The following is a 57,671-nucleotide window of genomic DNA, read 5'->3' as shown; positions in this document are numbered from 1 at the left end:
CGATTACGAGGATCATGATTCCAGCAGGGGAAGCGTTCTCTACGATTCATCGGGCGTTTTGGCCGCCCTGTCGGGAAAATTTTCGCTAGAGGCGCCGCTCATCCCGAAATCGCTCACCATTACCGCGCTCACGGCAAACCTCGAAGAAGTCGATGTCATAGAGGCGACCATCGGCGTGAACGATTCTCTCGGCTACACCTTCACCTCCGATTCCAGTGACTACCCCACCACCTTCGCAAAGCTTACCTTCACCTGTACGCGTGGGGATTCGCCCGATGCAAAGGAACTCTCTTTCGAGGAATATGTTGACTTTGGCCGCTACCCCGCTCCCGCCGTCAACCTGTTCGGTGCGCTGGAAAGTAACCGCGTCAGGTACCTGGTTCAGGAGGACGGTTTTTACCTGGGTAACGCGAAGAAAAAGGCCTCGCGAGAGATTTTCAGGATGTTCGGCATGGAGTGGCAAGAGGGTGTCGATTTTGAATCCGATAGCATCAAGTTCGAGGCATTGCGCCTGATGCCTTATCTGCTCGCAGGTTCCGATAATTCCGATTCGGCGTTTGTCGCGACATTTAAGAAGATGTCGCAGGCTATTGGAAACGGCGACTCCGAAAACGCTACATTCAGGAGCGACATTTTCGATACGCTCAAGATTGCCGACGGACTCATCGTGCGCACGGATAAACGCAATTTGGATTTTGCTAAGACAGACACTACAAGCCTCTTGTTTTATTCGACTTTATGGGAACAGGCTTATGGCCTTTCAGAGTGCGACAGCATCGGGAAAACCGCCGAGGTCAGCAACAAAAAAAGTACATTCAGCCAGAATTTGTTTGTATGTGAGATGCGCAAGGATTCCGTGTTCTTCTGGAAACCCCTTGACTCGCTCGATTTGAAATATATCCCCTGCTACCATGGCGTTACCGACAATATCCAACATAACGACACGGTTTACGCCTGTTCAGATGCCGCAATGTCCTGGGTTGTTGCGAGCCCCAAGGCCGCCATCGAGTATCTGTTCGGCCCATGCGATTACGGCAATAAGGGCAAGTATCGCGCCTATCACGATCACGTATTCATTTGTGACGGTTACGGTTTTTCAATTAGATGGACTGACACCATTTCTGGTTTCGACAGGGAGAAGGCCGAATTCGAAGCGTATTTCTACAACAAATACGGTGACTGCACCGTGAATCGCGAAAATGAAAAAGCCGCTTTCAATGAGGAGTATTTCCGTTGCCATAACGGCAAGTGGGAAAGCATCACGCCGCTCGGCTATGTGACCGACGATTCCTGCAGCGCGGGTGACACCATCATGCTTCCGCCATCGAGCTATTACCGCTGCGATAAAAACAACAACTGGAATCCCATCAGTTACTTTGACTACTACAACATTGTCTGTAGCGAAGAAAACCAGTACGAGGTGCTGCACGACGGCATCGCTTATCACTGGTGCGTTTTCCGTGACGGATGGCGTTGGAGATGGGAAAGGATTCCTGCCGACAAGCAGATTCCGCCCGTATTGAATCATGACACGCGCAAGGACGGACATGTGGTGAAGTACGACGGTACCTACTACATTTTCAAGAATGGCGAGTGGGAAGTACTCCCTAATGAAAGTGCCATTCCTCCAGTCATTCACGAAGATGGATGCGGCGAAACGAATGATTCTACCTATGTCGTTTACGACGGTGAGTATTACCTTTGCCGCGACAGTAGATGGCTTTACGTCTCTAAAGAAAATGTTATCGCGCCGGTGTTGGCAGGCGATTCCTGTAGCACCGACAACAAGGCCGAAGTTCGGAAATACGGTGATGAGTATTTTGTGTGCGTGGCCGGTTACAATCCGTATGGGCAGCATATCAGTAGCCATTGGTCTACTGCCACCAAGGATCAGATAGCCATCTATGACCGTAACAGGAATCGTGGCGACTACTGTGCCGCGGGACAAGCGGGTACCACCCTTGAATGGGACAAAAAGGCGGGCGGGCTTTTCGGTTGCGTCAAGAGCGTCGACGGTGAAACCTATCAGTGGGCACGCATCAAGATTAGCGACATGGATTCGCTGGAACAGAAGAATTTTGCAAACGGGACATTCGAAAAAGAAGGGGTTTACCAGTGCGACGTTAGTGGCAGCCACTATGTGTTCGACAGATTTTTCTGGAACGATAAGCAATGGAAAGACTACGTTCGCTTGCGGCTTGAAAAGGCGACCATCGGAGACGTTGAATACGATGCGAGAATGATCAACGGCAAGATGTATGTCCGCGCCCCCTACGGGAACAAGAGTGTCTATCTGTCCGATTTTGAGACAAGAAGCGAATCGTTCGACGGCTTCTATCAAAGGTGGAGCCGCTGGGCGGGCGTAAATGGTTCCATCAAGTTTGTCTATCATGGCGAAAATACGTTTACGACCTGGGATGAGGCGGAAACTTTTTGCCCTGCGGGATTCCACATTCCCGATACTACCGAGTGGAAAAAGTCGGGTGTCAACGAATGGAAACGTACCATCGATAGCGACGAGATGAACCGCATTTCAAATGTCATTCAGGGAATGGACGAGTTGGATTCGGATGGCTCCTTCAAAAGAAACTTGATACTGCTCTGGTCGAGTACCTCAAAGGACGACAGTACGCAATACTGCTTTACCTACGAGATTTCGAGCATGATACTGCACACCAACATCAAGGCTGTAATCGAATGCCCCAAGGACCTTATGCCCATGGGCCAGGCGATGTGCGTAAGGGACTAGGAGGAACCGATGAGATTTTGGCGGTACATTCTTACGATGATAGGCGCAATATTTTGTGTAGTGCTAGTCGGCTGCGGTATCGACACCTACGAGGTGACCGACAAGGGCTACACGTGGCGCTACAGGGGCCTGATAGACGACACGACCATGGTTGTCGAGGTCCAGCATTGGGAACAAGGAACCATCCACTGCAACCATTTTATGGCTTACGAAGATGGAGAATCTTTCAGCAACACTCTCTCGACCTACTACTATTCTGCCGATTTACGCTCCCAGAAAGTCGGTGATGAAAGCTCGGCGCCCGAAGACCTTTTGCCGGAGGAATTGTCTTTTAAGGGACTCCCCCGCTGGACCGAAAGCTGCCTTGCCATGGATTCTATCGACGGAAAATTTTACTGCGTAAGCGCGTTGCGGCTCGACCAGTTTTCAAACGACTGCGCCCTTGCCATTGTGAACGGTGAAAAACGGGACCTGGATACCCTGGAACTTGAAAACTGTACTTTTGACTTGCACAGGGATATCTCCTTTGTGGCGCACTACCTCAAGATTGCGGAGAACTTTTACGCGATACGTGGCGGTATGCTGAAATCGCAATTGCCGGCCTACAGGATAAAGGATGTGGGCAGCGCGGTCATTGTCGTAAACCAGCGCGGCGATTCGCTATATTACGAGGGGGAACCATGAGACCTTGCACTATGAGATATGTCGCAAATAAGGTCGTTTCCGCATTCCCCGCTGTATTTGCCGTAGCTTTTGCCCTTGCGGCCTTGTGCGGTTGCGACAATAACGACTATTACCGGCCAAGCACCGGCACCGAAGAAGAATCCGAAGATATATTTGACCCTGCAAGCATCGAATACGATTCTATCGTAGATGTCCGTGACGGAAAAACATACAGAACCGTAAAAATCGGCGATCGCTGGTGGCTTGCGGAAAACCTGAACTACGCCGCAGATTCAAGCTACTGCTACAACGGCGAACCCGATTCCTGTGCCATTTACGGTAGGCTTTATCCGTGGACAGTCGCCATGCAGCTCGATACCGTTTATAACAAACTAAATGCTGTCTATGCCGAAAAAATCAAGAGCAAGCACAGGGGAATATGCCCCAGCGGCTGGCACATCCCCAGTGAAAAAGAATGGAAGGAAATGATTGACTACGCCGACTCGCACAATGGTAACGAAGGTGCAAGCGCAAGCATGAGGGCTAAATACAGCTGGAATCCGAATGAAAAATACGACATCAAGTATATCGACAGGTTCGGCTTTGCGGGGCTTGCCGCCGGAGCGAGGGCCGAAAAAGAGATGAGAAAATCGGACTGCAATTACCATACAGGATACGATGACGACATTTATTGCGGTGTCGGCGAAGAAGCCTTCTTCTGGACATCGACAGAACTAACGGACTACCGAAATTCCTCCGAGCACGCCCTCTATTTCTTTTTGCACGGACTACAAAACGATGACTTCAGAACAAGCGAATGGGGCGAGTTCACAAAACGCGCCGCACTATCTGTTCGGTGCGTGAAGTAGATGATGTGTTTTTCTATTTTTCGCATATGCTCAAAAATTACATCTTCGACTTGGGCGGGGTTGTTCTCGATATCCGGATGCAGAATGCGTACGAACAATTCATGGCCCTGGGGCTCCCCGCTGCGGAACTCGAAAAGGGCGGTTCCGTTTACAAGTGGATGGAAGATTACCAGCTCGGCCTATTGAACACGCAGGAATTCTGTCAGCAGATTGCAGACAAATGTTTTTCGACGACAACTCCACGCGATATAGAACAGGCGTGGAATTCCATCTGCCTCGATATTGCCGAACGCAAGCTGGATGCGCTCCGCCGCCTACGCCAAAGAGAAGATGTCACTGTTTCGCTCCTGAGTAACACTAACGATCTGCACTGGGAATGCTGTTGCCGAAAATGGTTCAACGCAAACGGCAACAATCAGGCTGATTTCTTCGGCCATATTTTCTTGAGTCAGGAGCTCCATTTGCAAAAGCCCGACCCAGAAATTTTCAGGACGGCGATTCGCACACTGAACGCGAACCCGAGTGAAACGATTTTCATTGACGACAATGCCGAAAACATCGCAACCGCCTCATCTTGCGGATTGCAGACACTCCATGCCACTCCCGACATCGATTGGGTAGAATCACTTAACCTCTGAAAATCTGATGCGCCAGCCTGTTCTATACATTTCGATTCTTCTGACCGCCCTGCTTTCCGCCTGCTCCGAGTCGTTCACCGATCCGCGTGACGGTCAAAGCTACGACATTGTGCAAATCGGTTCGCGAACCTGGATGGCTGAAAACTTGAATTATGAAATCGAAGGAAGCGCCTGCCCCGATGGCGACAAGCGCAACTGCTCCAAGTACGGACGGCTCTACACTTGGGACATGGCCCGCACCGTTTGCCCCGAAGGCTGGCACCTGCCCGACAGCGCCGACTTCGAACAACTTATTTCAGCAGCGGGCGGCACAGAAGTCGCAGGCAATGCACTCAAGTCAACAAGCGGCTGGTTCAAGAAAGGCAACGGCTCGGACGATTTCGGCTTTAACGCACTCCCCGCCGGTTACCGCCTCGCCGGAAACAACGCCACGGACGGCAAGTTCGACGGCATCGGTGGCTATGCCCACTTCTGGAGTGCCTCGGAAACTCCTGACGGCCTCGCCTACTACCTACTGCTCGATTTCAGCACCAAGGCCGCCAAGATTAGCGCCTTCGGCAAGGACGAAGCTAGATCGGTTAGGTGTGTGAAGTAACATTAACTTTGTTGTTATAGACAAACCTGCCCCCGTGTTCAAGGTCTTGCAAAACGAAGTGAAATTGAGTGATTTTAGTGCCAGATATATGCGTTGCGAATTGATGAAAGACTTTGATGAAGCTTGGCTGAAGCATAGAACAGCCTGCGAAATCGCGAAAATGCTGCTTGAACAGGGAAAACTTTCTGTAGCCGAGATCTCTGTTGTTACGAAGCTTTCAGAAAAAGAAATTTGCGAACTCTGAGATTTATTCAATATTCTGCAATATTGAAAACTGCTCTTCATAAAAATTACCTTAAATAGGTTGCCTATTTTAGGTTAAATAATTTCCATTGTAATCCAAGGTGAATGGCGCTCCTGGTGTAGAACTTTTACTGCGCCAAGCGTAGCTGATTGTTGAAATAGCATTTTTTCGTTAAAAAAGTGCTAAAACGATTAAAAATTGTGTCAGTTTAGCACTTTTTATTCATTTTATTGCTAAAACGACATAAAAAGTGGCCGTTTTAGCAATGCTGAGCGTACGGAATAAGAAATGAGATACTATTTCTTCTTGATGCGGAATACCTGCTGCCCCTTGGAATTCTTGCCCTCTTCGAAATACTCCGTGGCATGGATAAGGGCCGGCCACTTGGCGTAGCCGAAATTCTTGGGACTCAGCGAAATCTGACGGTTGATTTGCTGCGAAATCTTCGATGCGATTGCCCAGCCCGCTTCGTCTGCCTCTTCGCTGATTGCCTTGCGAATGGCGTTCATGATTTTCGCATTACCGCGCAGCTTATTGCGGTCAAGCGGTTCAATGTTGTTTGTCGCCTCGTCCGATTCGGTCGGCTTCTTGAACTTGTCGATATAGATAAAAGAATTACACGAGTCGATGAACGGCTGCGGCGTCTTTTCTTCGCCGAACCCGATTACCTGTTTCGACTTGGCACGGAGTTTCATGGCAAGCGGAGTGAAATCCGAATCACTGCTCACGATAGCGAAAATGTCGATGCTCTCCGTGAACAGGAGTTCCATCACGTCGATGGTCATCGCGAGGTCGGTCGCGTTCTTCCCCTTCGTGTAGGGGAACTGCTGTATCGGCTGAATTGCGAACGGATGCAGGACTTCTTCCCAAGGGTTGCTCCCTTTCCAGTTGCCGTATGCCCTGCGAATGCTCGTCTCCCCGAACTTGGAGAGTTCTTCCATAATGCCGTAGATGGCGTCCGCCTTGGCATTGTCGCAGTCGATAATCAGGGCTATTTTCTTTTCCGTGTCCATAGTAGGGAATATATAATTTTTTTCACTCAGGGACTTGACTAGAAGAATTTTTGTTTATATATTCATAGCACAATCTTTAAGACTCCATATCGATATTGTGCTTTTTTCTTCGGTGTAGGGTCTGAAACAGCTTACGCCCCTAGTAAATTAGGGCTTTGTAGCGTTTTAGGCTCGCCGGGAGATAAGAAGAATAGAAGTACAAACGCTTAACTAGGAGTCGCAAATGAACTTCCATTAAATCACTAACGCAACGGCACCGACACCTAGTCGGTATAGTTTTTCGCGCACCCGTAAGCGCGATGCAAAATTAAAGAGTAGATTTACAAGTGTAGGTCTGCGGTGAAAAAAACGCATCTTTTTTGAGGAAAATATGAATAAGAATACAGACGATTTTGATATGGACGAAGCTTTTGAAAGCCTATTTGGCGATGATACCTTAGATTCCGATAAAGCAGTCTCGAATATCGCCTCTAAAGAATCGGGTAATACGAATTCTATCAATACAAATATTGAAATAATTTTCAGGCACAATATCTCGGATTTGGGAGAAGGGCGTCCACACATTGACGACCAATTAATGCAGGAATGCATTTTTCTAGTTGAACACGATATACCTGAATTAAACAAAAAGAATGCAAGATTTAATTGCGATGAATTTTCCATTTTCTTTGCGGCGTTGTGCGCCATATACTACCAGTTCTACATATCCGCTTTTTGCGGCACTGGCGATGGTAAGAAAAAGATGGACAAAATAAAGAATAAATTGATTCAATGCCTTAAAATGCTTACGCAGGAGTATAAAGAACTCTATGATGATAAAAACATAGACTTTTTTGTATCACACTATGATTCTTATAAAGATTCCTGGCATAAAAAGAAGGCTGAAATTCTAAAAAAATTTGTCAAAATATTTAAGGTTTCGGATGAAGACTTTTCCTATGTGTTATTTTCCTACTGCACTAAATTCTTTAGCTATGATGAATCACCTATAATAAAAAGGGAACTATACAGAGTTTCGTTATTCTGCGCCTATCACACAAAGGAAAATCTTATTTATAGGAATGCTAATGTTTTTTTTCTTGAAAAATTAATCGAATACAAGAATAAAGCCGCTCGTTCTCCAGACAACTTCAAATTAATAATAGAAAAAAACACATGTTTTGATCAATATTATGGTTTAGAAAAATCTAATTCTTTCTTTTGGAATCTCGATGATATTATAGCTGTTTTAAACATAGATTGCAGGATCAGGACAACAAAAGTTCAATATGAGACTTTTAGTGACAAAGAAAAAGAAAGTCCCCGTTTGGTCTTTGTCCAACAAGAGAGAAGCATTATTTCATTGATAAAAAGATGTTTTGGAAAAAGTTTCTGGGATTATGGTTCAGAAACGGAATCTCAAGAACAGGTAATAATTTGCTTGCGAACAGTTCTTGCTATTTCTCCGGTTGCTATTAAAAGATTTCCCTCAATCGTTTTCTTTATTTATTGGTCAATCAGTTTTCTCAAGTACAATGAATTTAAGTCTTTGTTTTTAGAGAATGCCAACAAACCTGAAGCTTATCAAGTAGATGATAGTAAGCGTCTCCACATAAAAGCTAGTGAGTATAAAAAATTCGTCAAAAACGACTTTATTGCCATTCCCAAAGAAAATGAAAAAAATAACGCGGCCTCGATATTGCAGTATCTAGTCTTTTTTGCCCTGCTAGATCTTGTCGCTATTCCTAAACTTGAACGATACAGTATTATTTCTACTCCAAATAAAGAACTCATAGGAAAGTTCAAAAACGCGTTATTGGCTCCAAATTCAATTTGGCAAACACCCCAAAAGCAGTACGAATTGCTAAATGAGCTGCTAAAAAACAATGATTTGCCGATCGTGACGAAAAATGTTGATTTTCGTTTGTTTGACGGAATGATAGATGGCAATGGATTTTCGCAAACCGAAAGTGCAATTAACCTAATTTACAATATCGTTTCATTCACCTCGATTAATCCTGAAAATGGGATAGTCCAGCAAGTCAACCATCTAGATGAATTACGGGACAAAACTTTTAAGTACCATACGCAGAGAATAGATTCATGGAATACATTCTGGAATGATAGAATTGGAAAACAGAAACGTCCTAAATTCGAAAAAGAATACAAAGAAATGCAATCAATTGATACAGGATTTAATATCAATAAAGTTACTCAAAATCATTTGACAAATCTTAATGACATCTGTGTTCGCGATTTTAAGTGTAAATTGTTTTTAGAAACGGACGTATCTTGCGTTCCTCCACCTAAAATGGAAGAATACGCTCCCTTTCAACATCAGTATCGCTGTATGCTGTCGACAATATATATAAAACCCGCAAGGAACATGCATGAACACTATTCTCCATTCAGCCCCACTGAAAAGTTATTGGAGGTACGCAATTTCAATGATCTGCTAGGAATTTTATATGACGTAAAGAACCGAATTGAAAATGAATCCACCTTATATTCTGTCGCCGACACCCATAAAAAATTTTCATTCCGTCGCAAAGGTGCTTTCTCTGTTGATGGCGAACAAGATTCTCTCCATAAATTGCTGCAAGAAATTTTTGCTCATATTATAAATTCCGAATCAGTATATATTCAAAAAATTTCTAAGAAAAAGCAAAAGGATGTCATTGACCCTATTCCTTTTGATATAATGAACTGTGCAGCTAAAGCAAAAGACTGTGTCTTCAAATCCATCCATGAAAAAACAAGGAATATTAACAGATACAAGGACAGACTAAAAGAAATTCCCACTTGTTTTGCCATCCTAAAAGACCAACAAAAATCATTTATGGAATACATCTTCTCTGAATGGGAAAAACAAAATTACAGGGAAATTATTACCTCTTTAGATTGCCTTAAACAAAGTTATAACTCTGTATATTGGGCAGCCCTTTCATCTGAAACACCAACGCCTGAAGATAAAAAATTGCATTGGCAAACTTACTACAAAATAGAATCTTGGGAATCCTTCTTTGAATGGAAAAATGTTCTAAAAGATTTAAAGACGGCAAAAATGGCTCTTGAAAAGTTGGACTATTTAAGGAATGGAATAGCGCAAATTGTAAACTTTGATACCTTGGATAATTTTTCTAAGTTAGGTGATTACAATTTATTCGAAAAAGAAGTACAAGAAATAGCCAAACAATTGCCGACATTCATCTTGTTCAAGAATATTTATAGTTGTAGAAATGAATTCGGTATATGCGAAAATTATGACTTTTCGTTATTCAACAACGACAACGAGTTGTGGCATTATAAATGGTATCAAAATGATATCAATGAAATTGCCAAAGAAAAAGATGTGTCAGAAATGAAGAAATACCTTGAATTCATTGATTATGAAGTTCTCAACAACGAATACTATTATCCCAACAGCCCCAAATACAAAATTGACTTTATCGAGTTCTTAACCGACATTGATTCCCTAATAGAATCGAATTTTATAGCCCCCGATCTGATAGCCATCTCAAGGAAGGTTTCTGAAAAGGCGCGGGAGAAGCTGACTGAAGCACAAAAGGAAATTGATCCCAAAAGCATTGATGTGTTTGAAAACGATTCCACATACGACATTCATTTGTTAGAAATTGCGAAATCGCTTTTGCAGCGAACCATTTGTTATTTGACCTCCTTGGAAGAAATTAAAGATAAATTAAATTCTGAACCTTTATTAGATCATAATGGCAATATCATTTTCTCTAAGGAAGATTTTTTAGGCGACAGAAACAACAAAATAAAGGGTTTAAAGGAGTCTCTCGCTTCAAAAAAATACGAAAATCCCTTACGCGAGGATCTTCAGAAATTTCTGAATTTCATATTCGGAATTATTGGACATTACCAGAGGGATGATGAAGGATATGAAATAGAAAAAAAACTTTTAGAACTTTACGACAATCGATTCTTCTTGTATCTAGTAAGAGTCACATTCGAAATGTCTCAACTAAAGAATAACTCGAAAAAAGCTACCTAAGCATTATATGGAAAAGTAAAATTCGACTCACATTGTGCGAGTCGGATTTTTCTCATTTCCCCTATTGCTTTTTCTTCGTTTTTATTGTATATTATAAGTGTCATAGTTGACGATCCCGAATCCAGCAAGTCGCTTGAGCCTTTTGACAATCGCTGGAGTCAAAAGGGGAGGTTCTATGACAGCAATCCATTGACATTTATTAGTAGTCACCTGTTGAATCAATAGGTGGTTTTTGGCGTTTTGTCTGCGGCAGTTTTTCGCTGCATCAAAAGCCTGGAATTCCGTTCCAACCGAGCGGGATGTTTCCAAACACATCGTTACTGCAAAATTTTAACCAAGCGAGGTATACCATGATTTACATCTCAGCCGACAAGCGAATCAACGATTTCTGTAACGCCCTCCTTCGGAGCGGTCGTTGGAACTTCTATCGGGGCGGCAAACACTCCATCCTGAAGCACAAAGCCCCGACTAGCCGCAAGGCGTTGGTTGTCGCGGTAACACCGAGTAAAGGTAACGCCTTCAAGATGCTCGAACGCGAATACAACCATTACATCCGTGCATATCTCATCCAGACCGGCGTAATCATCGCCTAAACCTTAACAAAAGGAGATTAATATGTCCAAGTTCATTCCAATCACAATAATACCACAGAATAATTCCAAAAATTCGTTGGGGTTCTCACTCTGTTATTTCGAAGAAGAAACTTATGGTGACGGTGCTTGCGCAGTGCAAACTGCCAAGAAAATACGAGATAGCCTCAAGGATGTCGGTATTCGTTTGCGTATTCCTACTACAAGGGGCTCTTTCGATCCGGAAGAGATTCTAAGGGTCTCGAAAATTGCCAAAGAAAATGGCGTTGGCATCTCGGTATTAGTTGATTATTCGCAACTCGGCATTCTGCGTCCTATGGCGCATCTGATTACAGAGGTGGAGGTCCCCGTTGATTTCCTTGTTCCCGAATTTGTCGAGAAAAAGAATCGCGACGCCTTTGCTCAGAATATTTCGTTTGAAGGTCTTTACCGCAAGATTGAATCACTGCGTCAAGTTAACGAGAAGTTGAGCGTCAAATTCAGGACGGTAGTGAGCGAAAACAACTACACCGAAATCTTGGCGGATTCTCTTCAAAGATTCAAGAACTGCCAGTGGAAAATTTTACGACAGGATGCTTCCGGAATGCAAAAAGCCTCTGACTTCAAGTTTTTCTCGTTTCTCCGTAATAACGTTATGGATACGACGCTCTCTGTACAGGTCAAGAATTCCACGAAAGAACGCAGCTTGGTCGTGTCTTCCAACGGGAGTATCAAGCAGACTGAAAATGTTGAATGTATGCCTTTGAAGGGGCATGCCGAAGTCTCGATGGATGATTTGTGTAGTTGGTTAGAGTTTTCTTCTGAAGACAAGGTACAAGACTGCGAAACAACTCAACTTGTATTCTCGATGAAGAAGATGTTTGGCCTCTTCACGGATGCTGATGCTTCTGATGAAATGTGGATTAATTCCATCCTTAATGGGTAGGATATGATTCCATAGCTACCTATAATGGAGGCTCTCATGAAAAACTCCTTCATCTACAATCCGCTTCACGTGCTGCTTGTGAGTAGTAATTTCTGCCGCAAGAACGAACCTCGCGATGCTTACGGGGCCAGCTGCCTTGCCGGCGCGTTCTGGAACAGTCCTGCCAATGCAGGCGATACGCTTGATGTGTTCACTAGCGATTTGAATCGCTTTCAGAAGATGAACGGCGATTTCAATATTGACTGGAATCTCGTTGCAAGCGAGGTTGTTACCAGGGTGCTCATTGGTGGGTACAATGTGGTCGCGTTCAGCGTGTTTGGCTGGTGCGAGAAGATGGTTGCACTCGCTGGCGCGGAACTTCGCCGACGCATTCCGGACATCTTCATTATGCTGGGGGGAGCCTCCATTTTTGGGAGTGAAGAGGAACTTCGCAGGCGTTTTCCGTTCGCGGATATGTTTACGCTCAGCTACGGCGAAAAGATATTCGCGAATTTACGCCACTATATCAACCAAGGTGTTTCACGTATGATGGATTTGCCCAAGTTTGGAGAACTTGAATCTCCGTATCTTTCGGGCGTCATCTCCCTTGGCGGTGGTGTTGATACCGTGCGGGCTGAAACTCGCCGCGGTTGCTCTTTCCGCTGTTCCTTCTGCAAGCATCGTGATACGCTCTCGGGCAAGGTGTATCGCATCGATAATTACGAGCGTCATCTCGATGAACTCAAGTTGTTCAAGGATCGCGGGGTGAAAAAGCTGAACGTTCTGGATCCGCTCTTCAATGATTACGAAGGCCACGGGGAACAGTACCTAAAGTTGATTCGCAAAGTCGATTTCGCAGGAAAAGTCACGCTGCAGATTCGCCCGGAACTGCTGACGGAACGCTTCATGGAAGAGGCTTCGCTGAATCCGAATGTGAGTTTCGAGATTGGCGTGCAGAGTCTTGATCCGGCTGTATTGAAAACTATTCAGCGTGGCGGTAACAAGACCGAGGCGCAACTTCGCGAAAAGCTGGATCGTTGCAGGGAGCTTGGGATCGCGACGATGGTCACCTTGATTTACGGGCTTCCGCTGCAGACTTATGATTCTTTTGCCCGCGATATTGGGATTGTCAAAAGCTATGGTGTCGGGAAGGTGGGAGCGTTCCCCTTGCAGGTTTACGAAGGGACGAAACTTGCCGAAGATATCGGGCAATATGGCCTTACCCTGAAAGAGGACGCCTTCGGTATTCCCGAAGTTGTTGACAATCCTTCGCACGATTTCGAGAAGATGCGGAGGCTTGCGGAAACCATCTAGAAAGATATTTTCCTAATGACCAAGTAAACCTCTCCCCGGCCCTTGCGTTCGGGGAGTTTTTTCTCGGACGAATATTTAAATTCGCCTAACATCCCTGAAAAAGATGTATATTCCCTAAAAGCAATGCAGTACGGAAAAATTGTAAAGGCGACATTCGTTTCTCGGCCAAACCGCTTTATAGCCCACGTGAACATCGAGGGGCAAAAGACCGTGGTTCATGTGAAAAATACGGGCCGATGCCGGGAACTTTTGTTACCCGGTGCGGTTGTTTACCTTGAACAGTCCACGAATCTCGCTCGCAAGACTCCTTATGACCTGATTGCGGTAGAGAAGGTTACGCCTAGAGGCACTGTTCTCGTAAACATGGACAGTCAGGCCCCCAACAAGGTGGCAGCAGAATGGATTAGAGCAAACAAGCGGCGTTTCCCAAAATTGCAGCTGGTTCGCCCTGAATACACCTTCGGGAACTCTCGGTTCGATTTCTACATCGAATTCGCGGGCCGCAAGATGTTTTTGGAAGTGAAGGGCGTCACCCTGGAGCACGACGGCTTTGCCACCTTTCCCGACGCCCCTACGGAAAGAGGAATTAAGCACCTGACAGAATTGACCCGCATAAAATCGGAACGTTTGGCCGCCGAAGATGGCACTTCCTACGAATGCGGCGTTCTGTTTCTCATTCAAATGAAGGGATGCAAGCGTTTTGGCCCCGACGACAATATCCATCCTGAATTCGGCAAGGCGCTTCGAAATGCCCAAAAGGCGGGTGTGGAAATTTTTGTGATTGACTGCAAGGTTGCACCGGACAGTCTCGTAGCCGACAAGCCTATTACGCTGATTTTGTAAAGTCTATTTAAAACCCAAATCTAGGTCTTTATATTAAAATATTTACATTAAAAACCTAATTTAGGGTCTTTAAAATTTAATTAAATTATTCGCAACTTCCTGAACGAGTTTCTTGGGGACGTCATTTGCCTTGGCTAGCTTCTTGAAGCCTGCGAGAGCATCTTGCACTTGCTCGAGGATGCGCTTGTGGCGCCCCTGTACGAGGCCGGCGCTTTTTGCCACCGCCTTGAAGTCGTCGAGGGTGAATTTTTCGCGTTTGCCGTTGAAGGTCATCTGGTGCGTTCCGGTCCAGCGGCCGACGGGGTTGTAGGCGTAGGTGACATCGAAGGCGGGGGCGAGCGACCAGTTGCCGCGCTTGTCCATCAAGAAGCCGATGTTTTTCGTGTGGTCGTCCTGGTTTCTCGCGCAAATGTTGAATACGGCCCTGCGGTACATCTGTTCGATGTCGGCGGTGGAAAGCCCGATTTGCCTTGCGATGGCGAAAGCCTGCTCGTAGCTGTACGCCCCTGCAATGTTGAAGTCGTAGTGCGCGATGGCCGTAAGCGACTGGTAGTGCAGTTTGCCGCCGTTCTCGGTGCGGTCGAAGCGGCGCGTCATGAAGTGCCTATGGTCGCCGTCTTCCAGCAGGCGGCATTCCGTCATTTCGATTTCCGCTTCTTTTGCGATTTGGCTGTAGGTGTATTCAAGTGCCCCGAAACCTGCCGGGTCGGCGTTTTCCTTGTCGCGGTTGTTCTCGATGTCGTCGAATTTTAGAAGCCAGTAGCCGTATCCTTCGGGGGCGCGGACTTGCCCCGAGAGCACGGTCCCCGTCGAATCGTCATAGGCGATGAGCACCTTTGCGCGGGCGCCTCCGGCAGATGTCCCGACACGGACAATCTGTTCGAACGCGTCTTTTTCGCGGAGCCTGACCTTCACTTTTTTGCGCTGGTCCAGGATGTTTGCCGCAAGGGTGCGAAGTCTTTCGATTTCGAGCGGTTCGCTCTTGACGGGGGCGGGACCGATGACGGGGTAAAACTCGAGTGCGCCCATGCCGCGCGAGCCGGTGTAGCAGAGCCGTTCGAGCGCGGTAAAGCTTTTAGGGTCCCTGCCGTTCTGGACAAGCCACTGGTCGATAATCTTGTTGCCGAACTTGTCGGGAATGGAATCGACGAAAAGCCCCGGCAGCCTATGGAAGGTGGCGGGAGAAAGGTCCGGAAAACGGTAAATGGCGCCGCTGCGTACGGGCATGGCGACCGGCGCGGGTTCTATGCCACTGCGGGCGAAGTCTGGAGCGTATTCGAACGAGGCGAATTCGTCGCCCTCTTTTTGGTAGAGCGCCCCGACAGTCGTTCCCCAGAGCTGCACCTCGACGGAGGTCATTTATCCTCTCCCCATACCCAGGGCGCATTGGCGGCAGCCTTCTTCTTGCGACCGGCACGTTTGCGCTGGGGCAGTTTTTGCGATTCGCGGAGGAGCATCATGGGGCTACGGCTATAATCGGGAACAATGTTAACAAGCGATTCTGCAAATCCAAATTGCAACAGAACCTTGACAAGGTGCGAGAGGCTTACGCTCTGGCCCATTTCGAGTCGCACTAATGTATTCTTGCCGACGCCCGCCTTTTCGGCGAGGGCTTCGCGCGAGAGGTCCAGGGCGACGCGGTGCGCACGGATGCGTTCGCCAAGCTCTTTGAGAGCGGTTTGTTCTGTAAGCGGTGTTGCCCTGTACATGTCGACCTCCTAGATATCTATCTTAAATATACTAAATTTCTGTCTATAAAACAACCCTATAATGGGTTTTTAATTCAGAAATTGTAGTTTTAAAACCCAATTTAGAGTCTATTTAAAATATCTTCCACAATCTGCTTGGGCGTGAGGCGGTTACGTTCCATGAGCTGCCCGTAGGGGACCTTGTCGTAGAATTCCTTCTTGAGGCCCTTTACGAGTACGCGCATGTTGCTGTTGCCGTAGAATCGGGCGATTTTTTCGCCGAAGCCGCCATCGACTACGCCGTTTTCGAGTGTCACGATCACCTGATGGTCGGTGCATAGTTCCGTGAGCGTTTCGGCATCGATGCCCGTTGCAAAACGCGGGTTGATGATGGTCGCATCGATTCCCTGTTTCGCAAGTTCCGCTGTGGCTTCTTCGGCGAGGGCGTAGTAGCTGCCGAGACCGATCAAGGCGACCTTGCTTCCGCGTTTATCTACTTTGTACGTGTTCAGCTTGGAGTAATCCTTGTCGAATGCTACACTCCGGTGTGCGACTCCGTTTGGAATGCGGATAGCCATTGGATGTTCCGTCTGTTCGATGGCGTAATCCATCATGGCGATGGCCTCTTCCACGCATGTCGGGCAGAGGTACACCAGATTTGGAATATTGCTCATCATCGGGATGTCGAAAATGCAGAGGTGCGTCGTATCGTTCATGCCATCGGCACCGGACATGGTAATGAGCAATGTGGCCGGGTTGTTGTTCGCGCAAAGGTCCTGCGAAAGCTGGTCATAGGTGCGTTGGATAAACGTGCCGTGAGTGCTGTAGATGGGTTTCGCGCCGCCCTTGGCAAGGCCCGAGGCGAGTGCAACGGCATGCTCTTCAGCGATGCCTACATCAATGAACTGCTTGCCTGCTTCCTTACGCTGGTCTGCAAAGAACCCGATACCTGCGGGCACCGCAGAGTGAATCACGACCACCTTCGGGTCCGCCTTGATTTTTTTCATCAGGTATTCGCCGAGAATGCCGCCATAAGATTCTCCGCTGCCCCAGTCCACTACGCCACTTGGGATATCAAAAGGCGCTGTCCAGTGGAAACCTTCCTTGGAATTTTCGGCAAAGCTGTAGCCCTTGCCCTTGAGCGTGTGGATGTGCACCACCACAGGCTTCGTGGAATCTTTCACTTGCTTGAACGCGGCGATGAGCGATTCGATGTCGTTACCTTGTTCTACATACAGGTAGTCAAAGCCGAGGCTCTTGAAGTAATTGTTTTCACTCTTGCCCTGCGTGGCGCGGAGTTCCGCGAGGCTTCCGTAAAGACCGCCGTGGTTTTCGGCGATGGACATCTCGTTATCGTTTACCACCACGATAAAGTTCGTCGCGTATTCGCCAGCGTTGTCGAGGCCTTCGAATGCTTCGCCGCCGCTGAGTGAACCGTCACCGATGACGGCGATGACGTTGCCCTTTTCACCCAGGACATCGCGGGCGGTTGCAAGTCCGAGTGCCAAGCTCACCGAAGTCGAAGTATGGCCAATCATAAATTGGTCGTGTTCGCTTTCGCAGGGTTCGGTATAGCCCGTAACGCTCCAATATTTGTCTGGATTCAGGAACGCCTCGGCGCGTCCGGTCAAAATTTTGTGCGTGTAACTCTGGTGAGATACATCGTAGACAATCTTGTCCTTGGGCGATTCAAAGACGTAATGCAATGCGATGGTGGCATCTACGAAGCCGAGGTTCGGTCCCAAGTGTCCACCACAATGTGAAATCTTGTTGATCAAGGCCGTGCGGATTTCGGCCGCGAGCGCCCTCAGGGTTTCCATGTCCATCTTTTTCACATCAGCAGGGGATGCAATCTTTTCCATCAGCATAAGGTACCGCCTTTTTTCTCTAAATATACAACAAAGGGAGGGGTTTCAGCCCTAAAATGGCGCATATTTTTGGTTCGTTTAGGAAACAGGGGGCGCCGCCGTTTTTACGAAAGTCCCCATTTAACTATATTTTACGTATATGGCTTTATGCATAGAATCTGATCATTTGGAAAAGGTCCAACGGATCCTTGCCCTCCATTTCGAGGGGATGGAAGTCTGGGCCCATGGTGCTCGTGTTTCGGGTGTGGATCTTACCCCCGATACGGAACTGGAACTGGTGGTGATTTCCGAAAAGCCTCTTTCTTTCGAGGTCATGACGGCCATTGAAAAGGCCTTTGTCGATAGCGGACTTCCTTTCCGCGTAGATATCATTGACTGGGCCAAGCTCCCTGAATCCCTCCAGAAGCAAATCAAGAAAGAACACGAAGTGGTTCAGTCCGCTGCGGAATCCTAGTATGAAAAGTCTTTTACCCCTTGTACTGGTCGCGGGTCTTGCGACCGCCTTGTTCGCCCAGGATGAAGTTGCCCAGGCGAAGTCCCTAATCCAGAACGGCAAGTGCGCCGAGGCGGTGGCTCCGCTCTCGAAGGTCTACAAGTCCAATTTCCGCAAGCCCGCAGGCGAAAAGGCCGCGGTCATGCTCACGGAATGCTACCTGCGCGAACACAAGCGTGACGACGCCCTTAAGCTTTCGTCGCGTTTCCTGGAATACTACGTGAATTCGGCCTACCGCGAACGCATGGAGCTTGCGAATGCCATTGTGACGGTCGAACAGGGGAACGTTTACGAAGGTGTAGAGGCCATGCTCCGCATTCTGGCCTACACCAAGAACCCCGCCGCTAAAAACCGTACCAAGGACGTGGCTATCCAGACGATAGCGGCTTCGCTCATGACGGCGGACCAGTTGCAGGCGCTGTTGGAAAAGTACCCGGTCGACAAGGATATCATTGGTTGGCTGCAGCTACAGATTGGCCGCGAATGCCAGAACTCCAAGCGTTACCGTGCCGCCCGCTACTGGTACAAGAAGGTGATTGCCGGAGGCGTTGCCGAAAATCTTTCGAGTACGGCCGAAAAGGGACTGGAATCCCTGGAGGGCCAGGGTGCTGGTATGCCTACGGTGCTGGTGCTTGCGCCCTTGTCGGGTGACTTTGCCGAATTCGGTGCCGCAGCCATTCAGGGGGTGATTCTCGCCCATGAAAAGGCTGGACTGAAGGGCAAGGTGAACCTGCGCGTGGCCGATACCCGTGCCGATGCCGCCCAGGCGCTTCTCCGTACCCAGCAGGCAATCAACCAGGATAGCGTGGTTGCCGTTGTGGGCCCCATCATGAGTGCGCCTGCCGCAACCGTTGCCGCATGGCTTGGCAGCAATTTCCAGAATATCCCGATGCTTACCCCGACAGCGACCGACGACGGTATCGCCAAGATGGGACCGAACATTTTCCAGGTGAACATCACCATGGACAACCTCGCGAAAAGCATTGCCGACTTTGCAACCAAGTGCCTTTCTATCCGCGAGTTCGCGGTGCTCAGCCCGTTGGGCGGTTACGGCGCCTCGATGTCGCAGAGCTTTACCTCGGCGGTGGAACGCCGTGGCGGAAGCGTTATCGCTTTCCGCAACTACGAAGAAGGCCGCCCCGACTACAAGACCGAATTTAGCCTGCTCCGCGACGTGCGCTTTAAGCAGCTGAACCGCCGCAGGAACATCGCCAAGGGCGCCTCCGACCTCGATGCGGTGAACGCGAAGGAACGCAAGTTCTATATGCAGGATTCCACGTTCGAGATTCCGGGCATCTTTATTCCGGCGACCAATCCGGGCGATGCGGGCCTTATGGCGGGCCAGGTGGCGTTCAACAAGATATCGGGCGTCCTGCTCGGTGCTTCGGGCTGGTACGGCCGCGAACTTCTGATTCAGGGCAAGCGCCAGGTGGACAGCTCGTATTTCAGCGTACCTGCCATGGACATGGACGGAGGCAACGAGAACCTGAAGAAGTTCGTGGGTGACTTCAAGGAACGCTGGGGCGATGAACCCGGTGAAGACAAGGTAAGTGGCCTCAGCTACGATGCGGCAAATATCGTTTTCAGTTCGCTTGCTAAAAAGCCGAACAGCCTGACGAACGCCATCAACAATACGGCGAATTTCCAGGGCGTGTACGGCGAAATCAAGTTCAAGCGCGGCATGAACACGAACACGAAGATCGTGACCGTGAACAAGGGCAAGTTCGAAACTGTCGAAGGCTGCCCTGCGAAGTAGAGCTTATTCGAAAGGGTTTAAAAAAAATTCCGCAGCACACCGCTGCGGAATTTTTTTGTTTCTAGGAGGAGAGAGTTTTTAAAAATTCAGTCTTCTTCGAGGGCGGGATTCCAGAGGCTTGCCGCGACGTAGTCGGGCGAGTCGCCGTTCCTGTAGTAGGCGTGGAGTTTCTCGTCGTCCAGAAGGTCGTCCAGGTTTCCGCCACCCGTGCTGTCCAGTTCCTCCTTGACCCGGGCCTTGAAAGCCTTGAATCCGGAATGGATCATGTAGAATGACAGGGCTGATGTTTTGTGGAAGAGCTTCATAGGGCCTCCGTTGCGAGAACTCGCGCTATGACTGGTGAAATGTTCTTTTACATGTTGATTAGTTGTTGATTTGTTGAAATATTGTTTATTACCTGTTGTAGTTATAGAATTTTTTTTGTGCTCATGCAATATGGTTCGCAAAAGGTTTCGAAAAAAACATAATTCCGTAATTTTGCGTTTTTTGGGCGTTTTTCAACGTTATCCTGAATTTTGAAACGGTATCGTTTTGAATGTCAACGAGTTACGAAAACGGTGCGTACGAAAAAATGCCCTTGAAACGGTCGCTGCCGATTATTCCAACTTGGAATAAAAAAGTTGAGGCCCTGCCCCCCTGTAGGTTCAATTTTTTATCCACGGGGATTCATTTGGCGATGTGGATAATGTGTTTATGGGGGACATTTATCCAAAACTTATCAACATAAGGGGCTTTCGCGGAGGCTATTTTTTCTATCTTTAGCCCGATGTTTTTGCGCGTATTTTTGATTTTTTCTGTTGCGGTTTCCGTCTTGTGGGCGGGCGAGAATCTTTCGCTCAAGCTGCCGGCGGAACAGAACGATTTGTGGGTGAAGGCGACGTCTGCGACGATGGCGCTTCGCTATGGAGATGCCCTGGAGCATGCGAAGAAGCTGCGTTCCGTAAACGAGGCGGCGGGCTGTGTTCTCGAAAATGTTGTACGTATCAGCGTCTATGACGACAAGGGCGATACGGCGGCCTTGCAGAAGGCGGGCCAGCTACTCGAGAAATGCGAGACCGAGGGCCTGTGGGATGCCCTGCGTCGGTTTGAAATCGGCTTTGTGCAGGGGGAAACCGGACATTCCGTGAAGGGTGCCATGACGACGCGTTCTGCGGCGAAGGCTTTCGAGGAATCCGAGGAACTCGAGGCGCGCGCTTTCTTTGCCATATACGCCTACTACATCGACAAGAGCTTCAGCTGGGTTCCGTTCAAGTCCGACAACCGCGAACTTTACCTTGCCACGCTCGACAGCGCTTCGAAAAAGTCCGAGCGTTTCTGGCCGCTGTTTCTCACGCCGCTTATTTGGATGCACTACGACAAGGAAGACTTTTCGACGGGTCTTAAGCTTGCCGAGCGCGGGCTTTCGCGCGCACCGGGGCACCCTGTGATGTTGCAGATAAAGGCGGATATGCTCTACCGCTTAAAGCGCTACGACGAGTCCGCGAAGATTTACGAGAAGAGTGCCGCCTCCTACCTGGAGCGCACCGGCAAGAGTATCCGCTACTGGTGTTCCGTGCTGAACCTGATCCGTATCTACAACGACAAGGGCGACAAGGAAAGGGCCGCGGCGTGGCGCAAGAAGCTTGACGACCCGAAATACGAGGCGCTCAGGGGCTGGATGCCGGGATCCCTGATGGACGACCTGAAGAAAAGGGATTTGCTCTAGTTTTTGCATCCTTTTTCTTTGTATTGAAAATTTTACATCAAAAAAGGCTCGTGGCTCCCTGAAAAAAGCGTGTTAATAATATGCACGTCTTTTTTTTGTGGAGGTACATTCATGGAGCCTTTGCGCATAGGCTTTTTCCTGGACGGCTATACGCTGAGAAAGGTGAACGAGTATTACCGGGTGCATCACCGGTTTCACTCGAGGCTCGACTTTAGGGGGCTGAAGTCCTGGGTGCAGATGCAGGCGCTCCGGTATTTTCAGAACGGGGTGGAGCGCGACCTGGAGCTGGAGTCCCATTACTACCACCCCTTCACGAACCCCCATATCCAGAAGCACGAAGGCGCTATCCGCTTTGAACATGAACTGGAATCGGCGGGGTATCGCGTTCACTTTAACCGCGTGGCTCCCGACGAACGCGGCGTTTCGCCGAACATGTCGCTGATGGAGGATGCGCTCCTGTTTGCGATATACCGAAAGCTCGACGGCGTGGTGCTGTTCAGTACGCAGGGGCAGTTTGCGCCGCTTCCCGATAGGCTTCGGATGATGGGCGTCCCGACGCTTCTCCTTGGCTGGGAGCTGGAGTACCCCAGGGCAAAAACCATGGTGCACTGGAAAACGGATTCCTGCCTCAGGGAGACTTGCGCCCATTACGTGGCGATGGAAAAGGTTGTCGATAAGAATCCGAATGCGAACAAGGGACCGCGTGGCTTTTTCTTTCAGTGTGAGCACCCGTTTTCGCGGGGGCGGCCGGCCAAGTGGCATGGCGGCACGTAGCGTAAAATGCAATTGATTTTGGCGAAGGCCCGATAGGCCTTTTGCCCGATGATCCTCGACCACAGGCGACGGTGGGCGGTCCGGCCTCAAACGGACTGCCTGCCGTTGTTCGTTAAGGGCGGTTGCGAGATTCGGGGCGAACCCCGTAGATTAGACGCGAGCGGTCGTCCGTGAGCAATAAACGCCTCGTATTAACGAGGCGTGTTTGCGAGAGTGAGTGCGTTCGTATTGCCTTGCGGCTATGAGCACGAACGGTCGTTATAGTTTGTCTGCTTGTTTCTTGTCCCACTTGGAGAGGAAGTACCACGTGGCACGGGCACCCAGGTACCAGACGTCGCCCGGATTGTCGGTTTGGTCTTCGCCGTAGTGGATGTTGAAGCTTTCCGTGTAAAGGTCGTTGTAGCGTACGAAGCGGAATCCGCCGTAGGCGCCAAGGGCGAGCCTTCCGACTTCGATGCGGAATTCCAGTTCGGTCGTGATGGTCGATGCGAGGTTGCTGTAGTAACGGTCGCGCACGAGTTCCGTGTGTTCTTCGTTACCCCTTTCTTCAAGCGTGAATTCGGATGCGAAATGGAAGTTGATGAGGCTGAAGCCGAAGCCCACGGCGGGAATCAGGTTGATGAAGGAATTTTCACCGAAGATTTTCCAGCCGAACATCCAGTCGGCGCCGCAGGAGAACCATTTCACGTCGTAGAGGGGGTAGTTCAGGGATGTAGGCGTTCCGTCGTTTTCGATGTTGTACACCGTGTAGCTGGAAGCCTTACGCTCGGAGGTCTGCACCGGCATGAAGTTGAGTTCGAACCAGGTCAGGAACTGCTTGTACTGGGCACCGATGTTGACGATCATCCCGAGGTAGTAGTCGTTGAACTTGCTGTAGCTGTAGTTACCCTTGTACCAGGTGTCTACGGTATCCGGTTCTGCTGTCGGATCGGTGGCGTTAGGAACGATGGCTTCGTGCTTGTGGCCGAAATTCCTGAAGGCTTCCTTGTTGACGTACTTGCTGAATTCCTTGCTCATGCCGCGGTAGTCCGCGCCAATGGAGATGAACCCGCGGACGTGGTCCTTTTCGTAGAACCCGTCTTCGCTGTCGGCGAATGCACCGGTGGTGAGTGTGAGCAGGCTAAGAGCCACGATGCTCAAAAAAGAGGCTATCTTTGTTTTCATAAAAGATTCCATTGCTTGTATTCGGCATATAAAATACATTATGTTTTGGGAATTTGGCAAAAAAAATTTTATAAGATGTTAAAAATCAACGATTTACGTGCTTTTTTAGGTTTCTAGAATGTGGATTTTTTGTGGAAATAGGGTCGTTCGGTGCTCCTTGTCGGTCGTCGGTCTTTTGGGCGCCATGGTCTTCTGGGCCTGTGGCGGGGATTCCGGGGGCAAAAGACAGGGCGAAAAAGCGGCGGTCTTGGAGGTTCAGTCGGAATCTTCCGAGACGGAATTTTGTAGGAACCTGTGGCTGGGGAAGCGTTTTGGCGAGTCCGTCGTAGAAATCCGTTCCATAGTGGGGCGCGACACCCTGATCAAGCGTTTTGTGCTGCGTCCGCGTGGCGCCGTGCTTGGGGATTCCTCGAAAAAGGCTACGGAAGGGGCTCTTCCCGAGGCTTTGCGCGGTTCGACGGTGCTGCGGGTGCCGCTTGAGCGCGTGGTGGCGCTTTCGTCGGCGCAGGTGGGCTACATGTTGCGACTTGGACTGCGGGACCGCATCGTCGGGGTGGGCGAAGGAAAATACCTCGTGGATAGCGCCCTTTATGCGCAGGTCGCGTCGGGACTTGTCGCGGAAGTCGGGAACGGCCCCTCGCTTTCGCTCGAAAAGATTGTGGCGCTTTCGCCCGGCCTTGTGATGGACTTTGCCACGGGGGGCGGTCTGGACGACTACGAACGGGTGAACGCCTTGGGACTTCCGCTGATGCTTACGTCGGAGTGGCAGGAACAGACGCCACTCGCGAAGGCCGAATGGATTAAGTTGTATGGAAAACTTTTCGGCGTGGAAGCGCTTGCCGACTCGATTTTTGAACAAAGTAAGGATGCGTATTTGAAGGCGTCTAACGGGGGCGTTGCGGGGGTGTCCCCCGCTAGAGAGGGTAGCGGCCCTTCGGCAGGCTCAGGGACCTTTGTCACGGAGCCAACGAAGGAAAGCGAGGGGGACTCTTCCCCCAACAAACCAGAAGTAGAGATTGCTTCGGCTCAAGATGACTCTCTCTCGTCTCTCGCCTCTCGTCTTTCGTCTAAACCTTGTCCTCGCGTTCTTGCGGGCATGAGCTACGGTGGGGTGTGGCATGCTCCGGGCGGCAACAGCTTGACGGCGACACTCATCAGGGATGCGGGGGGCTGCTACTTGTGGGCTTCGGATACGAGCCGCGAACTCCGTTTTACGCTCGAAGAAATCATAGCGATTGCCGATAGCGCCGATCTGTGGGTGAATCCGGGGATGTTCTCGACTCCAGAGGAATTGCTGATGGCCGAACCGCGCATCAAGTATATCCGGGCGTTCAGGGAAAAGCGCGTGTACCAGAACGACGGTCGCAAGGGGCCGGGCGGCGGAAACGACTTTTTCGAATCGGCGGTCGCCTTCCCTGCCGAATTGCTCCAGAATCTGCGTTCCTGTATACAGGATGCAACAAATGGGGCCGATTCTGTCCAGAAGGAATTTGACTGGTACCACAATATTTTTATCTTTTAGGATATGAAGACTCATACAGGTATTGGTGATTGGATTGCAGCCAACTATGAAATCGGGGTTCCTTTTTTACAGCAGGTCCCGAGGGAATGTGCCGACTATTTGCTGTTGAATGCCCAGATTCGTGAGTACGAGCCGGGTGAAGTCATTATCAATGGCGGTTCTATCGGTGATTCGTTCTGCGTGTTGCAGAGCGGACGCGCCCTTATTTGCGGCGAACTTCTGGCTGACGGTCACTACAATACGCTTGCGAATCTGGATGCAGGCACCTGTTTTGGCGAAATGTCCATTATCTGTAACGAGCCGACGAGCAATACCGTGATCGCGGGCGAAGACGGTGCCACGGTGCTTCACATTCCGCACGAGGAATTCGTGAAGTTCCTGGACAAGAACCCGAATATCATGGTGTACCTCTACAAGGTGGTTGCCGACCGCCTGCGCGCAAAGAACAAGGCTTTCGACGAATTCGAACGCCTGTCGCTTTTGGCCTCTGCCAAGGTGCTTCCGTTTATCGACTTTGCGCAGACGATGGAAAAGAGCCGCATCACCGGAACGGTCATGTTCGAGTGCAGCGGCGAAAAGGGATTTATCGCATTCCAGGAAGGCCGAATCTGCTGTGCCAAGTGTGGCAAACTGGCAGGGCCGGACGCTCTCGAAAAGATGCTGTCGTGGGGCGACGAGACGCTCTTCAAGCTCGACACGCACCTGATGCCGGACATTGTGAACATCAACCAGATGTCTGACACCACGAGCCTGATTCTGGATGCGCTCAGAAATATTGATGAAAAACAAAATGCCCGTTAAGGGCGAATAGATGCCCGCTAGGGCAAAGGATAAAAGATGAATTACGCAGACGCAGGAGTGTCCTTGGCACGCGCCGACGAGGCGATGGTCGGTGTCAAGAAATCCGTACGTACTACATTCAACCAGGGCGTTCTGGGCGACGTGGGCAACTTCGGTGGCCTCTTTACGCTGAACCACCTCGGCATGAAGGACCCTGTCCTCGTGAGCTCCGTTGACGGCGTGGGCACCAAGCTCAAGGTCGACATCGAAATGGGCACGCACGAACTCCCGGGTCAGGACATTGTGAACCACTGCTGCGATGACATTCTCGTTCAGGGCGCACGTCCGCTGTTCTTCCTGGACTACGTGGCTACCGGCCGCCTGGAACCGGGTGTGATGGACAAGCTCGTTGCCGGTATGGCCAAGGCCTGCCGCGAAAACGACCTCGTTCTGATCGGTGGCGAAACCGCTGAAATGCCGGGCTTCTACGGTCCGGGTGACTACGACATTTCCGGTACCATCGTGGGTGTCGTGGAACGCGAAAACATCATCGACGGCAAGAAGATCAAGCCGGGTACCATCATTCTCGGTCTCCCGTCTACCGGTTTGCATACAAACGGTTATTCGCTCGCCCGTAAGGTGCTCTTTGACGTGGCCGGCTACAAGGTCGACACCGTTGTCGACGGCATGGACAAGTCCATTGGCGAAGCTCTCGCCACTCCGCACCGCAGCTACTACCCGAGCCTTATCGATCTCTGCAACAAGAAGATTATCCAGGGCCTCGCCCACATCACGGGTTCGGGCTACCAGGGCAACATTCCGCGTATCTTGCCGGACGATGTCGACGTGATTATCGACCGCACCACGTGGGATCCTCCGATGATCTTCAAGCTCATCCAGCAGGCCGGCTCCGTGGAAAAGGACGAAATGTACTCGACCTTCAACATGGGCATGGGCATGCTTATCTTCATCGACCCGGCTGACAAGGCCGAAGTCACCGCTCACCTCGAAGCCAAGGGCGAAAAGTGGGTGCAGATCGGCGAAGTCGTGAAGGGCACCAAGCAGGTGAAGTTCCGCGACTAATTGCGCAATTAGGAGTTACTAGATACTAGTTATTAGTTACTAGGGCGCCTTTGGCGTGATTAGATTAAACTTATACTAGTAACTTTAAACTAGTAACTAAAAAAGGCCGCTCCGCGGCCTTTTTGTGTACATATAGAGAATTGGAATAAGCCATCACGGCATGCTAACGAATCGTTACAACCAGGTTCTTTTAATACTGCTATATTTTTATCAAGTGAATGTGTGCATTCATATTTCTTACAATCACCATCCATACAATGCTCAATGTGATATGACTTATAAATATTCGCACCGGATATTATAAAAAAAAGCCAATGGAGTCGACTGGTCCTGTTTGGTAGGCTCTTAGAACAAGCCATCAAGACAATAAAAAAAGCACAGAAAACAATGCGAATAAAAGACATTCTACCTCGCCCTCAAAACTAAATTTGACGGTAAATATTTCGACTTGATAGTAGTCTTATTGATGCAATCAACCATCATTTATAAATAAACTACCTACAAACACCTCTATTTTCTCTGAATACACTTTTCATCTGACTGCTTGTCAAAAAAATCAATGATAAATTTTATTGTCATGGTATCGTTACAATCAGGTTCTTTCAACACCTCTATTTTCTCTGAATCAAGCGAACCAGAGCATTCGTATGCTGAAAATACATCTATGGAATACGCCTTTACATAAGAATCACCATGATTCGCTCCTGTTACGGTAATAGAATATGAAGTTTTAAAAATTTCAATTTGAAAGGTTCCAAACGTTTCCCAAAATTTACTCAAAAAACGAGTTTCATCTATTTTACAATCTTTTTCTATATATGTTTCATCTATAACATTTTTTTGAATAGAATCATATTCTCTTAATAATTCTGCAAATTCCTCCGTGCATAAATAATCATAATCTCCAGGATTCGTATAATCATCCCCAGTTAAGTCGCAATGATACACCTCATGAAATGGTCCCGTTCGGATCGGTTCGTCGGAGCAAGCCATCAAGACAATAAAAAAAACACAGAAAACATACCGAATAAAAGGCATATTACCTCGCCCTCAAAACTAAATTCGACGGTAAATATTTTGACTTGATAGTAGCCTTATTGATGCAATCAACCATCATTTATAAATAAACTACCTACAAACACCTCTATTTTCTCTGAATACACTTTTCATCTGACTGCTTGTCAAAAAAATCAATGATAAATTTTATTGTCATGGTATCGTTACAATCAGGTTCTTTCAACACCTGTATTATCTCTGAATCAAGCGAACCAGTGCATTCGTATGTTGAAAACACATCTATGGAATACCACTTTACATAAGAATCACCATGATTCGCTCCTGTTACTGTAATAGAATATGAAGTTTTAAAAATTTCAATTTGAAAGGTTTCAAATGTTTTCCAAAATTTACTTAAAAAACGAGTTTCATCTATTTTACAATCTTTTTCTATATATGTTTCATTTGCAATAATTTTACTAATAGAATCTAATATTCTTCTTGATTCAGCAACATCCTCTGTGCAAAAATGATCATAATCAGCACGATTCATGAAATCATATCCAATTAAGTCGCAATGATACACCTCATGAAATGGGCCCGTTCGGATCGGTTCGTCAGAGCATGCCATCAAGACAATCAAAAAAGCACAGAAAACATACCGAATAAATGACATATTACCTCGCCCTCAAAATCAAATTTGACGGTAAATATTTCGACTTGATAGTAGTCTTATTGATTCTTTCACCATTATTTAATACACCCAACACAGTCCACTCCCCCTTTCCCTTGCGCTCTGCAAACATTATTCCGTTATAGGTACTCCTGTTCGATTCCGATATGTCCGGTAAGACATCCTGAATACTGTAGTATACACCCCTTGCAGGGACGATGACCCGCTGTTTCAAGTCGCCATCCGTTCTTTCAAAGCATTGAACATCTTTGAGATTTGTAATTACCCATACAAATTCATGCCTTAAATCAATGGAGTAACGCATTGATATGGGAAGGACATATGAATTGGAATCTGAGTTCTGAATTTTTTTTAGATTGACAGTTTGCCTATTGACCCATATCGATTTAACTGAATAGTCGGCACGCTTTCCATTCTGATTGGCTCCAACCTCTGTCCAACTACCTAGACGATGAATTGGTTGATTCCCAATCCAGAGATCTGCCTTGTCATCAAAATAGCTTCCCTGAATTTTTCCAATTTCGTTACTTCCATTTATTACCCATAGAAGATTGTTGTCCGAGGGTTGGTCAAAAAGCCAGAGTGTCTTCCCGAAATAGACGATGGTTCGGTAATTCTCAAAGGGTTCAACCCGTACGTTCTCATGAGTTAGAGGATCACTGAATTCACTCCCTAAAGTCTTTTGGTATACGGTATACCCTAGCAAACCATCTTCTCTTAACGAGTCGACTAACTTGGCTTCAGAACCGCCAGCCCCCATCACGCCATAATCAGCAAGTTTATTCGAAACTAATCCCAAAAGACCGTATGTATTGAATCCGGTATAATGCCCTGTGTAATTTTCTGCACGACTGGCCAGGGTTGAATAATTAAGGGATTGATTGCCAGCCCCATCGCTATATTCCGAGTAATTTGGCCGCATCAGTACGTTATGGTCCTTGTATCCATGGGTATTGCCATCTACACCAAACCCGGCATACCCCATATCGCGGACGATATGCCCATCCCTCGTAGAGGACAGAGTAAAACTTACGTTGTCCTGCTGATCATGAGCCTGGCCATTTTTCCACAGGTCTCCATTTTCGGCAACAAGGGTAATGGAATAGTCTTTGCCCTCTTGATCCCGGTAGTTTATAATAGCCGCATCGTCCTCATACGCTCCTGAAACACCGTCGGCTTCATTCAAGTCGTCCAAGGCTTTATAATTCCATTCTGAATAGCCTAAAGCAACCAGAGGAGATCCGGCCAGGGGATTTCCATATTTTTTTGAGTTTTCTATGAAAACTCGATAATACATATCCTGGATTTCCATTTCAGAAGGAATAGGTTTATTTTGGCTTTGATAGTTTTGAACTAAATCGTTTCGATACCCCAAATACGATGTCGTGTCTTCCATTAGATATTTCCGAGCCATCTGGAAAAATTTCACATCGTTTGTCAGTGTTCCCCATACCGCATATTCGGGGGTGTAGGTACATCCGTCATCTATTTCTACGGGGACCCGAATAATGTATTTTTCCTCTTTCTTGGCGCGGATGTTGCGGGCCATTTTCATCAGATGATACCCAGACCTTTTAAACTTGGTTGGGAGTTTAAAAGATTCCCTCTTTTGCGCATGAGCCTTTTTCAACGCTACCATCAGATAGGGAACATCCTCGTTTATATACTGCAAATAACCCATGCCTTCGGAAAAGCCGCCCTTATCGCCATAATGGGTTTCCATCCCAATCTTCATCCGTTCAAGGTGGGTTGATGTTCCCCAATAGACATATTCATACAGTGCCATAGCTGCCTCGGCCTTGATTGCGATATTATTGTAAAGCATCAGCGGCCCCATCATTTCCATCATTACGGACAAGCTTTTATATGTTTGGTTAAACCATGTCTTCAAATTTTCCCGTAAGGTTTTGTCATAGTAGGCGAGTAATGCTACACGAGCTAGTACATCTGTCGTTTTTAGAATGAGTTCATCTCGATTTTTCTTGAATGCAGATAGGTACGCATCGTCTTCTTGAACACACTGCGTAAGCATCTTGAGTAAGTCCAGACGGCAGTTTAGGTTGTCCTGCTTATTTTCAACTATTCCGAAACCTTCGAAAATATTTCGGCACATCCGTTCGGCCGAAGAATGCCCCGTAAACAAAGCCTTTGTTTCATTGTAAAATGTTGCCAAGGTGTTCGAGTTTATTGCTCCATAACAGTCGTTTACCATTCTCACCATGTCGAAGGCGTATTTTGTCAATGCCGTAGAGACTGCCATCAGGTTCATTATATAATAGGAACTGTCTAGGTTCTTATCGCCCAGATAGATCCTTCCGTCCGCGTAAAAACGGTTCTCTACATCGGCATTCATCTTTCGATTCACCAATTCGGATAGCATAATGTCTAGATTTTTCCGTGTGTAATCTAGCCGTGTCATATCGGACATATCGTCGTCAATGATGTTCAGGGGTTGCGTTGAGGTAATTTTAAGAACGTCAAACAAGGCCGGATTGAAACTTTTGTAATTGCCATCAGGCATTATACCTTCCGGAAGGTCCCAGTTATCTGTCGAAAAGCCTCCTAGGTCATCATTGAAAAGTTTGTTCCATACTGCGGGATCGAATACGTTACAGCCGACGTCTTCTAGCCATCTGTAGGCGCTTTCCAACTTGTCATTTACATACTGTATGCCGTCAACAATTGTTTCACCGATGGAAGCCACTCCGTCTACCACGGCCTCGCCAGAATCGAATGGTCCATCAAGATATTTTTTGCCAATTTTGGCAACTGCATCCCAAAAATCACAAAAAGAGTTTGTCTGAAAATAGATAAAGCCATTTACGACACTATCCGGTCGAATCTGTTCAACAAAGCCATTTTGCTCATGGTATATGGTAATCTCATTTAGTTTGACTCGATTAATCTCCAACGGGAGAACTACGGTTACCTTCTTGTTGCTCGAAAGGTTTGCATGAATGTCATATATGCGCCCGACATGATGGAGACTTTTAGTCTGTTCAAGCGCGGGGCCGTTCAATGTCGATTTTGCGATATAAACGGGCGGTTCTCCATCAATAAAATCGTCAGTGGAATACTTTAACCGTACTGTTCCCCGTCTTGCCCCAGTGAAACCGTACTCGCAATAAACAGAATCCTGCCCCTGATTGTAGGATATTTGCCTGGTGACAGTAAAATCTTGCGGTTCCCTGTATTCTGCCCACCATTTTATGGAAAACTTGCGTACTGACGGAAACGATACCTGAAAGGTCGCCGGTAAAAAGGAGCGGCGACTTAAAGGAAGCGCCAGAGAAAACCCATTGATTTTTAGCGACTCCCTACCGATATAGACATATCCATCCAGAGGTTTACCATCTTTCGACTCTATCTGCACAAAAAGGGTATTGTGTTTCCAGCTGGGATAATCGGATATCCTTACATTTTGGTTTGCGGACTCAAAAATGGATTCGCTGTTTATCGCTCCCAAATCCGAATAAGCCGCATACGCAGTTTCAACATCGCCATTACTACCAAAGATTGTTGACGTGTAAATGGAGAGCTCTCGGCATTGGCTTGTTACAACAGAATAGTCTAGCCACCACTGCAATGTTACATATTTAGCGGAATTCCCCAAATATCTTAGAAATATATTCTCACCATCATAGTAAAAATCAACCTGTTGATAGTATCCCACCAATGTATGCAAGCAGTTTTCTTTGACAAGAAAGCCTTCAAGAAACTCGCCCCCGGAAGACTGTATTCCGAGAACTACACGATTGTACCCCCACTGCGAGGGAAAATCTTCTATCTGAACGACATCCCCTGGTTCTAGTTTCGTGTAGACAGGTTCGTTGAATGGCAGCAAAAGAGACTTTGCATTGACCAAAATCGCGAAGATGAAAACAGCCCATATAATTTTTTTCATCTTTGCCCCTACATATTAGCGCAATATAGTCATTGCATCAATATGGCAGACCATACTCGAACCTTCCCCCGCATAACGGTAGCACAGATTTCTTCCGTATGGACCTGGTGTTGTAAGGTTTTGAGAGAGGTAAGGGCTCTTGAAGATAACGGACAAGCTCGCGTTTGTTGCGAAGGCGGTTTGTGTTAAAGCCTGGATAGCATTATAGTTTAGCTCGTTTGAGTTTATGATATACCTTAGCTGAACGCTGTGTTCATTTCCTATTGTGAAAAAGATGTCGGCAAAATCAATGAAATAGTAATTCGTGTGACCATCGACGGATTGCAACAAGCCAAAATTAAAATTACTGGAAATAGCCTTGCAGGATGTCTCTGGAATTCCATATTTATCTGTTTTGCCATCGTTACAATAGAATTCGCCCGCAAGGGAAGTCCCCAAAAAAACGAAAATGAAGAAAATGATGTTTTTCATATAATGCACCTTTATTGACAAGTAATTTAGCATAAAAACGATTTTTGAGTGTGTAATTTTATTGTAACATTCTGCTTGTGTACATCTAGAGAACATTTAATGAATTTGTAACCTGTTTTTACTTTGAAATTCACGCGAGAGAATTTATTTTTAAGTTGTAAATTGCCAAGGTTTGGGTTGGCGCAAAAAAAGAGGCTTTATGAAAAATAGACTGTTCAAGACGATGGTTGCCGTGGGTGCGTTTGCGATGATCTGCGCATGCGGCGACGATTCCGCATCGAATTCGACGAATGACCAGGGGGAATCCTCTGCCAGTGTCGAACCTGGCGTTGATACGGCAAGTTCGGATTCCAATGCAGGCTCGTCTGCGGGTACGGCTCCGGAAGCGGGGCCTTGCGGCGAAGTTTTGACGACTGCGGATGCGCATCTCTTTGATACTGGAAACGGCTACTGGGTGATTTATGCCGATGGAAACGTTACCGATGCCGCAGGAAATCAGGTTGCAACCTTTGCCGAAGGCGTCATTATGACGGCGGATGGCACGCCTGTGTTCAACGGTGTGGATCTGAACGCCCTTACCGCCTGTAAGGCGAATGCCACGGTCGATCCCGGTACGGGCGAGGTGATTGTCATGAGTTCTGCTTCCACCAATCCGGAAGATCCGAACAATCCGACTTCTTCGGCTGGCGAGGGCCCAGTCGATCCGAACTCCAGCGCAGATTCGAATCCGGCGGAAAGCAGCGCGAGCAACCCGGACCCTGAACTCGGTCCCGACGGTTTCCCGACTCTCGAATCTTACGGAGCACCTTCTCCGGAATACACCAAGGATATTCTGAGCAACGGCAACAAGGGCTGGAACAGCCGCTACTGGGATGCCTGTAAGCCGCACTGCTCCTGGATTAGCAACGGTGAAGAAGGCAAGACCGATACCACGACGCAGGAATCTTACGAGAAGGGCATGACGACTGCCCGTAACTGCAACATTCACGATGTCGAAGTTCCGACGTTTACGCTCGGTCACGCCGTTCAGCAGTACTGGTTTGGTTACGAAGGCACGAACAGTGCTTGTGGCGAAGCCAAGGAAAAGGGCGTATTCACTTGTACGGACATGGCGCCTATCGCCGTGAACGATTCGCTCTCTTACGCCTACGTGGCAGGCCCCGGTTCCCAGACGACTTGCGGTAAGTGCTTCCACCTGCAGTATGACGGAAGCTTCAAGGACGCTAGCGGTAACAATGCTCCGAAGGCAACGCATAAGGCGCTCAAGGGCAAGCACATTGTCGTGATGACATCAAACATCGGTCACGACGTGGAAAACGGCCAGTTCGACCTGATGGTTCCGGGTGGTGGCGTGGGCGCCTTCGATGCCCTCTCGACCCAGGTGAATGGAGCGAGTATCAACTGGGGCGCGGGTTTTGGCGGATTCCTTACCGAATGCCAGAGCAAGCTCGGTTACGACAATACGCTTGAAAAGTATCAGGAATGCGTGAGGGACATGTGCGATGCCGCATTCGGCAGCGCAGGGTTCCCCAACTTGCTGCGCGGTTGCCACTGGTTTGCGGACTGGTACATGGCGGCGGACAACCCGACCTACCACTGGGAAGAAGTGGAATGCCCGCAGTACCTGCTTGACCACTACCTGACAAGAATCAACACGACCAAGAGCAACAACTATGCATGGCACACCGACTGGTCCACGTACAAGGCCGGCGATGAACTGGAAACTCTCGATTGCACCGAAAAGGGCTGTGACTGCACGGAAGAAATGGCTGCCAAGGGCGCCTGCAAGCGCTAGTCGATAGAATTTCTTGGATAAACTGTGAATGTTCCCGCAATTCGCGGGGACATTTTTTTGTGGGGTGCTTGACTTTTTGATACAAACAAGTTAAATTTAGTTTACAAAGAATGAGGAAATTCAATCCGAGGTGTCTATGAATACCAAAAAATACCTACTGGCGCTTTTAGGTGCCGCCTGTGCTGTTTCTGCTTTCGCGGATGGCGTACGTTACAAGGACCGCATGTTCAAGGTGGGCGAACCTACGACGGTGACAGTCGTCGACAGTGTGCCGTTCCTGGATACGACGAACTTTCACGTCCTTAGCTCGATGATGCAAATGGCGGGCGTCGAACCGATGATGTATTTCTATCAGGATGAAAAAATCGCTTACGAACCGTTGCTGATGGATATTTACCAGCCGAAGAGCGACAAAGCGAAAAAGAGGCCGGTGGTACTGATATGCCACGGTGGTGCGTTTGTTGCGGGCCATAAGAGTGACAGGGACCAGAAATCCGTGACCTACGCGGATTCGCTTGCCGCCCGAGGATTCGTGACGGCCTCGCTGGAATACCGCCAGGGTGCTGTTCTGCAGAACATCAGGGACGAGGAGAATGACCAGACTGTCTATACGATTGACAGCGTGGACTTTGCCCGTACCGTCTATAGGAGCGTGCAGGATTTGAGTGCTGCCATCCGCTACTTGCGTACAAACGCGAAGACGCTGAAAATCGACCCCGACAAGATTTACGTGCTTGGAAACAGCGCCGGTGCCATGCTTGGACTTGAAAACATCTATGGAATCGAAAGGAAGGATTACCCTAGCTATCTTGACGACTCGAACTTTGAGATGTACACCAGAACTTGGAGCGAAGAAGAAACGACGTTTATCTATGATACGCTTTCGCTTGGTGCTGTCGATGAATTCGGTGAGCAGGGGGTGAGCGGTGTTGCAAACGGAGTGGTTGCCCTTTGGGGTGCCATCCATGACACAGAAATCGTGAAGAACTCCAAGGTTCCCGTGTTCCTTGCCCATGGCGAAGCCGACGACGTGCTGCCCTATAAGGTGGGTTTTGCGATGGAAGATGCGGATGCCATTGTTCGCGAGAAGGTTCCCGAACAGTACAGCATGATTGCAGATGCCCTCCATTTCGCAATTCATACCCCGACACTTTACGGAAGCTATATCATTGATTCCATCCTGACAGAGCAGGAAGTCTATCATGAATTCTACAGCCCGCTGGGCTATGATCTGAAACACGAGTTCTACAATAGTACACGTACCGGTAAGGACAAGAAGGAAATCGTATTCGCGGATTCCGTACAGAATAGGGTGTTTGATTTCTTGTACAAGCTTGCGATCGATTCCCTTGTGGCGCCGGGAAAAGATCCTACTTCGATCCCGATGCTCGCTATGGTTAATCCTTCCAAGATCACGATGGGTGAAGGCAACCTGAGCTTTACCGTTGTCAGTGGCGATAACCTGGGGTATGCCGTGTTTGACCTGAAGGGTAACCGTATGCTTTCGGGCCGTGCCTCCATGGGTGAGACCGTTGCCTTCGACGGCATGAACAGCGGCGTTTACTACCTGCGTGTGCAGGGCGAAGCTGCCCGCCGGATAGTCGTGCGGAAGTAACGTAGGCTTTAAAAAGAAACTGAGCCCCGCGAACTATTTCGCGGGGTTTTATATATTGTACTAAAAAGGAGTTTTTATGACCGTTCGTGTAGATGTCGTTCCGGGGAATCGTTCGCGCGCCGAAGTCGATTTTTCGCGTATTGCCAAGTTGCTGGGGGACGATTGGCAGGTATGGATGAACAGGAAGTGGACCTTCGAAACGGACAATGGCGGTGTCCTTCGCGAAGCCGACGCTGTCGTGTATCACCGTGAATACGGTATGCTCATTGTGGAATGCAAGTCCGGGAAGATCGAAGCGCGTCGACATAAAGACGGTGGATGCGTGTGGCTACAGAATGGTAATGTTATAAGGGGGCCGCATGAACAGGTGGCGACGCTGATTTCGCCGTTGCACGAGTATTTCAAAGTGCTGCTTAAGGTGCCCTTGAACAAGGACTTTTACAGGGTGCGTGTGCAGTGGGCCGTATGCTTTAGCGATATGGAAAATATGGAAGGGATTCCGTTGTCTGAAATTCCGAGAAAGCGTGCCCTTTTGAAAACCGACATGCAGAATGTGAAAAAGTTCGAAAGCCGCCTGATCGAGATTCTGATGTCGGGGGCCGAGGCGTATAACGGAGCCCCTTACGCGAACGACACGCTCGATAGCGATGCGCTTTTTTCGCTGTACAATTTCTTTGACGGCGTGGGCGAGATGATGAGTGCCGCGGACCTTTTGCGCGAAGAAAACTACTACGCCGAACAGGCCACCGAGATGCAGCAGATGATGATGGATTCCATATCCCGTAACGCCCGTGTGCGTATAGAAGGCGTGGCAGGTTCCGGAAAGTCGCGTATGGTCGTGTGGGAGGCCCTGGGCCTTTCGAGAGTCGGAAAGAACGTCGCCATTGCCTGCTATAACGACCTGCTTGCCGAAGAACTCCGTGAAGACGTGGAGACGGCGCTTGCGAAGGAACGCGAGGCGGTTATCGCAAAATACGGGCGCGACGGTGGCGTAGGTTTTGGCCGGATAGAGGTCTTTGTGTATGCCGACTGGTGTAAGAAATATGCGAAGGCGGTAAAGAATCTGCCGAAAATGGGCGCCGACAAGTCCCTGTATTACGACAAGGAACTGCCGCAGGCGTTTAGCGAGGCGCAGGCGAAAATGCGTAAGGACAAGAAGCTCCGCGAAAAGATGTTCTACGACGCGGTGATTATTGACGAGGCGCAGGACTTTGCGAGCGATTGGGTGGATACGCTAATCGACCTGTTGCGCGACAAGGACCATGGCTTTGTGCGCGTCTTTTACGATCCGGCGCAGCGACTTTATGCAAGCCGGGACGGTATCGAGAATGCCCAGGTGAAGGCGATGCCCGTGATGGTCTTGAAACGCGGTTTCCGCAACACCAAGCGAATTCTCGAATGGATCTACAAGAACACGAATATAAGGCTGCAATGCTACGAGAATACGCTCCAGGGGTATTCTGTGAAGGAAGTCCGCTACAGGGACGCCTCGGAGCAGGAAAGTCTTTTGGTGAAATGCTACGAGGAACTTGTACGCAAGTACGAACTGAAGGAATCGGATGTGCTTGTGGTGTCGATGCGCAGCGAAAGGAATTCGGGACTCAAGGATATCGCTGATGCCCGTTTCGCCTGGAACAAGGTCGGTGGCAAGAAGCTGATTAAGGACAAAGTAAATATCGTGAGCGCCTATAGAATCAAGGGCCTCGACGCGATGGCGGTTATTTTGGTCGACGTGGAAGAACCCACCGAGACAAGCCGCCGCGAAGACTGGAAGCGCCTCTTGCTCGTAGGGGCGACCCGAGCGAAGCGCCTGCTGACGGTCATTCGCAAAAAGTAGCGACAGGAAACGAGTAGCGGCGGAAAATGCCGCCTGATTTAGGAATCTAGCGGAGCAGTTCTTCGGGAACACATTCGGCCATGGCCTCGTACGCCTTGGCGCTTGGGTGCAAGTGATCGCCCGAGTCGAATCCGGCGGCAAACGCCTTCGGATTGTCATGGCCGCGGACTGCCTTGTCAAAATCTACGCAACCGTCGAAATCGGGAGCGCTGCGGAGCCATTCGTTGAATGCCACGCGGATGATGTCGCGGTTTTCGTTGTAGGTGCGCCAGCCGTAAATCGGCAGCAGTGTGCCGCTATAAACCTTGAGGCCGAGCTTGCGCACATGCGTGATATAGAGGGAACGTACGCCGTTGATGAGGTCGTCTGCAGTGGGCATGTCGCTCCAGGGGCGGAACTTGTTGACCTCGACACCGACCGGATGGATGATGTCGTTGATGCCGTGCTGCACGATGACGCTCCGGGCGCCTGCGACATTCATTTCGATGGGGAAGCGGGTAGCTCCCTTGAGACCGTAGGCTGCGTAGGTGATGCAACTGTATTCGCGGAGAATGCGTGTGCCGCTAACCGCGCGGCGGATGATGGCGACATTGTTGAACCCTTCGCGTGCACAACGCAGCGTGAGGTAATCCGGCCAGTCCTGCGCCGTGATGGAATCGCCGAAACACACCAGCGCGAAGTTCTTTTCTTCGGTGAAAATGTCGATGGTGTTGAGAAAATAAATCCAGTTCGTGTTGCGCGTTAAGTCGTCGGGGAGGGTTGCAGACTTCGCGAAATTCCCGTAGCTGTACTTGCCGCCCGAAAGCGGCCCCGTGATAGCCGTACCCGCGTTCATTTGTGTGAAATCTGCGAAGTAGAGGCTGACATCGAACGTTTCGCCTGCGACAACATCGAATGCGATTTCGTCGCTCAGGATTTCTTCACCCGCGGGGATTGCAGCGGAAGTGCGGCCGCCGAACGTGATGGGAATCGGCGAGTATGTAACGCAGCTCGATGCATCGGCGGGATGCTGCGGGGACTGCTCACAAGCTGCTGAATTCTGCGAGGACTGCGCGGCGCCAGTAGCAAGTGCGGCGGGCTGTACCGAGGGATGCGCGGAGGAATCAGATGGGCGCGGCATGGAATGCGCGACATACGCCTTGCTGATGGTGACGGCTTCCGTGCCGGTGAGATTCGAAAAGTGGAACCGCAGCTTGTTCCCCGAAAAACACGCGCGAATCGGGTAACGCAGCGTCAAATCTTTGGCGTAAGTGGCTTCTTTGCGGTCTGTAATAGAGGTGGCGTTGCCCCAGCAAGCCACCCATTTCGAAAATTTCTCGGACATGCGTCCAATTATAGCAATTGCTAACCGTAAATAAATCCGAGCGTTACCGCAACGGCAATCAGCAGCACAATTTGCTTGATGATACGTACTTCATTTGAACCCATGCCCCTAAAATACATTTATGGAACCGCAAAAGCTACAATGTAAGCAAGGAATAATGTTACACGCGTAAACACGTGATGAATTTTACAAAAGTGCTTGGGTGAGGGGGGGGGGCTACAGATCTTCTAATGCAAACGGTAGCATATACAGGGGCTTGAGTTGCAGAGTCCCTATGTGGTCCACGTCTTTTTGCGACACGTCGGGCGCCCTCTAGAAGGCTGGCGTACCACCCGGAGTAAGTCTGTTTCTCTGCACAGAGGTTGGTTGCTACAAAAACATAGCCATGAACTGCGGCAGGCTTACTTTGTTGCCGTCTACACCGACATTCCCATCAATAAGCTTTATTGCAAGCGTTGGATTGTATTTTTTGACAAATTCGTTCATCGATGTAGTTTGCCCGTTTTTTGATTTGACTTCCACAGGGATGACTTTGCCAGAATTTTCAAATACGAATTCTATTTCTTGCGTGTTCTCGCCGTTCTTGTAATAGTTTAGTGCAAGCCCGCGCTTGTGTAGAATGTCGAAAATCAGATTTTCGTAAATGCCGCCCTTGGCATGGCCCTTCAGGTCCTTACGCAAAAGAGCCGACTGTGTCTCGAAACCGAACTGGTGTGTCGCAAGGCCGATGTCGGTGACATAAACCTTGAAATTTTCCGGCTGCTCATAAGCCTTGAGCGGCATTTCGGGCAGGCTTACATTGTGTACCAGCTTAATCAAGCCCGCATCGACCAACCAATCCAAAGCGTTGCCGTATTTTTTAGCGCTGCCGTTTTTTTCGACCGTCTTGTATTGGAATTTTGAATATTCCTTTGCTAGCTGACGGGGAATCGAATAATAGCAGGCACGAATTTTAGGCCTTTCCGTGTTGGTCGCGTAGTGCTGGATGTCGTCTTCGTAGGCCTTGAAAATTTTCTGTTGTACCTTGAACGCTTCCTGAAAATTTGACGTTTCAACGAAAGCGTTTACTACGGCGGGCATGCCTCCCACCACTAGGTATTCGCGGAGTTTGTTTTGGTATAAATCCTTGATGGTGTCGGGCAGGGCTTTTTTTTGTTCGTAATATTCCTTAAGGTTTTCGATGGTCCCCTCACTTACGCCTGTCGCCCAAAGGAATTCCTCGAAATCAAGAGAGTGCATTTCGACTTCGTGCTCGAAACCGACAGGAATGGAAATCTCGTCCGCTTTCTCTTGGCTCAGTTTGTTGTAATGCAGCCCAAGCAATGACCCAGATGCGATAATGTCGTACTTGTCGTCCATGGCGAGGAACTTGAGTGCCGTTCGCGCCTTGCTGCAGGCCTGGATTTCGTCGATAAAGATGAGTGTGTTGCCCTCGATGAACTTGACATTCTTGACGAGCAGCGATATGCGCTTGTATATCTCGGCGGGCTCAAGCTCCCCTTCGAAAATCTGCTTGTATTCGGGGTTCTTGAATAGGTTTAGATAGATGTAGCTTTTGTAATTTTCGCGGCCAAAAACATCTATAATAAAGGTCTTGCCGACCTGGCGAGCCCCATTTACGAGCAAACATTCCCTTTTTTTGGTGTTTTTCCACTGTTTTAGGGTCTCTGTGAACTTTCGCTTCAGCATGTTTTGACCTCATTTTGCCACGAATTTGACGATATCAATATACAAAAATGCCACGAATTTGACAATCTTTTTCTAAAAAATGCTACGAATTTGACGATGTTTTATGCGTATTTGGCAAAATTTCGCTAAAAACAGCATTTTATTGTTTTTTCACCAATATTTGTATATCGAGCAGCTTTTCCCAGTCGGCCTTGGTTCGCTTTTCGCGGGGGATGCTCCAGAAGTTTTTCCAGATTTCGTTGTTGAGGGAATCAATTTCGGCGGCTTCGGCGTCGGTAACTGTGCCATTGGCAGTACTGTACATTTTGTGCTCCTTTCTGCGTACAAGCAGATATGGCATTTAAGCCGAGACGCAGAATACTTTGTTAAAACTCCACTATAAAACTACACTTTTGAGCACTACTTGTCAAGGGGTAGATGAAAATATTTTTTTCAAGAAAAAGTCTCTATTTTTCTTGAAATTTGACAGTTTATTGCCGAAAATGAAATATATATTTGTGAATAGTCCGTTCCCTTGAACGGGGGTTTTGTTGGTATAAAGGAATCAGTATGGCAAGGAACGATTTTAACGAAGCGACTCGAGTGCAGCTGACTGCGCTGTTGCATTTGACGCGCCTCGGCTATACATACATAGGGAAGATTCCAAAGGGTGCCGCGGGCTATTACGATCCGGATACCAACATTTTGAAAAGCACCTTTGAACGTCAATTTAAACAATTAAATCCAGGCACGAAATATTCTGCTGAAAACGTTCTCGCCGATATTCGCAAGGAACTGGACGATGACGATTTGGGTCGTCAATTCTACAAGCGCTTGGTTTCGGTTTCGCCTTATCGCTTGGTGGATTTTGAACATCCTGAAAATAATTCTTATCAGTGCACCGCGGAATTTACTTGCAAGAACGGTGATGATGAATTCCGCCCGGACATAACGCTGTTTATAAACGGCCTGCCTCTTGTTTTTATCGAAGTCAAAAAGCCCAATAATGCGGGCGGTATGATTGCCGAAAGTAAGCGGATGAACAATGAGCGCTTTCCGAACAAGAAATTCCGCCGTTTTATCAACATTACGCAGCTAATGCTCTTCTCCAACAACATGGAGTATGACGCCAAGGGCGGTGTTGTGCCGATTGAAGGGGTCTTTTATTGTACGGCGGCTCGAGACAGGGCAAAGTTCAACTGTTTTCGTGAAGAAAATCCTGCACGTGCCCAGGTTGCGCCGTTTAACAAGAATTTTGCATACGCCCCGATAGATCCAAAGACAGAAGAACGCGTCTTGTTGGATTTCAATGTGCCCGTATTGAAAGAGAATGCCGAATACAAGACAAACCTTGGTATCAATACTCCTACGAATCGTGTATTGACATCGATGGTTTGCCCAGAACGCTTAATGTTCTTGTTGAAATACGGCATTGTGTACTTGCACGAAGAAAAGCAGGACGATGATGGAAACATCATCACCAGAGATGAAAAACACATCATGCGTTACCAGCAGATGTTTGCCGCTCTCGCCATCCGTGAAAAATTGAAAGCAGGTGTTAAGTCTGGCGTGGTATGGCATACACAAGGTTCAGGAAAAACAGCACTCTCGTATCACTTGACAAAAGTCCTGAAAGATTTTTATGCAAAGAAAGATGTCGTTGCCAAGTTCTACTTTATTGTGGACCGTCTTGACTTGTTACAGCAGGCAAGTGATGAATTTGCAGCTCGTGGCTTGAAGGTGACTACGGCAAATTCCCGCGACGAACTGATGAAACAGTTCCGTGAAAATCAGTCGTTGCAGGGGAATTCCGGCGAAGATGAAATTACTGTCATAAACATCCAGAAATTTAAGGACGACAAGGACAAGGTTGAACTTCCTGATTATGCCACGAATCTGCAACGCATTTTCATAATGGACGAAGCGCACCGTGGTTATAAGCCGCAAGGATGTTTTCTTTCTAATCTGTTCAATGCCGACAAAAATTCGGTCAAAATGGCATTGACAGGAACTCCGCTCATTGGAGATGAAAAGGCGAGCTGCAAGGTCTTTGGCGATTACTTCCACACCTATTATTATGACCGATCTATCCAGGACGGCTACACGCTGAAAATCATTCGCGAAGAAATCGAGACCAGCTACCGCAAAAAGATTACCGAAGCATTCGAAAGCCTCCAGAAATTGGTAGAAAAAGGCTCCGTTTCTAAGGATGCCATTATTGAGCACCCGACTTATGTTGAATCCTTGCTTCGCTATATTGTGAATGACTTGATTTCGTTCCGAGAAATGCAAGGGGATGAATCGTTGGGTGGCATGATCATTTGCGAAAGTTCGGGGCAGGCGCGCAAACTTTACGAATCCTTCGATAAAATTCTTGAAGAAATAAACTCGACTCGTTTCAAAAAAGCGAACCTTAAAGCAGGACTGATTCTATACGATAGCGCCGACAAGGATACGATTCGCCAGACGATTCTTGATTTCAAGAAAAATTTCAAGATTGATATCCTGATTGTTTTCAATATGCTTTTGACGGGTTTTGACGCCCCTCGCCTCAAGCGTCTCTATTTCGGTCGCAAAATCAAGGACCATAACTTGCTGCAGGCGATTACCCGCGTGAACCGCCCCTACAAAGACATGAAGCGTGGTTTCTTGATTGACTTTGCAGATATCAAGGCGAATTTTGACGAGACAAACGAGGCTTACCTCCGGGAACTGAACCGTTACAATTCCGATCAAAACGGAAATGACGAGTCGGGAGAAAAAATTCCCGACATGTATCGCCAGGTCATGGAAGACAAGGACGAGTTGATTCAACAGGTCCGCGAAACGCGTCAAGCGTTATTCAAGTATCCAATCGACAATGCCGAAGAATTTTCTCAAGAAATTTCGAGCCTCGAAGATAAAAAGTTGCTGATACAGCTGCGCAAGGCTCTGGAACTTGCGAAAGACGCATTCAACTTGGTGCGCACTTTTGGCGATGATGAACTGAAAGAAGAATTCAAAAAGCTCCAGATTAAAAAACTTCCGGAAATGCTTTCAGAAGTAAACCGCCGTATTTCTATAATAAACCTGAAAGAGTCTCTGGAAAACAGCGATGCGACCCATGCGGCCTTAATTGACGCCTTGTTGAATATTGAATTCAACTTCAACTGTATCGGTCGCGAAGAATTGAAAATTATCGACAACGGCTCGGAACTCCGTGAAACGCGCAAGCGAATTGCGCGTGCAATGTCGGACAACTTTGACCACGATGACCCTGAATACATAAGCATTGTCGAGGCGATTGACGAAATTTTCAAGAAGCACGGGTTTACTCCTGCAGATGTGGCGGAATACAATGAAGAAACTAGAGCGATGAACGACATCCTGAAACGCCTCGAAGAACTCCGCAAATCAAACGAAGCCCTTTTGCGCAAGTACAACGGCGACACGAAATTTGCCTATGTTCACAAGCGCATCCGCGAAGAGAACAAAGCGCGTGAGCCCAAGCACCAGGCACCGATTATCTCGAAGTTCGATGAAGAAATAGTGCAGGCTCTCTTGACTATCAAGGGAACGATTGACGCGAAGGTTTTCGACCGCAACGACATCCTCAAACAGGACGCCTACTTTGGCAAGACCGTGATGAAAGAAATTGCAGACGGACTCGCGCACTTCCCGCAAATCAAGCCCGAAATGCCCGATTACCTGTTTATCCAGCAGCGCGTCGCCAAGCAGTATATTAACCAGTATAACGCCTTTTATAAAGTGTAGGTAAACGTGGCTTCGCAGAAAAAAAAGAATTTGGTTTCAGACGATTTCGGTTATATCTTCTCGTTGGTAGAGAAATTCCGGGCAGCGACTATTCGCGGCATTAACACGAATCTGTTAATGTGCTATTGGAATGTTGGAGCCTATATTTCGGCAAAAATACACGATGCTGGATGGGGTGATAAAGTTGTAAAGGAATTGGCAGACTATCTCAAGCTGCATAATCCTAAATTGAGGGGATTCGGTAAGCGAAACTTGTATAATATGGTCAAGTTTTATGAAGTTTACCATGCACAAGAATTTCAAAAAATCGCCACTTCATTCGAAAAGTCTGAATTTGTGCAGTTGTCAACTGCACAAATTACGGCGAATCCAATTGTGCAGTTCGAAACTGCACAATTACATGTCGTCCCATCTATTTTGACGGTTACTACATTTACGAACCATGTAGAAATACTGAATCGTTGCGGAACATACGAAGAAAGGCTCTTTTATATCTTATATTCGGCACAGCAGCATTTGAAGACTGAAGAATTGAGAAGGTGCATTGTAACGCAGACATTCGAAACACTATTAAGCAAGGAAAAGAAACTTTCTCCTGCGATGTTAAAAGCTTATCCTGCTGCTGAATTTATGCTTAAAGATAAGGCATTTCTTGATTTTTTGAAGTTGCCTCAAAAACATAATGAACATCATTTGCATGCCGGTTTGTTGGAGCACATGAAAGAGTTTATTCTTGAATTGGGTAAGGATTTTATTTTTATGGAAAATGAATACCCTGTTCAGGTTGGTGGCTCCATAAAAAGAATAGATATGCTCTTTTTCCATAGGGCTTTGCAGTGCTTGGTGGCGATAGAACTTAAAGTGATCGATTTTGAACCCGAATTTGTCAGCAAAATGGATATGTATTTAGAGGCTCTAGACCGTGATGTGAAAAGAGAAAATGAAAATCCAAGCATTGGAATAATCCTGTGTCCTTCTGCGGACAAGTCAATGGTTGAATACACTTTGAGTCGCTCTCTTAGCCCGACAATGATTGCTGAATATAAACAAAAATTGATTCCTGTTGATGTGATGAAAAAATCATTGCAGGAATACTGTGAATTTTTAGGAAAGAATAAATGAACATCAAAGACAAGACCATTGCCCTTATCGACTCTCTCAAGGCTACTTGCCAAACGTACGGCATGGGCAATGACGGCAACGAATACAAGATTATCACCCAGGTGTTTCTGTACAAGTTTATGGCCGACAAGTTCGGCTACGAACTCAAGAAAATTAATGACCCTTGCCTGAAGGCCCTCAAAAAATCTGACAAGTGGGAAGAGGAATACGCGAAACTCTCCAAGGCCGACCGCGAAAAGGTGAGCCTCTTCTTGCCGCCCGAAGTCCCGGTGTTCAAGCCCGACTACCTGATTGCAAACCTCTGGAACAAGCAGGCCAAGGGCGATTTCGACGTCATCTTTGATGAGACCATGGTCGCCATCGCGAAGGACAACCTGGACGTATTCTACACCAAGACCGCGCAAGAAACGAAAATCCCCATCTTCGAAAAGCTCACCATCTTCGTGACCGACGACGCCCAGCGTGCAAACTTTGCCCGCGCTCTTGTCGATAAGCTGGTGAACTTCAGCTTCGAAGATGCCTTCGCTGAACATTACGACTTTTTCTCGGATATCTTCGAATACCTACTCAAGGACTACAACACCGCAGGCGGCGGCAAGTACGCCGAATATTACACCCCCAAGGCCATCGCAAAAATCATGGCCCGCCTCTTGGTGGGCGACAATGCCGACCTGCACAACGTAGAATGCTACGACCCCAGCGCAGGCACCGGCACCTTGCTCATGGCGCTCAGCCACCAGATTGGCGAAGACCGCTGCACCATCTTTGCGCAAGATATCTCGCAGCGTAGTAACAAAATGCTCAAGCTGAACCTGCTGTTGAACGGACTCGTATCTAGTCTCGATCACGCCGTGCAGGGCGACACCCTTCTGGAACCCTACCACAAGAGCGACGATGGCAAGAGCCTCAAGCAGTTCGATTACGTTGTAAGCAATCCGCCCTTCAAGATGGACTTCAGCGACACCCGCGACGACATCGAAAAGAAATGGAATGCCCGCTTTTGGGCAGGCGTGCCGAAAGTCCCGAACAAGAAAAAGGAGAGCATGGCCATCTACACCTGCTTTATCCAGCACGCGGTGAACAGCATCAAGGCAGGCGGCAAGGGCGCCATCGTTATCCCCACCGGATTCATCACCGCGAAATCCGGCATCGAGCACAAAATCCTCGAACGCATCGTTGACGAACACATCGTCTATGGCGTGGTGAGCATGCCGAGCAACGTGTTCGCGAACACCGGCACCAACGTGAGCGTGCTCTTCTTCGACAAGACCCGCAAAAAGACCGACAACGACAAAGTCACCCTCGTTGACGCAAGCAAACTCGGCAAGGAATACAAGGACGCGAACGGCCTCAAGAAAGTCCGCCTCGAAGACGACGAAATCGAGAAAATCGTGACCACCTTCCGCAAGGCCAAAGCCGTCGAAGACTTCAGCGTAGTCGTGACCTACAGCGAAGTCAAGGAAAAAGGTTACAGCCTGAGCGCCGGCCAGTATTTCGACATCAAGATAGACTACGTCGATATTACTGCCGACGAATTCAACGCCCAGATGAAAGCCGACACCGAAGAACTCACCGCCATGTTCGCCGAAAGCCACAAACTCGAAAAGGAAATCCAGAAACAACTTGCTTCGCTGTCATTCGGAGGTTAGTTGATGATGCTCGGATTATGCTGTCATTCCCGCGAAGGCGGGAATCACCTTTAGCAACGGTGTCATCCTGAGCGAAACGAAGTGAAGTCGAAGAATCTAGGAAAGGTTTATTATGGAAATAGTTGCAATAGTCATTAGTTTAGCGTCTCTTATTGTGTCAATAAGGGCTATTAGAGTTTCTAAAGATATTGCTAAGATGCAATTGGAATATGAGGAAAAGGCAGAAAAAAGAAGAGAAGAAAAAGAGGAATTAGCAGAAGAAAAGCGTGATAGCGAAAAACGCCAAGAACTAAAGAATCGAAAAGATGCAAAGCAAATGGCAAATGCTTCTTCGTTGGCAAGACTTGCTGGTAAAACCAAAGAACTTGAAGAAAGTATTTTCTTGGATAAGCAATTAGGTAAAAGATAGCGTCATTTTGAGGAACTATAGCAGGCCTGCCCTGAGCGTAGCGAATGAGAAGCAATCTAAGTGAAGGTGTGATAAGGACGAATATGGAAATGACTTTAGATGAACGAATTTGTGACATGAAAATGTACAAGTTAGGAGACTTGTGCAGTGATGTTATTGATTGCCCTCATTCCACACCAGAATGGAAAAACGAAGGAATTCGTGTAATTAGAAATTTCAATATTGTTAATGGTTCTTTGGATTTTTCAAACGGATTCTTTGTTGATGAAGAAACTTTTGAAAAAAGAACACAAAGAGCATGTCCTGAATTTGAAGATTTAGTGATATCAAGAGAAGCCCCAATGGGAGCTGTTTGTATGATTCCAAAAAATCTAAAATGTTGCTTGGGACAAAGACTGGTTCTTCTAAAGATTAATAAAGATGTTGCAGATCCAAACTATATATTGTTCGCTATTCAAAGTCAATTTGTTCAAAAGCAGATACAGATTATTGATCAAACAGGCTCTATTGTTAGTAATTTAAATATCCCAGACTTAAAGTCTTTGCGGATTCCATTGCTTTCTTTGCCGGAGCAAAAGAAAATCGCCTCCGTCCTTTCCGCATTAGACGACAAAATCGCCCTGAACAAAAAGATGAACCAGAAACTCGAAGCAATGGCAAAACGCCTATACGACTACTGGTTCGTCCAATACGACTTCCCCGACAAAAACGGCCACCCCTACAAAACCACCGGCGGCCCCATGACCTACAACCCCACCCTCAAAAGGGAAATTCCTGTAGGGTGGAAAGTGAGCAACATTTGTCCGCTGATGGAAATCCTTCCTGGCGGAACTCCAAGTAAAGCCAAACCGGAATATTGGAATGGCGACATCCCGTTTTTCGGCCCAACGGATTATTGCGGAGATGTTTTCCAGTTGTCAACGGAAGAATACATCACTGAAAACGGTTTAAACAATTGCGCATCGGCACTATATCCGCCAAAAACAATTTTTATTACAGCAAGAGGCTCTGTAGGGAAACTTATTGTCTGTGGAAAGCCGATGGCGATGAACCAATCTTGCTATGCTTTAAAACCATTTGATTTGGAAAAATACGAATACCTATTCTATTTGACAAAACAACTGATTGAGCAACTCAAAAAGAAAGGCTCCGGTTCTGTTTTCAAATCCATTAACACATTGGATATCGAACAATCTTTCTTGTCTATTGCTCCCAACGAAATTATAGATCTCTACTGCAAAAAAGTGAAATCTATATTCGAAAGGATAAAAAGCAATACCGTTGAAATTGCTAAACTCACCGCTCTCCGCGACAAACTCCTCCCACTCCTCATGAACGGCCAAGTAGTGGTAGGGTAAAGGAGTGTGAATATGTTGAGCACCATAATTTCAGCGCTAGCCGGACTTTTGGGAGTCTTGATAGGCGTTTTTTCAACACATTTTCTTCATTATAAAAATCATAAATCGGAAGAGATTAAAGTAATAAACAAATCTATTCACTATTTGTTAGAAGTATTCTTTTTAATAAGTCGTCTCAATTCTGAAAAAATGACGAATGCTTACTTTGATTATTACTTTCAAAGAGTAAAAAAGCTTATTCCAATTTTAGATGAAAAAATGATAGAAGCGTCAAAAAAGCAATATAGTCCGATAATAAAAAATTCTCTTATTCCCGCTTTGCAAAAGCAGACTTTTGAAGAATTGAAAAAAATGGGAACACAATATGAAGAAATGGTTGCGAACTTAGCTACAATTTTGCCTGTAACGGCTTACTATTTAAGAGGAAAAAATAACTTGGAGATTTTGCTGCAAACGGCATCTAAATATTTTGAAGATATAAAAATTCCTGATGAAAATAATGCGACATTTATCAATGAGGCAATCAATCAGATGCAACCCGAGTTAATAGCGGATTTGATAAACGAGTATAAAGATGAATTGAAATCTGAGTTGCTGGTATTACTTCGCAAAACAACTTGGCATAACCGTTGTGCTGGAAAAAAAGCAATTAAAGGCATTGAGTCTATTGAATTGACTGAAAATGAAAGACGAAAAATCGATTCTATAATTGCAAGTGCTGTGAACCACGTTGTGCAAAACGCTGAAGTTGTGTGATTTTTTTGGGGGTGACGATGGATCCTATTAATGCCGCAAATTTTGCTAGTGCTTTAATTACGATAGCCACGGGATTAAAAGGCCTTTTGATGCGTCTTTTTGGAAAGCATTTTGTTTTTCCAAAGATAAACTCTAAGAATTCTAGGGTTAGGAATATCTTAGAAACATTCCAGAAAAATATGAAGTCCGCATATGGGAATCATATTTTCTCTTTAGAAGAGATTTCTCAAATACAAGCATTGGTTCTAATAGATAGCAAATTTGTGAAAATAAATGAAAAAGAACGGAATTATGTTAAGGAGTATGTTTATAGAGCATTTGAAGTCTATAATGAATCTATTAGAAAGTCACTAAATCACGATGCACAAGTTTTATTGGATAATCAAGAAAGCAGTTTTAATAAAATTCAAAAACAATTAAACGATATTGCAGAAAAAGATTCTAAAGAAAATAGTTGTAAATTTGAAAAGGCTATTGAAAGAAGTAAAAATATAGGGCTTATTAACATTGATGATAAAATTAAAAATGAATACGAAATAGATCGTAGTGAGATTATTGAGAAAATAAAGCAAGATAACGCTCAAATTATTTGCATTAGCGGAAGTGCTGGTGTGGGTAAATCTGCTTTGTGCAAGAAACTGATAAGTGCCGAAAAATACGTATTATACACTAGGGCGGAACAACTTAATTCTGCATCACGAATTGATGATCTTTGGCATTGTAATGTTGAAAAATGCATAAAAAGTATTACGAACGATAAATTATATATTTTCATCGATGCACTAGAATTTATTGCCGATGTTCAAAATTCGATTGTAAGAATTGAACTTTTGCAGGAATTATTTGAACTTGCAAGAAAAAATGAAAATGTTCATATTGTGACAAGTTGTCGAACTTCTGACATGGGGGCATTTGCAAAATTATTTGCGAATTATGAAGTCCAACCATATAAAGTTGAAGAACTTTCTAGAGAAGAAATTGAAGGAATATGTAGTAAATATCCGCTTATTAAAGAATTGTCTAAATCGGATAAATATTCGGCCCTGTTAAAAAATCCTCTTTACATCAGTCTTATTCTTTCAAATTTTAATTCAATTTCAGATGTAAATAATGAGTGTGATTTAAGAAATAAAATTTGGAATGACATTATTTGTTTGGGGAATAAAGCAAGAGACAGTGGCTTAAATTTGTCGAAGATTAGGGAAACAATTGAGAAAATCGTTTTTGATAGAGCTAAGGAATTTCGGCTGGGCGTCAATAAAAATGATTTAGATGAAGAAATCTTGAAAAAACTAGAATCAGAATGTATTGTTGCTGTTAACGGAGATTTAGTTCGGCTAAAGCATGATTTATTTGAGGATATATGTTTTGAAATAAAGTTTGATCGATTGTTTGATGAATGTAATGGAGAATATGCCACTTTTTTCAATGCGATAAAGGATTTTGGTCGGTGTGCATATAGAAGATATCAAATATGGATCTCTAATAAAATCTTTGCTAAAGATTCTAGAGAAAAATTTATTTATCAATTAGTCTTCAAGCTAGATGGCGATGATAATTGGCGTGGTCAAACAATAATAGGAATCGTTAAATCTGAATACTGCCAAGATTTCTTTTATGATTATTATACAAAACTTTTGAGTTCTGGTTTTTTATTAGAATTCATACGAATTATAAATCTATACGCTTTTGATGCTAAACCGTTTGTGTCGGCGTCAGGTTACCATTTCTTACAGTTGATTCCTACAGGCAAGGCGAGAGAATGCTTAATTCGTTTAATTTCTGAGAATCAATCATATGATGCTGATCGAGAATCTGTTGTCAAACTTTGCGATGATTACTCAAAATCTGAAAATAGAGATTTGGAAACATCAAAAGCGGCTTGCAAAATTTTAGAACATTATGTAGCTGAAAAGAGAAATGACAAATCTGAATATTGGGGCATGGACATCCCTAGAGCGATAAAGCCTTTATTACGTGCAATCTATAGAATGGCGGATGCATCTAAGGATTGGATAAAAGCCTTTATTACCGAAATAATTGAAAAAAAACAAAGCGAAGATCGTAGTGGACAGCGTTTTTCAGAAAATATAGCTGAATGGACTATAAAAGAATGTGAATTTACTTTAGTTAAGGTTTTGCCTGACGAAATGGGCCGATTAGCGAAAAAATTGTGGTTGTCATTCGATTATAATCCTCAGGACGATTTTTATGGTCGCGAAAAAGAAAAACAATTTGGCTTGAGCCATTGTGCCAGGGATTATAACTTTTCATCGGGTTTTTCTGATGAGGACCCAATTGAGATGAAGAATCTCTTTTTTGCATTTCTTCTAAAATGTGATTTTTGGAAAGCTTTTTATTGGACTGTTGATTTTGTTAATTCTTCGGTATCATATTTTGCATCGGTTCAACCGAATGAAGTAAAAAAGATAAAGCTTACTTTTGTTGATTCTGGTTCAAAAAAAGTTTATTGGGGACATCCAAAATTATGGATTTGCGCTACTCATGAATATGAAATTCCTTTGCTCCTGAGTGATGTTATTTATTTGTTAAAGAAAACAATAATAAAATTATTAGAAATAGTAAATGATGGAAAGGATGATTCTTTCTATAGATTTGCAGATAAAATTCGTTTTGAAATATACAAAAATTCAAATAATGTTGCATTGTTGTCTATAATCAATTATATAGGGCTTCATTTCTTAAAAGAATTGCCTGGTTATGCAGTTGATTTAGCGACGAATATGGATTTGATATGGTGGGATATTAGCCGCAGTTCGTTGCACCACAAAGATGAACCGCAAAAAATATTAGAAAGACAAATCTCACAGGCAATTATGGGTGTTCCCTTATTAAAGAATAGGTATGAACTTGATGAAAAATGCGATATTTGCTTGAGAGACTATGTTCGAATCTCTAGGCAAATACATAAAGATATGGTTGAAGGAAAATGTAAAAAAATTTGTGATTATCTCTATTCTATTACAAATAATAATGCAGAAGAAGCAGACCGATATCTTCAAATTCAAATTATGGAAGGGTGTGCTTATACTGAAGAAAAGAGCGATGTTGCAAAGGGATCTAAGCATCAAATTAAAGGAGCTGCGAAGAAATTAGTAGAGCAATATAAAGAGTGTGATGGTCCTATTAGAAAATTTTTAACCAATTATACAGAGGCGATAAAAGACAAGGATAATATAAACAACCAATTGATAAATGCAACAATTGATTACGCTATTGAACAGTCTAAAAAAGATGCTTATTTCAAATTGCAAACTGAAAATAAAACCATACAACTCATATTTTGTGCATTAGCGGACATAAAATTAAATCAAAATCGAAGAGATTATCTTTGCCGTATATGGATTGATGGAATACGAAAATATTTAAAAAGAGAATCGTTTGTAAGTGACAATAATCTTGTTGGTGCCCTATGGGTGCAATTAAGAATGGATATTTCAATACAGGTAAAGAATGAAATAAAAAAACTCATGTTGGACATTCTTACATTCCAAGAAAACAATGGAATAATACTTGAATTATCAAAGACTATAAAAAGAATTCTGTGCTATGAGGGCTGTAGAGATATTGCGAGACCATTCTTTAATACCATTTTAATGCTTGCTAAAGATGAGATGAATCATCAAAAATATAATGCTGAATATTTAAAAAAAGAAAAAGGTGATTTTGTATATTCGCCTAATATGCATCGTTTATTATGGTATGCTGATAGGATTTTCCGAGAAAAGTCTCTGCCTGCTTATAATAGCCAAAAGGATGAAATCATTCGCAGATATTTATATGAGGAAGATCCTCTTGAAATTACAGATTTCAATATAGATGATTATGATATTAGCACTTTGTGTTTTGTTGCTAATTGCGGCTTAGATTTTAAGGATTCTCTTTTTGCTAAAGTTGTTAAAGAAATTTTGAAATGCATGATCCGCATTTGGGGACAAATTCAAAATCGCAATGGAGCGGAAGAATTATTACAGTTCCGCCAAAGGGATGAAGTTGAAGAATTATTGCGTCGTGAGATTGTGGAAAAAAATACAGACGATTATGCCGCAATAAATCTTTTGTTTGACGATATTGATTATCCTATTTTATTAAATGAAACAGAGCGTCTTTATTCGGATATTTTTAAGTATATGCAATGTGCATATTTTGATAACAGCGACCATCCTGAAAAAAGAAATGATATAAAGAAGAAGATGCTATATATCGGGCAAAAGGTGGAGAACCTTTCAAATGAATCGTTAAAACGATTCTTCTATAAGGCTCTCTGCTTCTGCTTAAGAAGTTCTTATGTTCAAAATCCAAAGCAATTTAAAGTTAAATATTCGTACCAAGACAAATATTTTATTAATGAACAGTTAAAGAAGTATGGTAAGTACGCTATAGAAGAAATATTTTATGGCATATGTAATTTGAATGAAGAAGAGTTGTTGCCGGAGATTCTTGATGCGATAGATGTGTCTTTGAAAGAGGCTAAAGAAGCAGCTTCTATTTCAGGTCCGCTGAAAGAGACAATGCAGATTGCAAATGTTATTATAACGGCTGCTTTTGTTAAATATTCGGACGAAATAAAGAAAGACAAGAATTTAACAGATGCATATGAAAGAATTTTAGAGACTTTGGTAGATGCAGGTGATGAACAGGCCGCATGGCTTTTGGATGAATTTAGGCTGCATTGAATGGGATGTGTTCTTATTGAAGATTATTATGGAATTGAATAACAATTAAATGTGGAGAATGAAATGAAAAGATTGGTTTTTTTCTGGGTTGAAAAATATAAAGAAATAGATTTCATGAATCATGAAAATAGATTTCTGTTTGAAAATTTAGGAGTTGATTTGTCATCGAAGTATCATTTTGAATACAAGTGGGATTCAGATGGAAGAAAACTTTATGATTTGAATGTATTTCTGAATAAAGATCTTATAGAATATTCAGATAAAATTCAAGATTTGAAAGTATTTGTTGGTAAAAATGGAACTGGTAAATCTTCGTTGTTGAAATTAATTGGAAATATAGTTTCTGGCAATAATCTCAATATGATTTCATCTTATGTTGTTGTTTGGGAGGAAAAAGATGAACTTTTTTATTATGCAAAAGGATGCGAATGCCTTTGCAATTATAAGCAAATTAAAAATCTTCCTTTTTTTAAAACAATTATATATTCATCTGACTTTTCAAGATATCACGATGAACTTGTTAGAACAGGCAATCTCATTAATATGCGAAAAAACTATCTTATGCGTACACGACATAATGATTCTATTAATCGATTTTGCTTAGAAGAAGAAAATGTTCTTATTGATTTTTTAATTGATTTTTCCAAAATAAAAGATGATATAGGTGATTCTTTTTTGTGGAAAATGATAAATATTCCTCCAAGATTGATTTTTACATTTGATGATACTTCAATTGGCAGAAAGATTGAACAGTTGTTAGAAAACAAGAAGTTTGAAGGGAAAGAATATTTCAATTCCCTTTCTTTAACTGTATTAAGAAATAGAGTTAAAAATTTTTTTGAAAAAATGTTGTTAGTTGCGTGGCTAGGCGTTTGTGAAAAGGAATGCAATGATACTAAAGATATTTTTGCAGGATCTATTGCTGAATATATGCAAAAAACGTACCCAACAGTTTATGAAAATGTTGCGAAATTAATGGAAGTAGCCAATTTAGGAAAAGTTTATTTTGAAAATGATGTACAAGTAGATGCTGTTATGTATAATTTGGAAAATAATTATGAACAAGTTTTTAAATTTCGTGAATATTTAAGAAGGATAAATCCGTATTTTATATTTATGCCTGTTACGATAGATTTTCCAATGAGTGCCGGAGAATATGAATATATGCAGTTCTTTTCCCGTTTTTGGAATGTGATAAAGAAAAGTAAAAATCCAACAGAAGTGTCTAATTATTTATTGATTTTAGATGAAGTTGATAGAGGCTTACATCCTGAATGGCAGAGAATATGGTTTACAAAGTTTTTAGAAAGTCTTGATGCTATGAGTGATTCTTTTGGAATAAAATTGAATCTTCAGCTTTTTATAGCGACTCATTCTCCATTTATGTTATCTGATTTTGCAGACGAAAGCATTCTAAAAATGAAAAGAATACAAGAAAAATCAGGTTTCTTCTCAAATGTGAAATGTGACTATAATCCGACAAGATGTTTTGGTGGAAATATTTACGATATTATGAAGGATGGTTTTTTCTTAGAAAGTTCTATAGGTGGATTTGTAGAGAATCAAATTACTAAGATTATTAATGACATGAAAAAGTGTAAAGAAGAAAATCGTCCGCTTTCTATAGATTATTCCTTTGTAAATCGAATTGGCAATCCTATATTGAAATCATTGCTTTTGCAAAAAATAAAATCTGCTGAGAGGAATAAATGATTTATATTGGGAAAAAAGATGATTTCGACACGAAACTTGATACTCTTGCTCAAAAACATTGGGAATGGTTTGCAAATCGTATAGCCTACGATAAAGAGGAGTCGAAATTATCAGATGAAGAAAAAGAAGAATTAGGTAACGCTATAAAAATTAATACAGCTTTACGAAAAATGCTTGGGCCTTTATATGATGAATTGGAATTAATTATTAAGGCGGATTATGATCAACTACAAAGATACAAGTCTGAATCAAAATTTGTGTATAGTGAACAATCTGTAAAGAAGGAACGAGATGCATACGAATTGGTTCTAGAAGAATGGCGTCAGCAAAACAAAATAATTAGTGATTTACATAAGAGAAAAAGATATGATAAATCTTTGAATGCTGAATACAAAAAAGAAAATGCGAAAAAGAAAAAATTACTTGAAGATAAGCAAAATAAAAAAGATGCTTTAGATGATTTAATAGCGAAAAACAACAAAGAATGGAAACGTGATTATTCCGGCGTACTTTGAGCCACGAGTCCGGTGCTAGAGAGCCACCCTTCCGGAAAATGCGGAGCCACCGTTCCGGTCGAACAGAGCCATCCCACAAACGGTCAAGAAAAACTCTATAATGGGATAGCCCGTCGCAATGTCGCGACGGGTTTTCCAATGGA

At 45.7% G+C, this 57,671-nt stretch carries 43 protein-coding genes (1 of these 43 running past the window's edge); 30 read left to right on the top strand and 13 right to left on the bottom strand.

Translation table 11 applies throughout. The features are described 5' to 3' along the window. From Q0W37_RS10345 to Q0W37_RS10320, 6 genes are all read left to right on the top strand, one after another. Positions 1-2,749, top strand: the 3' portion of a protein-coding gene (locus Q0W37_RS10345) for a hypothetical protein (RefSeq protein ID WP_297701328.1). The gene continues 50 nt to the left of window position 1, outside the view; the window shows 2,749 of its 2,799 coding nt (coding positions 51-2,799); the start codon falls outside the window, past its left edge; the stop codon is at positions 2,747-2,749. Between the two features lie 9 nt (positions 2,750-2,758). Continuing rightward, positions 2,759-3,433: a hypothetical protein gene (locus tag Q0W37_RS10340; protein ID WP_297701326.1), complete on the top strand. Its 675-nt coding sequence runs from the start codon at positions 2,759-2,761 to the stop codon at positions 3,431-3,433. 11 nt (positions 3,434-3,444) lie between these two features. Then, positions 3,445-4,281, top strand: coding sequence for an FISUMP domain-containing protein (locus tag Q0W37_RS10335; protein ID WP_297701324.1), 837 nt, complete (start codon positions 3,445-3,447; stop codon positions 4,279-4,281). 26 nt (positions 4,282-4,307) lie between these two features. Continuing rightward, a complete protein-coding gene (locus tag Q0W37_RS10330) occupies positions 4,308-4,919 on the top strand; it encodes an HAD family phosphatase (protein ID WP_297701322.1) in 612 nt (203 codons plus the stop codon). Positions 4,920-4,926: 7 nt separating this feature from the next. Then, positions 4,927-5,514: a fibrobacter succinogenes major paralogous domain-containing protein gene (locus Q0W37_RS10325; RefSeq protein WP_297701320.1), complete on the top strand. Its 588-nt coding sequence runs from the start codon at positions 4,927-4,929 to the stop codon at positions 5,512-5,514. A 103-nt stretch (positions 5,515-5,617) separates the two neighbouring features. Further along, positions 5,618-5,758, top strand: coding sequence for a hypothetical protein (locus Q0W37_RS10320; protein WP_297701318.1), 141 nt, complete (start codon positions 5,618-5,620; stop codon positions 5,756-5,758). Between the two features lie 296 nt (positions 5,759-6,054). On the opposite strand, the gene Q0W37_RS10315 is transcribed toward Q0W37_RS10320, so the two are convergent. Continuing rightward, positions 6,055-6,771 (bottom strand): NYN domain-containing protein, encoded by a 717-nt coding sequence (locus tag Q0W37_RS10315; protein WP_297701316.1) that lies wholly within the window; start codon positions 6,769-6,771, stop codon positions 6,055-6,057. 370 nt (positions 6,772-7,141) lie between these two features. Between Q0W37_RS10315 and Q0W37_RS10310 the strand changes: the two genes are divergently transcribed. The 5 genes from Q0W37_RS10310 to sfsA all read left to right on the top strand — a co-directional run bounded on the left by Q0W37_RS10310 (position 7,142) and on the right by sfsA (position 14,419). Then, positions 7,142-10,768 (top strand): hypothetical protein, encoded by a 3,627-nt coding sequence (locus tag Q0W37_RS10310; protein ID WP_297701314.1) that lies wholly within the window; start codon positions 7,142-7,144, stop codon positions 10,766-10,768. 350 nt (positions 10,769-11,118) lie between these two features. Further along, the gene (locus tag Q0W37_RS10305) at positions 11,119-11,361 is read left to right on the top strand and encodes a hypothetical protein (protein ID WP_297701312.1); all 243 of its coding nucleotides are present in this window, start codon (positions 11,119-11,121) and stop codon (positions 11,359-11,361) included. A gap of 22 nt (positions 11,362-11,383) precedes the next feature. Further along, the gene (locus Q0W37_RS10300; RefSeq protein ID WP_297701310.1) at positions 11,384-12,283 is read left to right on the top strand and encodes a hypothetical protein; all 900 of its coding nucleotides are present in this window, start codon (positions 11,384-11,386) and stop codon (positions 12,281-12,283) included. A gap of 36 nt (positions 12,284-12,319) precedes the next feature. Beyond that, positions 12,320-13,576, top strand: coding sequence for a radical SAM protein (locus Q0W37_RS10295; protein WP_297701308.1), 1,257 nt, complete (start codon positions 12,320-12,322; stop codon positions 13,574-13,576). 123 nt (positions 13,577-13,699) lie between these two features. Beyond that, positions 13,700-14,419, top strand: a complete 720-nt coding sequence (gene sfsA, locus Q0W37_RS10290; RefSeq protein WP_297701306.1) for a DNA/RNA nuclease SfsA — start codon at positions 13,700-13,702, stop codon at positions 14,417-14,419. 69 nt (positions 14,420-14,488) lie between these two features. Here sfsA and Q0W37_RS10285 read toward each other — a convergent pair whose 3' ends face one another. The 3 genes from Q0W37_RS10285 to Q0W37_RS10275 all read right to left on the bottom strand — a co-directional run bounded on the left by Q0W37_RS10285 (position 14,489) and on the right by Q0W37_RS10275 (position 17,975). After that, the gene (locus Q0W37_RS10285; RefSeq protein ID WP_297701304.1) at positions 14,489-15,778 is read right to left on the bottom strand and encodes a type II toxin-antitoxin system HipA family toxin; all 1,290 of its coding nucleotides are present in this window, start codon (positions 15,776-15,778) and stop codon (positions 14,489-14,491) included. Further along, positions 15,775-16,128: a helix-turn-helix transcriptional regulator gene (locus Q0W37_RS10280; protein WP_297701302.1), complete on the bottom strand. Its 354-nt coding sequence runs from the start codon at positions 16,126-16,128 to the stop codon at positions 15,775-15,777. Before Q0W37_RS10280 ends, Q0W37_RS10285 begins: the two co-directional genes overlap by 4 nt. Positions 16,129-16,229: 101 nt before the next feature. Next, complete coding sequence (locus tag Q0W37_RS10275) at positions 16,230-17,975, bottom strand: 1-deoxy-D-xylulose-5-phosphate synthase (RefSeq protein ID WP_297701300.1); 1,746 nt, start codon at positions 17,973-17,975, stop codon at positions 16,230-16,232. A gap of 139 nt (positions 17,976-18,114) precedes the next feature. On the opposite strand from Q0W37_RS10275, the gene Q0W37_RS10270 reads away from it, so the two are divergent. After that, positions 18,115-18,429 carry a nucleotidyltransferase domain-containing protein gene (locus Q0W37_RS10270; protein ID WP_297701298.1) on the top strand — a complete coding sequence of 105 codons (315 nt, stop codon included), beginning with the start codon at positions 18,115-18,117 and terminating at the stop codon, positions 18,427-18,429. Position 18,430: 1 nt separating this feature from the next. After that, entirely contained in the window at positions 18,431-20,224 is a 1,794-nt protein-coding gene (locus Q0W37_RS10265) for a penicillin-binding protein activator (protein ID WP_297701297.1), read from the top strand. 86 nt (positions 20,225-20,310) lie between these two features. On the opposite strand, the gene Q0W37_RS10260 is transcribed toward Q0W37_RS10265, so the two are convergent. Continuing rightward, on the bottom strand, positions 20,311-20,529 hold the full coding sequence (locus Q0W37_RS10260) for a hypothetical protein (protein ID WP_297701295.1): 219 nt from the start codon (positions 20,527-20,529) through the stop codon (positions 20,311-20,313). Between the two features lie 479 nt (positions 20,530-21,008). On the opposite strand from Q0W37_RS10260, the gene Q0W37_RS10255 reads away from it, so the two are divergent. Together Q0W37_RS10255 and Q0W37_RS10250 are read left to right on the top strand one after the other, a co-directional pair. Beyond that, positions 21,009-21,929 (top strand): hypothetical protein, encoded by a 921-nt coding sequence (locus Q0W37_RS10255; protein ID WP_297701293.1) that lies wholly within the window; start codon positions 21,009-21,011, stop codon positions 21,927-21,929. Positions 21,930-22,040: 111 nt separating this feature from the next. Then, a complete protein-coding gene (locus Q0W37_RS10250; RefSeq protein ID WP_297701291.1) occupies positions 22,041-22,703 on the top strand; it encodes an NYN domain-containing protein in 663 nt (220 codons plus the stop codon). A gap of 258 nt (positions 22,704-22,961) precedes the next feature. On the opposite strand, the gene Q0W37_RS10245 is transcribed toward Q0W37_RS10250, so the two are convergent. Continuing rightward, positions 22,962-23,867, bottom strand: coding sequence for a hypothetical protein (locus Q0W37_RS10245; protein ID WP_297701290.1), 906 nt, complete (start codon positions 23,865-23,867; stop codon positions 22,962-22,964). A 118-nt stretch (positions 23,868-23,985) separates the two neighbouring features. Between Q0W37_RS10245 and Q0W37_RS10240 the strand changes: the two genes are divergently transcribed. The 3 genes from Q0W37_RS10240 to purM are packed head-to-tail and all read left to right on the top strand — an operon-like array spanning position 23,986 to position 27,252. Further along, positions 23,986-25,389 (top strand): ABC transporter substrate-binding protein, encoded by a 1,404-nt coding sequence (locus tag Q0W37_RS10240; RefSeq protein WP_297701288.1) that lies wholly within the window; start codon positions 23,986-23,988, stop codon positions 25,387-25,389. Between the two features lie 3 nt (positions 25,390-25,392). Further along, a complete protein-coding gene (locus Q0W37_RS10235) occupies positions 25,393-26,190 on the top strand; it encodes a cyclic nucleotide-binding domain-containing protein (protein WP_297701286.1) in 798 nt (265 codons plus the stop codon). Between the two features lie 36 nt (positions 26,191-26,226). Continuing rightward, a complete protein-coding gene (gene purM, locus Q0W37_RS10230) occupies positions 26,227-27,252 on the top strand; it encodes a phosphoribosylformylglycinamidine cyclo-ligase (protein ID WP_297701284.1) in 1,026 nt (341 codons plus the stop codon). Between the two features lie 510 nt (positions 27,253-27,762). Here the strand turns inward: purM and Q0W37_RS10225 are convergent. From Q0W37_RS10225 to Q0W37_RS10210, 4 genes are all read right to left on the bottom strand, one after another. Further along, positions 27,763-28,290, bottom strand: coding sequence for a hypothetical protein (locus tag Q0W37_RS10225; RefSeq protein ID WP_297701282.1), 528 nt, complete (start codon positions 28,288-28,290; stop codon positions 27,763-27,765). 106 nt (positions 28,291-28,396) lie between these two features. Continuing rightward, positions 28,397-28,801, bottom strand: a complete 405-nt coding sequence (locus Q0W37_RS10220) for a hypothetical protein (protein WP_297701280.1) — start codon at positions 28,799-28,801, stop codon at positions 28,397-28,399. A gap of 124 nt (positions 28,802-28,925) precedes the next feature. Then, positions 28,926-32,846 (bottom strand): hypothetical protein, encoded by a 3,921-nt coding sequence (locus Q0W37_RS10215; RefSeq protein ID WP_297701278.1) that lies wholly within the window; start codon positions 32,844-32,846, stop codon positions 28,926-28,928. 15 nt (positions 32,847-32,861) lie between these two features. Beyond that, on the bottom strand, positions 32,862-33,317 hold the full coding sequence (locus tag Q0W37_RS10210; protein ID WP_297701276.1) for a hypothetical protein: 456 nt from the start codon (positions 33,315-33,317) through the stop codon (positions 32,862-32,864). Positions 33,318-33,516: 199 nt separating this feature from the next. Here Q0W37_RS10210 and Q0W37_RS10205 point away from each other — a divergent pair, with 199 nt between their 5' ends. From Q0W37_RS10205 to Q0W37_RS10195, 3 genes are all read left to right on the top strand, one after another. Then, complete coding sequence (locus Q0W37_RS10205; protein WP_297701274.1) at positions 33,517-35,112, top strand: glycosyl hydrolase family 5; 1,596 nt, start codon at positions 33,517-33,519, stop codon at positions 35,110-35,112. A gap of 136 nt (positions 35,113-35,248) precedes the next feature. After that, entirely contained in the window at positions 35,249-36,727 is a 1,479-nt protein-coding gene (locus Q0W37_RS10200) for a carboxylesterase family protein (RefSeq protein ID WP_297701272.1), read from the top strand. 76 nt (positions 36,728-36,803) lie between these two features. Further along, a complete protein-coding gene (locus tag Q0W37_RS10195; protein WP_297701270.1) occupies positions 36,804-38,564 on the top strand; it encodes a hypothetical protein in 1,761 nt (586 codons plus the stop codon). 46 nt (positions 38,565-38,610) lie between these two features. Here the strand turns inward: Q0W37_RS10195 and Q0W37_RS10190 are convergent, their stop codons facing one another. The 3 genes from Q0W37_RS10190 to Q0W37_RS10180 all read right to left on the bottom strand — a co-directional run bounded on the left by Q0W37_RS10190 (position 38,611) and on the right by Q0W37_RS10180 (position 41,881). Next, entirely contained in the window at positions 38,611-39,888 is a 1,278-nt protein-coding gene (locus Q0W37_RS10190; RefSeq protein ID WP_297701268.1) for an SGNH/GDSL hydrolase family protein, read from the bottom strand. 369 nt (positions 39,889-40,257) lie between these two features. Continuing rightward, on the bottom strand, positions 40,258-41,514 hold the full coding sequence (locus Q0W37_RS10185; RefSeq protein WP_297701266.1) for an ATP-binding protein: 1,257 nt from the start codon (positions 41,512-41,514) through the stop codon (positions 40,258-40,260). Between the two features lie 202 nt (positions 41,515-41,716). Beyond that, the gene (locus Q0W37_RS10180; protein ID WP_297701264.1) at positions 41,717-41,881 is read right to left on the bottom strand and encodes a hypothetical protein; all 165 of its coding nucleotides are present in this window, start codon (positions 41,879-41,881) and stop codon (positions 41,717-41,719) included. Between the two features lie 245 nt (positions 41,882-42,126). Here Q0W37_RS10180 and Q0W37_RS10175 point away from each other — a divergent pair, with 245 nt between their 5' ends. From Q0W37_RS10175 to Q0W37_RS10135, 9 genes are all read left to right on the top strand, one after another. Beyond that, positions 42,127-45,309: a type I restriction endonuclease gene (locus Q0W37_RS10175; RefSeq protein ID WP_297701262.1), complete on the top strand. Its 3,183-nt coding sequence runs from the start codon at positions 42,127-42,129 to the stop codon at positions 45,307-45,309. A 6-nt stretch (positions 45,310-45,315) separates the two neighbouring features. Next, positions 45,316-46,431, top strand: a complete 1,116-nt coding sequence (locus Q0W37_RS10170; RefSeq protein ID WP_297701260.1) for a PDDEXK nuclease domain-containing protein — start codon at positions 45,316-45,318, stop codon at positions 46,429-46,431. Further along, a complete protein-coding gene (locus tag Q0W37_RS10165; RefSeq protein ID WP_297701258.1) occupies positions 46,428-48,080 on the top strand; it encodes a class I SAM-dependent DNA methyltransferase in 1,653 nt (550 codons plus the stop codon). Before Q0W37_RS10170 ends, Q0W37_RS10165 begins: the two co-directional genes overlap by 4 nt. Before the next feature lie 112 nt (positions 48,081-48,192). Beyond that, the gene (locus Q0W37_RS10160) at positions 48,193-48,489 is read left to right on the top strand and encodes a hypothetical protein (protein WP_297701256.1); all 297 of its coding nucleotides are present in this window, start codon (positions 48,193-48,195) and stop codon (positions 48,487-48,489) included. Positions 48,490-48,572: 83 nt separating this feature from the next. Beyond that, complete coding sequence (locus Q0W37_RS10155; RefSeq protein WP_297701254.1) at positions 48,573-49,847, top strand: restriction endonuclease subunit S; 1,275 nt, start codon at positions 48,573-48,575, stop codon at positions 49,845-49,847. Between the two features lie 6 nt (positions 49,848-49,853). Next, on the top strand, positions 49,854-50,603 hold the full coding sequence (locus Q0W37_RS10150; protein WP_297701252.1) for a hypothetical protein: 750 nt from the start codon (positions 49,854-49,856) through the stop codon (positions 50,601-50,603). A gap of 17 nt (positions 50,604-50,620) precedes the next feature. Then, positions 50,621-55,300 (top strand): hypothetical protein, encoded by a 4,680-nt coding sequence (locus Q0W37_RS10145; protein ID WP_297701250.1) that lies wholly within the window; start codon positions 50,621-50,623, stop codon positions 55,298-55,300. A 63-nt stretch (positions 55,301-55,363) separates the two neighbouring features. Continuing rightward, positions 55,364-57,013, top strand: a complete 1,650-nt coding sequence (locus Q0W37_RS10140) for an AAA family ATPase (RefSeq protein ID WP_297701248.1) — start codon at positions 55,364-55,366, stop codon at positions 57,011-57,013. Then, positions 57,010-57,528: a hypothetical protein gene (locus Q0W37_RS10135; RefSeq protein WP_297701246.1), complete on the top strand. Its 519-nt coding sequence runs from the start codon at positions 57,010-57,012 to the stop codon at positions 57,526-57,528. Before Q0W37_RS10140 ends, Q0W37_RS10135 begins: the two co-directional genes overlap by 4 nt. The last annotated feature ends 143 nt before the right edge of the window (positions 57,529-57,671 follow it).

The organism is uncultured Fibrobacter sp. (assembly GCF_947166265.1).
GTDB lineage: Bacteria > Fibrobacterota > Fibrobacteria > Fibrobacterales > Fibrobacteraceae > Fibrobacter.
Note: the sequence above shows the minus strand (reverse complement) of the source record. Positions and strands in the feature narration are given on the sequence as shown.

Bases quoted from the DNA above. Each gene is read 5' to 3' on its own strand.
- Q0W37_RS10340 (WP_297701326.1), top strand. From the start codon at position 2,759: ATGAGATTTTGGCGGTACATTCTTACGATGATAGGCGCAATATTTTGT.
- Q0W37_RS10335 (WP_297701324.1), top strand. From the start codon at position 3,445: ATGAGATATGTCGCAAATAAGGTCGTTTCCGCATTCCCCGCTGTATTT.
- Q0W37_RS10330 (WP_297701322.1), top strand. From the start codon at position 4,308: ATGCTCAAAAATTACATCTTCGACTTGGGCGGGGTTGTTCTCGATATC.
- Q0W37_RS10325 (WP_297701320.1), top strand. From the start codon at position 4,927: ATGCGCCAGCCTGTTCTATACATTTCGATTCTTCTGACCGCCCTGCTT.
- Q0W37_RS10320 (WP_297701318.1), top strand. From the start codon at position 5,618: ATGAAAGACTTTGATGAAGCTTGGCTGAAGCATAGAACAGCCTGCGAA.
- Q0W37_RS10315 (WP_297701316.1), bottom strand. From the start codon at position 6,771: ATGGACACGGAAAAGAAAATAGCCCTGATTATCGACTGCGACAATGCC.
- Q0W37_RS10310 (WP_297701314.1), top strand. From the start codon at position 7,142: ATGAATAAGAATACAGACGATTTTGATATGGACGAAGCTTTTGAAAGC.
- Q0W37_RS10305 (WP_297701312.1), top strand. From the start codon at position 11,119: ATGATTTACATCTCAGCCGACAAGCGAATCAACGATTTCTGTAACGCC.
- Q0W37_RS10300 (WP_297701310.1), top strand. From the start codon at position 11,384: ATGTCCAAGTTCATTCCAATCACAATAATACCACAGAATAATTCCAAA.
- Q0W37_RS10295 (WP_297701308.1), top strand. From the start codon at position 12,320: ATGAAAAACTCCTTCATCTACAATCCGCTTCACGTGCTGCTTGTGAGT.
- sfsA (WP_297701306.1), top strand. From the start codon at position 13,700: ATGCAGTACGGAAAAATTGTAAAGGCGACATTCGTTTCTCGGCCAAAC.
- Q0W37_RS10285 (WP_297701304.1), bottom strand. From the start codon at position 15,778: ATGACCTCCGTCGAGGTGCAGCTCTGGGGAACGACTGTCGGGGCGCTC.
- Q0W37_RS10280 (WP_297701302.1), bottom strand. From the start codon at position 16,128: ATGTACAGGGCAACACCGCTTACAGAACAAACCGCTCTCAAAGAGCTT.
- Q0W37_RS10275 (WP_297701300.1), bottom strand. From the start codon at position 17,975: ATGCTGATGGAAAAGATTGCATCCCCTGCTGATGTGAAAAAGATGGAC.
- Q0W37_RS10270 (WP_297701298.1), top strand. From the start codon at position 18,115: ATGGCTTTATGCATAGAATCTGATCATTTGGAAAAGGTCCAACGGATC.
- Q0W37_RS10265 (WP_297701297.1), top strand. From the start codon at position 18,431: ATGAAAAGTCTTTTACCCCTTGTACTGGTCGCGGGTCTTGCGACCGCC.
- Q0W37_RS10260 (WP_297701295.1), bottom strand. From the start codon at position 20,529: ATGAAGCTCTTCCACAAAACATCAGCCCTGTCATTCTACATGATCCAT.
- Q0W37_RS10250 (WP_297701291.1), top strand. From the start codon at position 22,041: ATGGAGCCTTTGCGCATAGGCTTTTTCCTGGACGGCTATACGCTGAGA.
- Q0W37_RS10245 (WP_297701290.1), bottom strand. From the start codon at position 23,867: ATGAAAACAAAGATAGCCTCTTTTTTGAGCATCGTGGCTCTTAGCCTG.
- Q0W37_RS10240 (WP_297701288.1), top strand. From the start codon at position 23,986: ATGTGGATTTTTTGTGGAAATAGGGTCGTTCGGTGCTCCTTGTCGGTC.
- Q0W37_RS10235 (WP_297701286.1), top strand. From the start codon at position 25,393: ATGAAGACTCATACAGGTATTGGTGATTGGATTGCAGCCAACTATGAA.
- purM (WP_297701284.1), top strand. From the start codon at position 26,227: ATGAATTACGCAGACGCAGGAGTGTCCTTGGCACGCGCCGACGAGGCG.
- Q0W37_RS10225 (WP_297701282.1), bottom strand. From the start codon at position 28,290: ATGCCTTTTATTCGGTATGTTTTCTGTGTTTTTTTTATTGTCTTGATG.
- Q0W37_RS10220 (WP_297701280.1), bottom strand. From the start codon at position 28,801: ATGAATCGTGCTGATTATGATCATTTTTGCACAGAGGATGTTGCTGAA.
- Q0W37_RS10215 (WP_297701278.1), bottom strand. From the start codon at position 32,846: ATGAAAAAAATTATATGGGCTGTTTTCATCTTCGCGATTTTGGTCAAT.
- Q0W37_RS10210 (WP_297701276.1), bottom strand. From the start codon at position 33,317: ATGAAAAACATCATTTTCTTCATTTTCGTTTTTTTGGGGACTTCCCTT.
- Q0W37_RS10205 (WP_297701274.1), top strand. From the start codon at position 33,517: ATGAAAAATAGACTGTTCAAGACGATGGTTGCCGTGGGTGCGTTTGCG.
- Q0W37_RS10200 (WP_297701272.1), top strand. From the start codon at position 35,249: ATGAATACCAAAAAATACCTACTGGCGCTTTTAGGTGCCGCCTGTGCT.
- Q0W37_RS10195 (WP_297701270.1), top strand. From the start codon at position 36,804: ATGACCGTTCGTGTAGATGTCGTTCCGGGGAATCGTTCGCGCGCCGAA.
- Q0W37_RS10190 (WP_297701268.1), bottom strand. From the start codon at position 39,888: ATGTCCGAGAAATTTTCGAAATGGGTGGCTTGCTGGGGCAACGCCACC.
- Q0W37_RS10180 (WP_297701264.1), bottom strand. From the start codon at position 41,881: ATGTACAGTACTGCCAATGGCACAGTTACCGACGCCGAAGCCGCCGAA.
- Q0W37_RS10175 (WP_297701262.1), top strand. From the start codon at position 42,127: ATGGCAAGGAACGATTTTAACGAAGCGACTCGAGTGCAGCTGACTGCG.
- Q0W37_RS10165 (WP_297701258.1), top strand. From the start codon at position 46,428: ATGAACATCAAAGACAAGACCATTGCCCTTATCGACTCTCTCAAGGCT.
- Q0W37_RS10160 (WP_297701256.1), top strand. From the start codon at position 48,193: ATGGAAATAGTTGCAATAGTCATTAGTTTAGCGTCTCTTATTGTGTCA.
- Q0W37_RS10155 (WP_297701254.1), top strand. From the start codon at position 48,573: ATGGAAATGACTTTAGATGAACGAATTTGTGACATGAAAATGTACAAG.
- Q0W37_RS10145 (WP_297701250.1), top strand. From the start codon at position 50,621: ATGGATCCTATTAATGCCGCAAATTTTGCTAGTGCTTTAATTACGATA.
- Q0W37_RS10140 (WP_297701248.1), top strand. From the start codon at position 55,364: ATGAAAAGATTGGTTTTTTTCTGGGTTGAAAAATATAAAGAAATAGAT.
- Q0W37_RS10135 (WP_297701246.1), top strand. From the start codon at position 57,010: ATGATTTATATTGGGAAAAAAGATGATTTCGACACGAAACTTGATACT.